This window comes from Streptomyces sp. AM25, assembly GCF_058146165.1.
Genome location: NZ_JBKIWN010000006.1, coordinates 136,571 through 193,266 on the forward strand (window position 1 = coordinate 136,571; position 56,696 = coordinate 193,266).

Here is a 56,696-nt window from a genome sequence, read left to right on the forward strand (position 1 = left end):
TACCGGTTCGAGGTCTGAGCGTCCCGGTGGCCTCCGGCCGGGGGTCCGGGGGTTGCCTCCGGGAATTGCAGCATCACGGAGCCGGGGATGGGATACCGGTTCGAGGTGTGACGCAGGTGGTCACGGGAGGGGATCGGGCGGGGCCCGCCCCGGTACGCTGGGTTCATGAGCGCCGCACCACGTTCCGACAAGCCGACCGGCCGTTTCCGCCGGATGCTCGACCGGCTGTCCAGCTCGCAGGAAGAGTTGCACCACGCCGAGCTGCAGCAGGACACGGAGGCCACGGGCTGCACCCGGATCTGTGACTGCGACGACCGTCAGATCGTCAAGGTCACCGGCACGCTGCGCACCGTCACACTGCGTCCCCGCGCCGGGGTCCCCGCACTGGAGGCCGAGCTGTTCGACGGCTCGGCCCCGCTGGACGTGGTCTGGCTGGGACGGCGGTCCATTGCCGGGATAGAGCCCGGCCGCAAGCTGATCGCCTCCGGCCGGATCTCCATGAGCCGTGGCCGCCGGGTGCTGTTCAACCCCCGATACGAACTCCGACCCGTCGGACAGGAGTAGCCGTTGACGTCTCTCGACAAGCCGGTGGACCGGCAGGAGCAGGACCCCGGCAGCGATGCGAGAGCAGCCACCGAGGCCGCTCTGTTCGAGGCCTTCGGCGGGGTGCGCGGCATGGTGGAGACCACCGTCCCCGGCCTCGTCTTCGTCGCCTTCTACACGGTCAAGCGGGACATCCACCTCGCGGCGATCGCCGCGCTGGCCCTGTCCCTGGTGCTGGGCGTGTCCCGGCTGGTGTCCCGGGACACCCTCAAGCACGCCTTCAGCGGCGTCTTCGGGGTGGCCTTCGGCGCCGTCTTCGCGATGATGTCCGGCGACGCCAAGAACTTCTACCTGCCGGGCATGCTCTACACCCTCGGGCTGGCGGTGGCGTACATCGTCACCTCGCTCGCGGGCTTCCCGCTGCTCGGCGTGATCCTGGGCCCGCTGTTCAAGGAGAACCTCTCCTGGCGCACCCGCAACCCCGGCCGCAAGCTGGCGTACACCAAGGCCAGCTGGGCCTGGGGGCTGATCCTGCTCGCCAAGTCGGCGATCCTGTTCCCCCTCTACTGGTGGGGCGACGCCACCCAGCTGGGCTGGGTGAAGGTGGCCCTGGGCATCCCGCCGATGCTGCTGTCGGTCTACCTGACCTGGATCTTCCTGGCCAAGGCCCCCGCGCCCATCGACGTCTTCGCGGAGATGGAGGCGGCCGAGGCGGCCGAGCGGGAGAAGGCGCAGGCCTAGCGAACCGCAGAAAGCCGAAGGGCCCGGGAACCGAAACGGTTCCCGGGCCCTTCCGTGTCTTCCGTGCCCCGAAGGGGCGCGGGGAACTGCGCGACCAACCACGGACGGCCCGCAGCCGAAGCACCGCCCCTCAGCGGAGCCGCTCAGGCGTCCTCGCGGCGCACCGACAGCAGGTCCTCCAGCTGCTCCTCGCGCGCCGGGGCGGCGACGAAGAGGAGCTCGTCGCCGGCCTCCAGCGCGTCCTCCTTGTTCGGAGTGAGCACGCGGTTGCCGCGGATGATGGTGACCAGCGAGGTGTCCTCGGGCCAGTCCACGTCCCCGACCCGGGTGCCGGCCAGGGCCGCCTCCGGCGGGAGGGTGAGCTCCACGAGGTTGGCGTCGCCCTGGCTGAAGCGCAGCAGCCGCACCAGGTCGCCGACGCTCACGGCCTCCTCGACCAGCGCGGACATCAGGCGCGGGGTGGAGACGGCGACGTCCACGCCCCAGGACTCGTTGAACAGCCACTCGTTCTTGGGGTTGTTCACGCGGGCCACGACCCGCGGCACCCCGTACTCGGTCTTCGCGAGCAGCGAGACGACGAGGTTGACCTTGTCGTCACCGGTCGCCGCGATGACCACGTTGCAGCGCTGCAGCGCGGCCTCGTCGAGCGAGGTGATCTCGCAGGCGTCGGCCAGCAGCCACTCGGCCAGCGGCACCCGCTCCACGGAGATGGCGGACGGCGCCTTGTCGATCAGCAGGACCTCGTGCCCGTTCTCCAGCAGCTCGCCCGCGATGGAGCGGCCGACGGCACCGGCACCGGCAATGGCAACCCTCATCGGTGCGCCTCCTCAGGGCCCTGCGCGAACGCGGCCTCGACCTTCTCGACCTCGTCGGTGCGCATCATCACGTGCACCAGATCGCCTTCCTGAAGCACCGTCGAGGACGACGGCAGCATCGCCTCTCCCAGCCGGGTGAGGAACGCGACCCGCACCCCGGTCTCCTCCTGGATCCGGCTCACCTTGTGGCCGACCCAGGCCTCGGAGACGGGCACCTCGGCGAGCTGGACGCCGCCGCTCGGGTCGCGCCACAGCGGCTCGGCCCCGGAGGGCAGCAGCCGCCGCAGCATCTGGTCGGCCGTCCACCGCACGGTGGCCACGGTCGGGATGCCCAGACGCTGGTAGACCTCGGCGCGGCGCGGGTCGTAGATGCGCGCCGCCACGTTCTCGACGCCGAACATCTCGCGGGCCACCCTGGCCGCGATGATGTTGGAGTTGTCACCGCTGCTGACCGCGGCGAAGGCACCCGCCTCCTCGATGCCCGCCTCGCGGAGGGTGTCCTGGTCGAAGCCGACCCCGGTCACCCGCCGCCCGCCGAAGCCGGAGCCCAGGCGACGGAAGGCCGTCGGGTCCTGGTCGATCACGGCGACGGTGTGGCCCTGCTGCTCGAGGGTCTGCGCGAGGGCCGAGCCGACCCGCCCGCACCCCATGATCACCACGTGCACGTCGATGCCCCCGTATTCCGGAATACCGCGCTGACCTGCACCAACACCCTGCTCACACTTCCTTGCTCCGGTTTGCGGCACCCCCATCGGAGCTCGTCCGAATCGGTGCACGACTCCACCGTATCCGTTGTGCCGCGCCGACCGGAGGCCAGGACGGCCGACCGGGCGCCGGGCGTATTTCCTCGCTCGGTGAATTGGCTCGCGCCCGTCCGCACCCGCCCGGGCCTGCGGCCGGAGGTGATCGTCGAGGACCGGCCACCGCGGCCATGGCCCCCGCGGGGGCTCACTAGGGGTAATGGTCCGGACCGGCACCGTCAACACGGCTGCGAACGTCCGGAATTGACCTTTCCTTCGGGGGCGGTCCGTGCCGGACGACCCGAAAACGGAAGCCTGTTCGTCTTTCGTGACGAAGATCGGACACACGGTCACCCGCGTGGTTAGGATGATCCGCGTATTCCGCTTCTGGACGGGACGTCAGGACCTTCCCCTGTCCCGCCGTCCCCAATGCCCCCGTCGTCCAAGAGGAATTGATGTCACATCACATACCGGAGGTGGTGATCTGGTGCCTGGCCATCGCCCTGACCATTACGGTCGTGCTCCTGATGCGCCAGCGGACGATCACCACCGGTGTGCGCAGGCACGCCGCCCAGCTGGAGGACGGCCTCCGGGCGCGTGACGAGGAGATCGGACACCTGGTCCGGGTCCGGCTGCCCGCCGTCGCGGACTCCGCGGACCAGTCCGTGCCGCTCCCCGGGCTGCTCGACGAGCGGCTCGCCGGCACCGTGTTCGCCCAGGGCATGCAGTCCGTGATGGAACTGTTCACCCGGGCCGTGGACAAGGCGCAGGCCCGCGCGGACCAGTCCGCCAAGGCCGCGCTCAAGGCGTCCATGCGCGCCCTCCAGGGACTGGCCCACGAACAGCAGCTCGCCATCTCCGACATGCAGGACCGGCACGACAACCCCGACGTGCTGCGCGACCTGCTGGAGATCGACCACGCCAACTCCCAGTTCGGCCGCCGCGCCCAGGCCATCGCCGTGCTGTGCGGCTCCTGGCCCGGCCGGCAGCGCGTCGCCTCGCCGCTCACCGACGTCGTCCGCGGCGCGACCTCGCGCATCCGCGACTACCGGCGCGTCCGGGTGCACAGCCAGGCGGAGATCGCCGTGGTCAGCCGGGCCGTCGAGCCCGTGGTGCTGGCCGTCGCCGAACTCCTCGACAACGCCGCCCGGCACTCCCAGCCGAACACCACCGTCGAGGTCAGCCTCCAGCCGGTGCACAACGGCGCCTGCATCGTCATCGACGACGCGGGTGTCGGCATGGACGGCCAGGAGGTCCAGCAGGCCGTCGCCTTCCTCTCCGGCCGCCGCACCGTGGACGTCTCCCGGCTCGGCGACCCGCCCCAGTTCGGCTTCCCCGTCATCGGCGTGCTCGCCGCCCGCTACGGCTTCAGCGTCTCCGTCGACACCCGCTCGCCCTACGGCGGCGTACGGACCGTCGTCTTCCTGCCCAGCGCCCTGCTGACCCAGCTCGACGTCGACGGACCGGACACCACGCCGCTGGCCCCGCCCTCCCGACAGACCGTCAGGAGCCCGCGCCCGGGCGGCCGTCCGCACCCGCGCCCCGCGGAGCGCACCCACCCCGACCCCGTGCCGCCCGCGCCGGACGCCCCGCCGCCGGCCGCCGGGTCCACCACGGGCGGACTGCCCAAGCGCCGCCGTCGGCAGCCCGCCGCCGACCACGGCCGGACGCCGGGCCCGGCGCCGTCCCCCACGGCCCCGACGGCCCGGGAGATGCCCCCGGCCGCCGAGGCACCGCAGGAGCGCACCGCGGAGGAGACCGCCCGGCGCATGGGCGCCTTCGCGCGCGGCACCCGCAGCGGCCGCGCCGCCCGCCACCCAGGACATGACCGGCCCGAAGGCCCCGCCCGGCACCCCGACCGGGCCCCCGGAGAAGACGAAGGGAACCCCTACGCGTGAACGACCACATGAACAAAGAGCTGGGCTGGATGCTCGACGAGGTCGTCAAGATGCCGGAGGCGCGCCACGCGATCCTGCTCTCCGCCGACGGCATGCTGCGCGCCCACTCCCAGGGCATCGACCGGGACGAGGCCGAGCGGCAGGCCGCCGCCCTCTCCGGGCTGCAGTCCATCAGCCGTTCCACCAGCGACTTCTGCACCCACCCGGCGCACCGGGAGAGCGCCTGGCAGCAGACGCTGGTGGAGTTCGCCCACGGCTACGTCTTCCTCATCGCCGCCGGCCCCGGCGCCTACCTCGCCGTCTCCGCGGGCGAGAACGTCGACATGGAGGCCGTCACCTACCGCATGCAGAAGACGGTCGACCGGCTCGGCAAGGAACTCGTCAGCCCGCCGCGGCAGGACAGCTGGCAGGGCAACCGGGCATGACCCCTCCTGCGCCGAGGCACGAGAGAGGGCTGGTGCGCCCGTACGTCGTCACGGACGGCCGCTCCCACCCGACCCGCAACACCTTCGACCTGGTCACCCTGGTCATGGCGCACGAGGACCGGCCGCTCGGCGGCCTCAGCCCGGAGAAGCGCAGGCTCATGGAACTCTGCCTCGGCGGCGCCCTGTCGGTCGCCGAGATCGCCGGCCACCTGATGCTGCCCGTCAGCGTCACCAAGGTGCTGCTCGGCGATCTCGTCGACAGCGGCCACCTGTCCACCAGGGCTCCCATTCCCTCGGCGCAACTGCCCGAGGCCCAGATCTTGCAGGAGGTGCTCGATGGACTCCGTGCTCGCCTCTGACGGAGACCTCTATCTGCGACGGACCGTGCAGACCGCCGTGAAGATCCTCGTCGTCGGGCACTTCGCGGTGGGCAAGACCACCTTCGTGGGCTCGCTGTCGGAGATCCGGCCGCTGCGCACCGAGGAGACGATGACGCAGGCCGGCGCGTTCGTCGACGACCTGGACGGCATCGAGGGCAAGACCACCACCACGGTCGCCATGGACTTCGGCCGGCTCACCCTCAGCGACAGCCTCGTCCTCTACCTCTTCGGCGCCCCCGGCCAGCAGCGCTTCACGCGGCTCTGGCAGGACATGACCCAGGGGGCGCTGGGCGCGCTCGTCCTCGCGGACACCCGGCGCCTGGAGCAGTCCTTCGACGTCATGGGCCTGCTGGAGGAGCAGGGCCTGCCGTACGCCGTGGCGGTCAACCACTTCGACGGCGCCCCCGCGCACCCGGAGGAGGAGATCCGCGAGGCCCTCGACCTGCTCCCGGAGACCCCGCTGATCACCTGTGACGCCCGGGACCGGATCTCCTCCACGCACGCGCTGATCACCCTCGTGGAATACCTGCAGCACCGCACCGTCCAGGAGCACGTGTGACCCACCGTCCGCCGCCCGGCTGCCCCGCGCACCAGGGGGACCGACCGGGCCCGCCCGTCACCCCGCTGTACGGGCCGGACTTCGCCGCCGACCCGCAGGCCGTCTACCGGCGGCTGCGCATGTACGGCCCCGCCGCCCCGGTGGAACTGGCGCCCGGTGCGCACGCCACCCTCGTCACCGACTACCGGGCCGCACTCGAAGTGCTGCGCAGCCCCGAGCGGTTCGCCAAGGACGCCCGCCGCTGGCGCGCCCTGGCAGACGGCCGGGTGGCGCCGGACAACCCCGTCGTGCCGATGATGGCCTACCGCCCCAACTGCCTCTTCTCCGACGGCGACGCGCACCGCCGCTACCGCGAGGCCGTCAGCGACAGCCTCGGCCGGATCGACCCCAACGCCCTGCGCGGCTACGTCGAGCGCAGCGCCGACAGCCTCATCGACCGGTTCACCGCCAAGGGCGAGGCCGACCTGCTCCGCTCGTACGCCAAGCTGCTGCCCCTGCTGGTCTTCCAGCAGCTCTTCGGCTGCCCGCCCGAGCTCGGCGACCGGCTGGTGCAGGGGTTCTCCGGCATCTTCGACGGCGTCGACGCCGAGCGGGCCGACGCGCTGATCACCGGCAGCCTCGTCGAACTCATCGCGCACAAGCGGGAGCAGCCCGGCGCCGACATGACGTCCTGGCTGATGGCCCATCATGCGGAGCTCACCGACGAGGAGATGATCCACCAGCTCGTCGTCCTCATCGGCGCCGGCACCGAGCCCCAGCAGAACCTGATCGCCAACGCACTGCGGCTGCTGCTGGCCGACGACCGCTTCGCGGGCGACCTCAGCGGCGGCAGCATGCCCGTCGAGGACGCGCTGGACGAGGTCCTCTGGCTCGACCCGCCGATGGCCAACTACGGCGTCCACTACCCCGTCGACGACCTGGACTTCGGGGGTACGCGGCTGCGGGCCGGCGAGCCCGTCGTGGTGAGCTTCGCCGCCGCCAACACCGACCCGGCCCTGCACTCCGAGAACCGCTCGGGCAACCGCGCCCACCTCGCCTGGAGCGCGGGCCCGCACCACTGCCCCGCCAAGGACTCCGCACGGCTGATCGCGGCCGTCGCCGTCGAACGGCTCCTGGACCGGCTGCCGGACCTGGAACTGGCCGTCCCCGTCGACCGGCTCGTGTGGCGCCCCGGCCCCTTCCACCGGGCCCTCACCGCGCTGCCCGTGCGCTTCCCCCCGGTGCCGCTCCCCGTACCGGCGCCCGCGCCGCAGACCGTCCACCCCGGCTACACCGCTGAACCGCAGCCCGACCCGTCCGGAACAACGCCGGGAACAACATCCGCTGCCGCATCCACAGCGGCATTCGCAGCTGCACCCCCAGCAGCATTCGCAGCCGCATCCACATCAGCATCCGTAGCAGCAGAGACCTCTGGAGACAGCCGATGGAACGTCAGATCTGCCCCGTCGCATCCGTCGCCATCGATCCCTCAGGCCACGACATTCACGGAGAGGCAGCCCGCATCCGCGCCCACGGCCCGGCGACCCCTGTGGAGCTCCCTGGCGGCGTGGTGGCGTGGGCAATAACGTCCCAGCCCCTGCTCAAACAGCTGCTCACCGACCCGCGCGTCTCGAAGGACCCCCGGCAGCACTGGCCCGCGTGGATCAACGGGGAGGTCTCCCCGGAGTGGCCGCTCTACACCTGGGTGGCCGTGCAGAACATGTTCACCGCCTACGGGCGTGAGCACCGTCGCCTGCGCAGCCTCGTCGCCACCGCCTTCACCGCGCGCCGCACGGCCGCCCTGCGCCCCCGCATCGAGCGGATGACCGCCGACCTCCTCGACGGACTCGCCGCCCGTCCGCACGGCGAGACCGTCGACCTGCGCGAGGAGTACGCGTACCCGATCCCCATCCAGGTGATCTGCGAGCTCTTCGGCGTCGACGACGAGGAGACCCGGGAGGGCCTGCGCCGCTGCGTCGACTCGATCTTCCACACCTCCGCCGACCCGGAGGAGGTCACGGCCAACTACGCGGCGATCTACGAGCTGCTCGGCTCGCTCGTCGCCACGAAGCGCGAGACACCCGGGGACGACATGACCAGCGTCCTGGTCTCCGCGCGTGACGAGGAGGACGGCAGCCGGCTGAGCGAACAGGAGCTCGTCGACACCCTGCTGCTGATGATCGGCGCCGGGCACGAGACCACCGTCAACCTCCTCGACAACGCCATCCACGCGCTGCTCACCCACCCCGAACAGCTCGCCCTCGTCCGCGAGGGCAAGGCCGGCTGGGACGACGTGGTCGAGGAGACCCTGCGCTGCCAGGCGCCCGTCGCCAACCTCCCGCTGCGCTACGCCGTGGAGGACATCGACCTGGGGAACGGCGTGACCCTCCGCAAGGGCGACGCCATCGTGGCCGGCTACGCGGCGGCCGGGCGCGACCCGGGGCTGTACGGCGAGGACGGGGGCCGGTTCGATGTGACTCGCGCCACCAAGGAGCACCTGTCCTTCGGCCACGGAGCACACTTCTGCCTCGGCGCACCGCTCGCCCGGCTGGAGGCGGTAGTCGCCCTGCCCGCCCTCTTCGAGCGCTTCCCGGAGATGTCCCTGGCAGCGGCCCCCGACCAGCTCCGACCGGTGGATTCCTTCATCTCCAACGGCCACCGCGCACTGCCCGTCAGGCTCCACCCCTGAGCGGCCACTTGAATCGCCCTTTACCTTCCGGGAGCGGTCGCGTAACGTACACAGGATCGACTCCCGGAGGGTGGCGGGTGGGCGCGGGGTTAACGGACCCTTTACGATCCTCTGCGTGTCCAAACTGACCGACCTGCCGAAACGGATCCTCATCGGCCGGGCGCTGCGCAGCGACAGGCTGGGAGAAACGCTCCTGCCGAAACGCATCGCGCTCCCCGTCTTCGCCTCCGACCCCCTCTCCTCCGTGGCGTACGCGCCGGGCGAAGTGCTGCTCGTCCTGTCCGTGGCGGGTGCGTCGGCCTACCGCTACAGCCCGTGGATCACCCTCGCCATCGTCGCCCTGATGGTCACGGTCGTCGCCTCCTACCGGCAGACCGTGCACGCCTACCCGGGCGGCGGCGGTGCCTACGAGGTGGCCACCACCAACCTCGGCCAGAAGGCCGGCCTCTCCGTGGCCAGCGCCCTGCTGGTCGACTACGTCCTGACCGTCGCCGTCTCCGTCGCCTCCGGCGTCGAGAACCTCGGCTCGGCCATGCCCTTCGCCGTCCAGCACAAGGTGCTGTTCTCGCTGGTGGTCATCGCGCTGCTGGCACTGATGAACCTGCGCGGCGTGAAGGAGTCCGGAACACTCTTCGCGATCCCCACCTACGCCTTCGTGGGCGGCGTGATCGTCATGGTGCTCTGGGGCGGCTTCCGCGGCCTCGTCATGGGCGACGTCATGCGCGCGCCGACGGCCGGCTACCAGATCAAGGCGGAGCACGCGGGACTCGCCGGCATCGCCCTGATCTTCCTCATGCTGCGCGCCTTCTCCTCCGGCTGTGCCGCGCTCACCGGTGTCGAGGCGATCAGCAACGGCGTCCCGGCCTTCCGCAAGCCCAAGAGCAAGAACGCCGCGGCGACGCTGTCCCTGATGGGCATCCTCGCCATCGTCATGTTCGTCGGCATCATGATCCTGGCCATGACCACCAAGGTCCGCATGGCCGAGAACCCGGCGACCGACCTGCTGATAAACGGCAAGCCGGCCGGCGACGGCTACACCCAGAACCCCGTGATCGCCCAGGTCGCGGAGGCGGTCTTCGGCGGCGGCTCGTTCCCCTTCATCTTCCTGGCCGCGGCCACCGCCCTGGTGCTCTTCCTGGCCGCCAACACCGCCTACAACGGCTTCCCGGTGCTCGGCTCGATCCTCGCCCAGGACCGCTACCTGCCGCGCCAGCTGCACACCCGCGGCGACCGGCTCGCGTTCTCCAACGGCATCGTGCTGCTCGCCCTGCTGGCCGGTGCGCTCGTCTACGCTTTCGGCGCGGACTCCACCAAGCTGATCCAGCTGTACATCGTGGGCGTCTTCGTGTCGTTCACCTTCAGCCAGAGCGGCATGGTCAAGCACTGGAACCGCCACCTGGCCGCGGAGTCCGACCCGGCCGCGCGGCGCCGGATGCACCGCGCGCGGGCGATCAACGCCTTCGGCGCCGTCTTCTCCGCGCTCGTCCTCGTCGTCGTACTGCTCACCAAGTTCACGCACGGCGCCTACGTCGCCGTGATCGGCATGGTCGGCTGGTACGCGGTGATGACCGCCATCCGGCGCCACTACGACCGTGTGTCGGAGGAGATCGCGGCGGAGGAGAGCGAGGGCGAGGACATGGTCCGCCCGTCGCGCGTCCACTCCCTCGTCCTCGTCTCGAAGATCCACAAGCCGACGCTGCGCGCCCTGTCGTACGCCAAACTGATGCGCTCCTCCGGCACCCTGGAGGCGCTGAGCGTCAACGTCGACCCGGCCGACACGAAGCTCCTCCAGGAGGAGTGGGAGCGGCGTGGCATCGACGTCCCGCTGAAGATCCTCGACTCGCCCTACCGCGAGGTGACCCGCCCGGTCATCGACTACGTCAAGGGCCTGCGCAAGGAGAGCCCGCGCGACGCGGTCAGCGTCTACATCCCGGAGTACGTGGTCGGCCACTGGTACGAGCACCTGCTGCACAACCAGAGCGCACTGCGTCTGAAGGGCCGGCTGCTGTTCACGCCGGGCGTGATGGTGACGTCGGTCCCCTGGCAGCTCGACTCCTCGGAGGCCGCCCGGAAGCGGGCGCGCAAGCGTGCGGAGTGGAGCGCACCGGGTGCGGTGCGGCGGGGGCCGGTGACGGTGCCGAAGAGGGAGAAGGCGGCGGGGAAGCGGTAGGACCGCTCAATTCGCTGGTGAGGTGCGGCGGGACGTAAACTGAACGGCTGTTGTCCGTCCAGGCGACCCCGCCGCACCTTTCTTATCTTCTCTTATCTTCTGGAGCCGACCGTCATGCAGCAAGAACCCAACGCGTCGCTGGTCGGTACGGAGTACGAGGTCGAGGTGGGCCCGGTGGCGCACGGCGGCCACTGCGTGGCCCGTACGGAGGCGGGCCGCGTCCTGTTCGTGCGGCACACGCTGCCGGGCGAGCGGGTCGTGGCGCGGGTGACGGAGGGCGAGGAGACGTCGCGCTTCCTGCGGGCGGACGCGGTCCGCGTTCTGGAGCCGTCGAAGGACCGAGTCGAGGCCCCCTGCCCCTTCTCCGGCCCCGGCAAGTGCGGCGGCTGCGACTGGCAGCACGCCAAGCCGGGCGCGCAGCGCCGCTTCAAGGGCGAGGTCGTCGCCGAGCAGCTGAAGCGGCTGGCGGGCCTGACGCCCGAGGAGGCCGGCTGGGACGGCACGGTCGTGCCGGCGGAGGGCGACAAGCTCCCGGCGGGCGAGGTCCCGGCGTGGCGCACGCGCGTGCAGTACGCGATCGACGCGGAGGGCCACGCGGGCCTGCGCAAGCACCGCTCGCACGAGGTCCAGGTGATCGACCGCTGCCTGATCGCGGCCCCCGAGGTCACGGAGCTGGGCGTCGAGAAGCGGGAGTGGCCGCAGATCGCCTCGGTCGAGGCGATCGCGGCGACCGGCTCGACCGACCGCCAGGTGGTCCTCACCCCCAAGCCGGGCGGCCGCCTGCCGATCGTCGAACTGGACAAGCCGGTCTCGGTCCTGCGCGTGGGCGAGAAGGACCAGCAGATCCACCGCGTCCACGGCCGCCCCTTCGTCCGCGAACGCGCGGCCGACCGCACCTGGCGCGTGTCGGAAGGCGGCTTCTGGCAGGTCCACCCCAAGGCGGCGGACACGCTGGTGCAGGCCGTCATGCAGGGCCTGATGCCGCGCAAGGGCGACATGGCGCTTGACCTGTACTGCGGCGTGGGCTTGTTCGCGGGCGCGCTCGGCGAGCGCGTGGGGGAGAAGGGCGCGGTGCTCGGCATCGAGTCCAGCAAGCGGGCGGTGGAGGATGCCCGCCACAACCTGCGGGACCTGGACCGGGTGCGGGTGGAGCACGGCAAGGTGGAGTCGGTGCTGCCGCGGACGGGGATCGACCAGGCGGACGTCGTGGTCCTCGACCCGCCGCGTGCGGGGGCTGGGAAGCAGACGGTGCGGCAGCTGGCTGGGTTGGGGGCTCGGCGCATTGCGTACGTGGCGTGCGACCCGGCTGCGCTGGCACGGGACTTGGGGTACTTCGCGGAGGAGGGGTACCGGCCGGTTACGTTGCGGGCGTTCGATCTGTTTCCGATGACGCATCATGTGGAGTGCGTGGCGATCCTCAAGCCGGTGCCGAAGGACGCCTGATCACCCGGGCAATCGACCGGGGGCAACAGGCATGAGTACCTGCTCGACTGCCGGAAGTGGCTGGATGCACTGGACGGCAAGCCCGTGCTGGTGCGTCCGTCGCGGTCGGCCGGGGCCTGGGATCAGGCAGAGGTGTCGCGCATGCCCGGGGGCAAGGTGCGGCTTCTCGCCGATGTGGATGTCGGCCAGGCGCCCGCCCACGCCCAGATCCGGGAGGACGACGCCTTCACTTGGCGGGTCCTTGCCGAACGGCTTGCCGGGACAGAGCCGCGATGTCACCCCGAGCGGGAGCCCTGCAGTGCCTCGTGTCTGGTCGGCCTCTCGGATGTGCCATCGGACAACGGCAGTGGTCCCGTTTGTTTGCCGGGGGAACGCGGTCTCGGTACATGACCGTCATGCAGTCCGTCGCAGTGGGCGGCCCGCCTGCGGTGCCCTCGGGCTGGGGTGAGCCGGTGCTCAGACCTTGATCACGGTGGCGCGTGCGCCGCACAGAGTGATGATGTCCTCCGGGTCGGAGGTGAGGATCGTGACGGGCCCGGGTGCAGCGAGCGCGGTGGCGCTGAGCATCGCGTCGATCGCGTACTTGTGGCCGTGGAGGCCGGCTTCGGCGAGCAGCGCGGCGGCGTGACGGGCGATCGGCTCAGTGACCGGTTCGACGATGAGGCGAGACAGTGTCCACTCCAGGGCCGGGCGGTTGATCCGGGGGTGGACCACCTCGACGAGGGTGGCCGCGGATGTGATCACCCGGAGGTCGTCGGCGCGAGCGAGGGCGAGCCAGGTGGTGACCGCGCGGTCACGCAGGACGGTCTTGGCCAGTCCCTCACCGTCCAGGATGAGAGTGCCGCCCGGCGTCGCGGCGGGGGTGCGGGTCACGCGGCGTTCGCCCCGCTCTGTGCCTGCTCCTGGCGCACCTGGTGGAGTTGGTCGCGTAGGGCCTGGATCTCCTCGTCGGTGACGGGTCCGTGTTCGGCCTCGGCGACGGTGATGAGCTCATTGAGGTTGTCGCGTTCGATCTGGCGGGCTACTGCGGCTGCGACGTAGGCGGACAGGCCGGAAGGGCCGCTGCGGGCGCGGGCGGCTTCCGCGATATCCCGGGGCATCGTGATCGAGTACTTGCCGGTAGGCTCACTCATGCTATCTATGCTACCTCTCATCCTCCCCCCTCATATATGTGGGATGTGCAGCTGAGGGCAACAGACGCGCGAGCCCGGTGACCGTGTCGCAGGATGGAACATTCAAGCTGGTGGAGCGCGCCCAGAATCTGCGGCGCATCATGACGCGTGATCTGCTCCGCCTGCTGAGCGGTGCCCCGGGCTCGACAGGGCGGTCACGGCCGGGTCGTCGGCGGCCCGGCCGGGACGGCAAGGTCTTCGAGAAGAGCAGCCAGGGCCACCTCTTCCTCGACCCGCACCCCGAGTTCGGTCAAAGCCTGCGCCAGGGCCGGGTCCCAAGGGGATGCGGCCGGTGCGCCGGTCAAGGGAGGCAGTTGGAGTGTGGTGGTGGCCAGAGCGCGGTAGTCGGCGGCAGCGAACCGCCAGGGACTCCAGGGCACATGACTCAGCAGTACGTTGGCGATCCGGAGTCCGCCCCAGTCGAAGTCCCCGTGATAGAGAAGACGCGCACCGCCGTCGTGGAGGTGGCGCAGGAGAGCCAGCGCCGCGGCGGACGGCTGGCCCTGGAGGCAGACCAGTGGCGGGCAGCCGGCGCCGTGGGCATCGGCGGCGGCTGCCAGGACGGCCGGGTTCTCGCAGATCCGTACCGCTGGCGGCGTGGCCTGGGGGCGCTGGCGAGTGAGTTGCCGCAGCGTCAGGACACAGGGTTCTCCCGTTCCGGCCATCCAGTCCAGGGCAGGAGTGCCACGAAGGTTCAGTGTGAGGACGGTCGAGGACAACTCGTCGCGCAGCAGGCCTGCCGACGCCCATGTGTCGCGGCGCCACGCAGCACCGTTGCCGTCGGGGAAGCCGGTGAGGGCACGGATACCGGACAGGGTGAGCGTGGCCAGGGGTGTCCCGTCGTCCAGGGCGTGGGCGCTGCCGAGTGCGCGGGCGGCGAAGGCGGGCAGGGAGACAGCGGGTTCGGCAGGGAGTTCCCCGAGCACCTTCGCGGCGTCCGCGGTGAGCAGGCCGGCGGTTTCGGGAGTCCGGGCCAGGCGCCGTACAAGGCTTTCGGTACGTGGCTCGGAGGTCCAGTGGGCGAGTTCGGGCAGGTCACAGCCCAATGCTCGGAGGGGCTGCATCGCTTGCTGCCAGGCGCGGACCTCGCTCTGGAGTGCCTGCCGACGGGGGATGACGGGGCCGTTCAGGGCTTCGACGGCCGCGGCGAGGCCGTCGGGGCTGATGCCGGAGCGGCGCAGGACGTCGTCCACGGCGTCGAGCCGGGCGGCCAGCGACCGGCCGACGCGCGGTGCGCGGCCCAGCAGGCGTTCGACGGCCGTGCGCTGGGCTTCGGTGGGGGCCGCCAGTGAGACGGGTCCGGTGAGGGGTTGCTCGCGTTCGAGACGCCGTCGTACGCGCTCGACCAGCCACGCGAGGTCGGGGTCGCCGAGCAGCCGACGGAGGCGGTCGAGGTCGATCCCACCGGGCGGCAGGGCGCTCATGACCACAACAGCTCCTGGTCGTCCGCTCCCGCGGTGAACCGGTCCCGCTCGTACGCCGGATCGTCGCGGCGCAGGCGCACGGAGCCGTCCCACTCCCAGCGGGTGACCAGGACTGCCGCGACATCGTCGGTCCGTGAGAGCTGCGCGATGGCGATGCCGGGCACCTGCGGGTAGCAGGCCCACTCCCTTTCGCTGGTCATGACCACATCCAGATCGAAGGCGTGCAGTAGGCCCAGGCACTTGGCCCGCGAGTCGTCGTCGACTCCCGCGAACGCCTCGTCGAGGGTGACCAGGCGTGGTGCGTGCGGGTTGACCGCGCTCGCGTAGTGCGAGGACGCGGCAGCGAACAGGGGCACTGACACGGTGAGGACGCGCTCGCCGCCCGACGCCGGTCCCGTAGCCGGGACCCAGCGGCCCTGTTGGTGGCGTTCGATGCCGAATTCGTGCCACGCGCGGTAGTCGAGGGCATTGGTGAGGTGTTCGAGCCAGCTGCCGGCGGCGTCGCCGGTCTGCTGCTGGGCGATCTGTGCCTGCAGGAACTCGCCGACCGCCGCCCTGTCCTCGGGGGTCCAGGCATCGGCGGACTGGCGCAGGCGTTCCCGCGCCCGGTCGAGCCCCGCCGGGGCCTTGCGGGAGGCCCGCCACACCAGGCGCAGCTTCATGCCGGTCGAGGTCGGGCGTTCCTCCAACTCGGCGTTCATGGCCCGTACATGCCGCTCCGCCGCGCCGATCAGCTCCTGCAGGGTGCCCGCCACCTCGGTGATGAGGTGGGTTTCCAGGACCTCCCGCTCGCGTGCGGACAGTATGCGGGTGAGTTCACCGACCTCGGTGGCCAGCGCCTCGGCGAGTTCGGGTACGGCCCGTTCGCGGCCCTGATAGACGATGTCGACGACCATTCCCTCCTCGATCATGCGGGCGGACGCGGTGTGTCCATGCCGGGACAGGGCGTCCTGCAGGGTCTTGAGCTCTTCGCTCAGTCGCCTCTGCACCCGCTCCCAGGCCCCGTCGGAGTCGTCCGTCCCGGACAGCTCCGTCTCGATGGAACGTGCCAGGACGATCGCGGGGGTGGCCGCCCACGGGCCTTCCGCGGTCGACGGTACGGTCAGACCGGGCAGAGCCACCGAGACCAGACCGGTGCCGGCGAACCGCTGGAGACCCGCGATCGCCTCGGCACGGGCGGCGGCTGCTTCGGCGATCCCTTGTTCCAGCTGCTCGATGCGGCCTTCGGCCCGGCTGGCCCGCCGGTCGGCCTCCGTCCGCTGCTCACGGGTACGACGTTGCTCGGCCCCGCACTCGCGCAGGGACTCGGCAGTCTCGGTGAGGCGACGCTGGAGGTCGGCGACAGCCGCGCCGACCGTGGAGCGCAGAGTGCTGTGGCGCTCGGCGGCGGCGGTGGCCTCGCGGGACGATTCCGCGGTACGCAACGCATGCCCCGCGGCCCGTTGCCCCGCCTGTTCGGCCTCGTCGCGTTCCTCGTCCACCTGACGGGTCGCCTCTGCGCGCTCGCGTAGGGCAGGCCACAGGTCGGCGAGGACGAGGGTGAGACCGGTGAGGGCCTGGTGCACGGCGGCGAGCGCGGCGCGTTCGGAGGGCAGCCCCAAGCCGGCAGCGGTCGCCGCGAGTTCTGTCGCGGCCTGCTCGGCCTCCTGGGCCGCCTCGGTGAGATCGGCGGCCCGTTCGTCGCACCGGGCACGGTCCCGGCGCATGACTTCGGCGGCCGCGGCCACCCGGGCGTACGCCTGCCTGAGCGGCGCGTCCTCGGGTACGGTCGCCAGCTCGGTGTCGAGCGCGCGCCGACGAGCCACGACGGCCTCGGTTTCGGCCACCGCGACGGCCAGCTCCTCCTGGATCGAGGCGAGTTCGGTGCGCAGGGCGGCGATGTGGGACCGGCGGGCTTCTTCACGGGCGCCTTCGCCGACGTATTCCGCGGAGACCTTGGTCCACCGGCCGGTGAGTACACCGACGCGGAAAAATCCATCGGCGGCCGCCCAGTTGGCCGCATCGCCCTCTTCGCCCAGTCCGATCGCCGTGAGCAGCCGCGTCACCGTCCCTTCACCGACCGCCGCGGCGCGCGCGTCGCCGTGGTCCACGGCCGGGCGCAGCGCATCGGCGAGGGACGGCCCGGATACGGGCCCGGTCTGCGGGGCGAGCAGCACATCGTGCCCGTCGGCGTCGAGGGCCGTGCCGTCCGGGTGCACCCAGGCGTCCAGCAGGCCGGATGCCTCCAGGGCCGCTTCCAGCCCGGCGCGTTCGGCGTCGCCGAGCCCGTCCCGGAAGTCGACGAGCCGCCACAGAGGGGAGCCGGTTGCGTGCTCCCGCAGCCCCGGGGCGCGGGTGTACGGGGCCTTCGGGCCGCGCTGTCCCCCGGCCTCGAGCGCGGCCAGCTCCTGTTCCATGTCACCCAGGAGCGACTGGAGTTCGGCCTTGCGGTGCGCCAATCCGGCCAGGTGATCGGCCAGCTGCGCCGAGGCTCCTCGGTGCGCGCGCGAGGCGTGGGTACGGGCCGGGCAGGGCCCGTCGAGGTGTCGGGTCCACTCCTGGAGCTCGTCGAGGAGGCCGACCGGGTCCGGATACGTCAACTCCCGGCACTCCTCGGCATGCCGGCGTACGGCATCCAGCAGGGCCCGGCCGGCTGCCGCCGCGGCCTCCTCCGCCTGCTGCTGTGCGTCGGCCGCGAGCGCGAGGTCGGACTCCGCCTCGTCGAGCCGCCGGGAGGCGGCCCGGCCTTCGCTCGCGGCCTGGTCGGCCCGGTCCGCGAGGCGTTCCACGTGGGTGAGGGTGCGCTGCCTGCGGTCCGTCTCCTCCTCAGCCGCCTCCCGGGTCGGCTCGTCGGGCAGGGCAACCAGAGCATTCCCGGCCGCTTCCCGGGCCCGGGCAAGGACGGTGCCGGCCTGACGCCGGGCCGAGGCGAGCCGGTTCTCGGCCGCACCGAGCCGCGCCAGCGCCCGCCGGTGGAGGTGTGTGGCCTGCTCGTGGTCGGCTTCCGCGCGTTCCCGCTCTCGCGCCGTGCGGTCTGCCTCCGCGGCCGCCTGTTCCAGCTCACGGGCGCTGCGCATCTCGGGCCCCGCGCGCAAGGCGGCGTCCTGAGCCTGCAGCCGTGTCCCGGTCTCTTCCAGAACGGCGATGTGTTCCTCGGCGGCCGCCCGGTCCTCTTCTGCACGGGCCTTGTGCGCCTGTGCTTCGACGAGATCCCGTTGGAGGTGCTCGTACCGGGAGTGCTCGCTGCGCGGGAGGCGGGCCCGCCGACGGGAGGCGATGCGGGCGTAGCGCCGGTAGTGGTCCAGGAACGCCGATGCGGCTTTCTCGGCCTCGGAGGCGGCCCGCAGTCCCTCCTTCTCCTCGTCCAGGGAACGGAAGGCCTCCGCCGCGTCGGCCACGACCGCCTGGTCCATGGGCGACAGCGCTTCGGTCAGCGCCCGGGAGAGGGCGACCTCATTGGGCCGCTTGGACAGCTGGGGTTGGCGCAACTGGATGAGCAGGTCCACGAGGGCGGCGTACCGCTGCTCGCCGAGCCCGAACAACGCCTCGTCGACGGCCCTTCGGTAGGCTTTGGCCTGGTCGTAGACCATGCCGTGCCCGGCAATCGCCTCGGCGAGCCGGTCACGGGACAAGGCGGTGCGGGTGGCGTCGAGCAGACTGAGGTCCCGGCCGATCCGCTGGTCGGTGACCGCGTACCAGTGGCGAGCGATACCGCGCCCGGTAACGGCCTTGAGCCCGCAGGCGAGCGTACGGAAGTGCGCCTCGCCGGTCGCATCGTCCCGTCGGCCGAACTCGATCCAGGTGTAACCGAGCCGTTCGGAGTGAGGGTGTTCGCCGCCGAGGAGCAGGTTCCACTCCATGCGCTTGCCCGGGTCGCCGTCGGGCTCGACACGGCGCGGAGTGAGATCTCCGTCCAGCAGGAAGGGCAGGGTCAGAGCGAGGACCTTGGATTTTCCGGTGCCGTTGTTGCCCCGCAACAGCAGCCGCCCGTCGCGGAAGCGGAACTCCTCCTCGTCGTAGTGGAAGAGGTCGACGAGCCCGATGCGCATCGGTTGCCAGCGGGAGCGTGTGGGGACGGGGAGCGCGGTCACTGCTGGCTCGCCTTTCGCTGCTGGGGCATGTGCGGGGTACGGGGTTCGAGGACGACGGTCTCACCGACGGTGTATCGGGAGAGGGCCGGGCGGGGAGCGATCTCATCGCCGTGACGGGTAACGAGCCCCAGCGCGGCGAGCTTGGCGAGCGCCTGCTCGACCAGTTCGCCCTCCGTGCCCGGTTCCTTGGCGGATTTGGCCCAGAAACCACCGTAGGCAGCGGCGAGTTCACGGACCTTGCGCCGGAGATCGTCGAAGGCGACAGGCCCGTCAGACGCCGCGAGATGCTCGGTGAGCAGCAGAGTGACGTGGCCGTGGGTGCCCTGTTCGGGCATGCGGACGTCGGTGAGGTCGTCGTCGGGGTCGACCATGGCGATGCCCTCGGCCCGTACCTCGGCGACGAGTCCGGTCAATTCGGTGATGCGGGCGGTGAGGAAGCCGCGCTGCCGGGTGAGATACGCGAGTTCAGCGTCGGTCAGCTCGTCGTAGTACAGCACCGGGTCGTCGAGCAGGCGCCGGGTCAGTGAGCGGCGCATCACACGGAACCGCAAGTCTTCGCTGTCCAGAGCAGTCTCGGTGACCAGCTCGGCCAGGCGCTCGTCGAACGTGTCGGCACGCACTGTGGAAGGGCCTCGGCGGGTGGCGATCAGGCCGGCCAGCACGCGGCGCTCGACGTCGTACAGGACGTCGCCTGCCCCGTTGACGTATGCCTCCTCGTCACCGGCGACTCGTCGCAGAACCCCGAGTCTCAGCAGGAGCTTGACGACGGCGGCAAGGTCGAGGCGCTCGTCGCGGCGGTCCAGGGTGAAGTGGATTCCGGCAGCGGTGAGGTCCGGATCAGCCGCCTCCAGGACCACTTGATCGGCAAGGCGGCCGAGCGCCACCTGGGCCTCGCCCCGTTCAAGGACGCTGAGGGCCAGACACAGCAGGACGTAGCGGCGGCGGGTGAACGCAGCGCCGGCCCGGCTGGCTTCGCGGGCGGGGTGTGTCGGGTCGGCGAGGAAGCCGGGGATCTTGCACAGGCGGGCGGCTTCGGCGTCCACGTGGAGGGACCAGCCCGTGTTGCGGTCGAACCACGCGCGCAGCTCCGGAGCATGGCGGCGGACGAGCCGGAAGTCGTCCGCACGAGGCCCGCGTGCGAGCAGGAGAGGCTCTTTGAGCAGAGCGCGTGCGGCCTTGCGCAGCTCGGCGGAGTGCTGCCCCTCCAGGACTTCGGCGAGTGGGGTGTTCATCGCCTGATGTCCCTCCCGGTCAGGTCGATGATCTCGACGGTGTGGTCGGGGCCCCGGAACGTGCCCCCTGGGGTGGCGATCTCGGCGGTCGTACCGTCGCCGAGTGCTGTGAGGCGGATCTCCATGGAGCCGTCGTTGCTGGTGGCGGACGTGTGCGTCATGTCGGGCCGCCAGGTGGCGAGGGCGTCACCGAGGAGTTGGAGAAAGAGTTTGAACGCCAGCGGGTCGAGGTCGCCGAGGGCGGAGAGCCGGGCGACGCCGTCGGTGGCGAGCCGCGCCCGCGCGGCGGCGGTCTCGGCGGCCTGTTTGGCGGCGATCTCCGCCAGGTGACGGCGTGCGTCGGATCGGTCCGTGACCTTACGGGGCTTGCCGCGCCGTTCGTAACTGCCGGTGCGCCGCAACTGCGGGCTGATGCACAGTGGTTCGGCTTCGGCCCACGGGGTGGCGGCAGGCACGGGCCGGGCCGTGCGTGTGGCGAGGGTTTCGGCGTCGACGGTGAGGTGACGGGCGGGATAGAGCCCGAAAGCGGTGCGCCATAAGCGATGCCGGGCATCGTCGTCGGGTGCCTCGGCGAACCAACGGGCGAGCGTACGGAAGTCGGCGGAGCGGTCGGAGCGCCCGGCTCTGCGCTCGTTGAGCGACCGTATGACCGCCAGGAGCTGGGGGATCGCCCCGAGAGCCCGGCCGCGCAGCAGCCGTACCTGTGATTCCCGTCCGTTTCTGCTGATGAACCAGGCGGCGAGCCCGTCCCAGCGCCCGGTCCACCGCGCGTACGCCTCCTGTTCGGCCTGCTCCGTGTCCTCCGGAGAGGCGTCGGAGGCCTCGCGGGCGGCTGCGGTCCGGAGCAGTGGCGTGATCACGGCGCCGTCCTCCAGCTCCACGATCAGCTGGGCGATGCGTCCGCCGAGAGTGATCAAGTCCTGGATGAACCGCTCCAGATACTGGATGAGCCGGTCCTTGTAGGCGAGGAAGACCTCCTCCTCGACGTCGTGCAGGTCGATGGTGCGCTGCAGGGAGCCCATGAAAGCCCGGGCGTTCTCGGCGAGGGCTGCGAACCGGCTGGTCAACGCATCGAGTGCGAGATAGGTCTTGGCGGGGTCCGGATCTTCCTCAGCTCCCAGCACGAGCAGGGCACGCAATTGCGTGACGATGTCGTGCAGCGCGACTGCCTGCAGCGCGCCTCGTCGGCCGAGAGCCTCGTCGTACACGGAGAGCGCTTCCTCCGCCGCCTCTCCCGCCTGGGTGAGCTGATAGACGAGCCGCTTGCGGTAGAAGTCCTCGACAGCGGTGACGCGGGCCGTATCGGGATCGGCGCGCAGATTCCCCCATTCGACGAGGCTGTCGAGCGCTTTGACCACGGTGTCGAGTTCGGCCGGGCGCTCATCGACGGGCAGTGCGGCATGCACGTCCTCGGGACGCAAATGCACTGCGAAGCGCTCCTTGGCAGCGAGGAACGTCCGCATCGTCCGTCGGTAGAGGGTGGAGTTGGGCGCGGTGAGATGAGCGAAGGGGGCGTATCCGGTCGGGGCCGGGGGGTCGGGTGTCGGGGTCATTGCCTTGTCATTCTGTCTGATGACTCGTGGCGTGGATATGTAATGCCGCGAACTCAATCCTCACCGTTCGGACAGGCTGCTGGCGGGACCGGTTTCGCTGTCCTCCCGCCCCGCCCCCCATACCCCCGCGCCAAATGCCCCTGCAGCCGTGCATGTCGGAACTGGTACACCGCACCCGCCTGCCGCAGCACCCCCCGTTCGTACGCGTCCTCCAGGAACGTCACGACCGACCATGGCAACCGTCCCGTCAACGGGAGCCAGAGGCGGGAGAAGACCAGCCACTGGCCCCAGGCCGTGAGGGCGAGGGCGTAGCCGAGGCCGCCGCCCAGGGCGCTGGCCGTGCCCAGTTTGAAGGCTGCTGCGAGGTTCCAGATGTACGGGCCGAAGAGTGCCGGCACGTTCCGGACGACCACCCCGGAGCCGAAGCCGACCAGGAGGCCGAAGGCGGGGGCCCAGACGGCGAATTGGATGATGACCGTCCGGCTGTTCTCGCGCAGGAGGCTGACCGGGTTGACGGCGGACCGGATGTCGAGAGGGGTTTCGAGGAGTGCCAGGAGGCCGAAGGCCGGGCCGGCGCCCAGGGCGAAGACGGCTCCGTAGAAGACTCCGTCGCCGAGGCCGACGCGCAGGCAGGCCGTGAGGGCGGCGCCCTTGAGGATGAAGAACAGTCCGTGCGCGACGCCGAAGCTGAAGCCGAAGGCGAGGCCGAAGAGCAACCCGATCAGCAGACGGTGGACGGTTCTTCGTATCGGTCTGTCCGCTCTGCCGAACAGCCTCATGCGCATGCTGGTCGGCGCCACCGCCGTGCCCTTGGCCGCGACCGTGAACCAGTACGTGATCGCGAACACGAGCCCGGCGAGGAGCCCCGCCAGCAGCCCGTCCCTGATCTGGAAGGCGAGGGAGTCGGTGATGGCGCCGACAAGGACGTCGGTCGAGCCGATGACGATGCAGATCAACAGTGCCGTCGCCAGCGTGCGCGTGGAACGGCGTGCCTCATGGCCGAGGCGCCACCACTCCAGGTTGGGGGTGTCGAGCCGCGTCAGGTGGTCGGCGAGGTAGCCGAGCCAGTACCGGGCCCGTTCGGGATCGAACCCGGGGCGCCGGTCCCCGGGGCGTTGCCGGTAGACGGTGGTGGTGAAGTTGTCGAGGAGGTGGTCCTCCAGTTCCTCGGGGCTGCCGAAGCGCCCCGTGTCCAGGAGCGCGGCCGGGTCCTGCCCGGGGGTGTCGCTGTAGACGGCGCGGGCGAGGGTGACCATGAGCGGAGTGGTCAGTACCGCGGCCAGGTTGGCACCGGCCCGGCTGTGCGGCCGTTCGCGCAGTTCGTTCAGCACCGGGTCCCAGGCGGTCGCCGTGGGGTCCCCGCCGCGGGACTTGCGCGTGGTGCGCGGCAGGTAGTCCGCCAGGTCGTCCAGGGCCAGATCGGTCAGCTCCACCGCCGCTGCGGCGGTGAGCACGTCCGTCTCCGCCACCGCCGCCGCGTACTCGGACGGGCGGCTCGTCAACAGCAGGGGGAGGGTTGTGGCGTTGAGCGACTCCAGAGCGGGGCGGCGCAGGCCGTCGGCTATCTCGTCGAAGCCGTCCAGCACGGGGAGCACCCGGCCCGTCTCGACCAGGACGGCCGCCAGGGTCGAGCCGCCCGGTGCCGAGGCGGCGAGGCCCGGGTGGTCCCGCGTCAGCTGTGCGGTCAGCCACGCGCGGAACGTGATGACCGTGGGGTCCCACGAGCCGATGCTGACGATGACCGGTACGGCGTCGGTACGGGTTCGCGATTTCAGACAGTCGAGGATGAATCGGACGGTCAGTACGGTCTTTCCCGATCCGGACCTGCCCAGCATCACCAGTCGGCCGGACGGGATCCTCCGGTAGACGCCCACGATCTCGTCCAGTCGCCCGCTCAGGTCCAACGGACCGTGCGTGCCGTGCACCGCACTTCCGGCAGGCAGGCGGCGGATGTTGGCCCAGTGGTCCGTCAGCTCCTCGGGCACTGGCCGCCAGCGCACCGGCAGCGGGTACGGATCGTGGACCTGGCGCTGCTCCTCCTCGCGCTGCCAGCGCGCCGCCACCGCCTGCGCCAGCTGATCGGCCACATCGGCGAGGGTTTCGTCCAATGCCGACAATGCCGACAACGCTGAACCGGTCAGCGCCACGGTCGGTTCGACCGACGGTTCAGCCGTCGGTTCGACCGACGGTTCAGCCGTCGGTTCGACCGCCGGTTCGGCCGTCAGCTCGATCACCGGTTCAGGCGCCCGCTCGGCCGGCGGCTCCGCCGGAGGATCTCCTTCCGCTCCCCGCCGCACCGCCGCCGACAACAACTCCTCGCGCTCCTCGGGCTCCAGCCCGAGCGCGTCCGCCAGCAGCCGCACCGTGGTCACCCTCGGGTCGGCGCGCTCGCCCGTCTCCAGCCCGCGGATCGTGCGCACCCCCACCCCTGCGCGCTCCGCCAAAGCCTCCTGAGTCATCCCCGCCCGGCGCCGGAACCGCCGCAGCCGCGTGCTGAACTCACTGGTCACAAGTCCCGACCTTCCGCCCCCGGACCGCCCCGGATTGCCCCCGGACATGCCGATTTCCCCAGGTGAGGGACTCTATCGCGGCCACCGGCCGCATACGGCCGGTCCCATGGCCTGTCCGTTTGCCGGCCCCGCGGACAGCCTCGGCGGCATGCGTCAGACCGCCCAGCACACCGAGCCGTCCGGAGTCCGGGGAGCCACGATGCCGACGACCGCGACCACCTCCCAGCCGACCGTTCCCACCCTCACCACCCTCACACGTCAGGAGCGCGAAGTGCTCTACGCAGTCGGCTGCGGAATGCGGGACGCCGAGATCGCCACCGCACTCTCCCTCCCTCAGGACACCGTGGCCGGACACCTCACGCGGATCCTCGCCGCCCTCGGGCTGCGCGACCGGGCCGCCGCCATCGTCCACGCCTTCGACTCCGGCCTCGTCATACCGGGCCGTGGGCCCCGCAGGCAGGCGACGGTCCCCGCGCCGCGAGCCGCCGTCCGCCGGTCCCCGGAACCGCCGTTGCGGATATCCGTGCTCGGACCGCTCCAGGCGTGGCGCGGCGGACAGCAGGTGGACCTGGGGCACCTCCGCCAGCAGTCCGTGCTCGCCGCGCTCGTGCTGTGCCCCGACCGGGCGGTCAGCCAGCAGGAACTGCTCGACGGAGTGTGGGGGATGGAACCGCCTCTGACGAACGTGGTGCCGGTGTACATCTACCGGCTGCGCAAGATCCTGCGCGGCGGGGACAGCCCGGGCTCGGTGATCGAGCACAGCCGGTGCGGCTACCGGCTGCTCCCCGGGGCGGCCAAAGTGGACATGGCGCGCATGGAGGAACTCGTCACCGCCGCCGGAACGGCCGAGCGGGCCGGTGAACTGACCGAGGCGGTCCGCTTGTGCTCCCAGGCGCTGGGCCTGTTCCGCGGAGAGCTGCTGGCCGGCCTGCCCGGACCGCTGGCCGAGCTGGAACGGCTGCGGCTCACCGAGCGCAAGACCGCTCTCGCACAACGGAAGCTGAACTGGCAGCTGCGGCTCGGCAAGCACACCGAGGCGATCGAGGAACTGTGGTCCCTGGCCGTGACGCAGCCCCTGAACGAACCGGTCGCCGCGATGCTGATGCGCGCGCTCTACCTCGGCGGCCGGCAGGCCGACGCGCTGAGCGTGTTCGACCGCACCCGGCGCCGGCTGGCCGATGATCTGGGCGTGTCCCCGGGACAGTTGCTCCGGCGGACGCACCAGATGATCCTGCGCGGGTACGACGCCGGTCTCGGCCTCGCCGGAGCCACGCCGTGACCGGGGCGACGCCGCCGAAGCGCGGCGAGGAACTGCTGCTGGCGAGGATCTCCGCAGCGGCCGGCCGCGCGCGCCTCGGCAGGCGGTGTGCCACGTACGGGGCATACGTGACCGGTTCGACGAAGCGCCGGGGGATCCGGGGCCTGCTGGCCTTCGCGCGCAGCGCCCTGCCCTCCGCGGCGCGTGCGGACCCGGACGGGCGGCTGGACCTGTACGAGCACGGCATGACGGTCGCCGTCAGTGGGTGGATCCACGTCGTCCGCTACGACACCACCGCCGTGTTCCGGAACACCCCCTGGCACTTGACGCTCACCGATGCCGATGGAGAGCGGATCACGCTGCTGCACGGCGAAGCAGAGGAATGGGTCGCAGAGGTCCAACGGTTCGTCACCGACGCCCAACTGCCCCTGGCGCTCGCCCGCCTCGGCAAGGGCGAGCGGCTCAGATTCGGGGACATCTGGCTGACGAAGGAAGGGGCCTGGACCGCGAGGGTGTCCGCGCGGTGGTCGCAGGTGCAACGGATCGAGGTCCGGGACGGCACCGTCACCATCGGCGTCGCCGGGACGCGGAACGGGCCGGAGGCCGCCGCGACCGCGACCCCGAACCTCTTCGTCCTCCGCGCCCTCGTCGAGCACCTTCGGACGGAGGGCGGACACCCCTGACCCCGGCACCTGCAGCTTCATCTCGATTTCAATGCCGTCACCAACAATCGTTGCAGACCGAGGCGGTTGAGGTCCTGCCGTGACTGGAGGAGAAGCAAAGCAATGACTCTGGCCAGCAGATGGAAGAAGGCGACGAGCGCTGCCGGTGCAGCGGCTGCCCTGGTGGCCGCCACCGTCGTCGCAGCACCCGCCGCCCACGCGGATCCGGTGCACCACTACTACCTGGAAGTGGGCGGCACCGGCTCGGCGGCATCCGCGCCCGGCTGCACGAACAGCTACACCTTCGCCAACAAGCACCTCAACGGCGGCATCCCGGTGCCGGTGTGCTACCCGGCGAGCGCCGGCCCCTGGCTCAACGGCCGCAACGTCCCGGACGTGACCGCGCCCAGCTACGACGCGAGCGTCCGTGAGGGCTACCGCAATCTGCTGACCGCCGCGGAGGACACGTATCATCGCGACCCCGGCGCCCGCTTCACGATCGTCGGCTACTCGCAAGGCGCGCAGATAGCCGACCAGGTGCTCCAGAAGATAGCCGCCGGTGGCACCGCCATACCCCGTTCGCAGGTGAACGGGATGCTGTACGCCGACCCCATGCAGCCCGGCACCGGCATCGGGGCCCGGGTGCCGAACGGCTGGAGCGCCCTGGGGTTCACGTCACCCGGCGTCGGCCCGGAGAAGTTCGACGGCGTTCCGGTGCAGCGGTTCTGCATCCGCACCGACGGTGTGTGCGACGCCACCTCGGCCCGGTCCATCGGCGGCTTCCTGTTTCAGCACCCCAAGTACTGGCAGGACGGGAACGTCATGACACAGACCATCGGGAACGACGGCGGTGAGGGAGTCGTCTGGTTCGACTCCTGATCAACCCCCTCCCAGAACTCCGTAATTCGGGGGATTACGGGGGAACGGTCCGACCGGTGCAGCCCCGGTCGGACCGTTCGCACGAGGTCCGCTGTGCGGTATGCCGGGCAGTCCCGTGGGAGCATGGTGGGAGCATGTGGGACGCTGCTCTGCGCATGAGCTGACGGTGCAGCACACGTTCGGCGGCCCCCGCCCGCGGCGCGTGTCATTGGGCCGAATGAGGCCGGTTGTCCCTAGAATCGCGGGATGTACATAGTCAGCACGTTCCCCGGAGGGGTGAGCCGGTGAACAGGTCCGAAGCCACAGATGAGCAGTGGGAGGGGCTGGCCGAAGTGGTCCCGCTGCGCGGGCACCACGCTTGGCCGTCCTGGCCCGACCACAGGGCCCTGCCCGAGGAGGAGACGGCGCGGGACCGGCGGCGTCTGGTCGTTCTGCGCGTGCAGTTCTTCGCGGACATACGTGAAGTTGCCGAGCATTTGATGGATGCGGTGCCGGTGGTCCTCGACCTCACCAGCGCCGACACCGAGGTCGCCCGGCGGATCCTCGACTTCGCCAGTGGCGTGGTCTTCGGCCTGGGCTGCGGGATGCACCGGATCGACACCAACGTCTTCCTGCTCGCACCCGAGGGGACCGAGGTGGGGTCCGGGTACCCCGATCGTAGGAAGAGTGATCAGCTGAAACGGTTTGGCTGAACGGTCGCCGCATACGGTCCGGGCATGGACACACACCGTGCCCGACCGGCCGCCGTCTTCGAGCGGCCCACCGTCACCGAACTCCGGCTCTCCGCTTTCAAGTCCCACCGCAACGCCGTCTTCCCGCTCTCCCCGCTGACCCTCTTCCGGGGCGCGAGCGGCAGCGGCAAGTCCAGCGCTCTCCAGGCCTACGAAGCCCTCGCGCGGCTCGCCGGCGGCGACACCCTCGAGGAAGCGCTGGTTCCCGTGGCCGGTGGCGCCGGCGCGTGCGTGCCGCAGCACGCCAGGCCCGACGCCCAGGGGCGGCGCGGGTTCCGGATCGGCTGCACGGTCGAGGGGCCCGTGGGGCCGGTGAAGCTGGACGTGGCGGTGCAGGCCGAGCCCGAACTGCGCGTGGTCGGCGAGCGGTTGACCGGATCGGGACGGACGCTGCTGTCCACGGCACTGCGCGACCCGGAACAGCCCCGGGTCGAGGCGGCCTGGCACACGGCCGGGTCCGTGCCCGTCACCCGCGCACCTCTGCCCGACGACCGGCTCGGCACGGCGCTGCTGCCGCTGCGCGTCGCCGGCAAGACCGCGGGGCAGCGCATGGTGCTCGACGCGGCCGAGCAGGCCCTGATCGCACTGCGCTCGGTCTTTGCCTGCGACCCGCGCCCGGAGCTGATGCGCGCACCCGTCGCCGCGCGCGACGGGCGGCTGCGCAGTGCCTGCGACAACGTTGCCGCGGTCCTGGGGCGCACCCGCAGCGAGTGCGTCATCCGGCACGCCGCACTGGTGTCGGCGGCGGAGGCGGGGTGCCGGGGCCAGGTCGAGGGACTGTCGGTGCAGGGTCTGGAGGGCGGATTCGTGCGCGCCGTCCTGGCCCGCAGCGTGGGGGCGGCCACGCCGCTGGACCGGCTGGGCGACGGGGAGTTGCGGTACCTGGCGCTGTGCCTGGTCCTGCTGACCGGCCCCGGGGTGCTGGCCGTGGAGCCGGTGGCCGATGTGCTGCCGGCCCGTCAGGTGCTGACGGTGCTGGCGGACGGGCTGGACCGGTGCCTGGACCCGCGCCAGGCGCGCGAGTTGCTGGAACTGGCGGGGCGGATGTGCCGTCGGGGGCACATCCGGTTGGTGGGGACGGTGCGTGGGGAGGCGGGTGCGGTGGCGGAGGAGGTGGAGGGGGTGTCGATGGTAGATCTGGGGTGTGATGGAAGACCGTGAAGAACCGGGATCTGCTGGACGTGACGGACTTGATGGGCGTGATGGACGCGTTGGGCATGAGGGACGCGTTGGGTGTGAGGGGCGCGATGGAAGCGAGGGACGTGGTGAGTACGGTGCCGACGGCGGTGCCGCCCCGGACGTGAAGGCGCTGCAGCAGCGCCTGGCCGCGTTCGCCGCGGCGCGCGACTGGCAGCCGTTCCACACGCCCAAGAACCTCGCCGCGGCGCTGAGCGTGGAGGCTTCCGAACTGGTCGAGATCTTCCAGTGGCTGACGCCGGAACAGTCGGCCCGGGTGATGGCGGATCCGGGCTCGGCGGCGCGGGTCGAGGACGAGGTCGCGGACGTGCTGGCCTACCTGCTGCAGTTCTGCGAGGTGCTGGGGATCGACGCGCTGGCCGCGCTCTCCGCGAAGATCGACCGCAACGAGCGGCGGTTTCCGGTGGGCGGCCGGGGGTCCGGTGCGGGGGGCGATCAAGGCGATCGTCACTCTCCGGAGTGATTGAGTTATCCACACCCGATTTGGTATCCACAGATTTCTGAATTCCCCTGGCTTTTCCGGCAGTTAGTCATCACTCTGGGTAGTGAGAGTGCGCAGTCGGAAAATGTGGGGGACGGGGCATGGATGCGGTGCGGCTGATCAGGTGCACACAAGCCGCCCTGGCGCAGGCCAGGACGGTGCGCGAGATCGTGGTCGAGGCATGGCAGACGCAGGCGCTGGCGGAGGCGATCGGCAGCCACCTGACGGTCCACGGGCCCTTCGAGGCCCGGGCCGCGGCCGGCGGCCTCAGCGAGGCCGGCGGCAGGGCCTCCGGCGCGCTGCGGCAGATCGCGCTGCGCGCCGGAGTGTTACGGGCGTCGCAGCTCTCCGAAGTGCGCGACCCCTGGCAGGCGTTGAGGGAACTGGGCGATCTCCTCGGTGAGGTGGGCATAGCCCTCGTGGGCGTCGCCTGCGCCTGCGAGGAGGATGCTGTGTACTGGCAGTGCATCGAGGCCATCGATGCCGCGGACGAGACCAGCGACCGCGTGGGCGCCCTGCTGAGACGGCTCGCCCTGCGGGAGCACGGGGGTGCCGCATGAGGCCCGCACCGCCGGGCGGCCGGTCAGCCCTCGGTGCGGTCCCCGGCCGCGCCGTCCGGGCCGGAGCCGCCCGCGTCGTGCGCAGGCTCCGCCGCGGGCGGGAAGCGCTGGGCCGAGGACTGAAGGTCGGCGTCGAGCTGCGACAGGTTGGCGTTCAGCGCTGCCATCAACTCCTCCATCTGCTGCAGCAGGCCCTTCGGTGCCTCCTGCTGCGGGGAAGCGGCCTCGCTCGGCACGGCCTCGTCGGGCACGGCTCCCTGGGTCATGGTGGCCTCCTCGGCCCCGGCCCTCCCGGTGCGGGCGGGCGGTGTTGCGGTCGTCGCCTCCGGCAGGGGACACCGGCGCGGGGGCCGGGCGGTCCGGCTCCGCCCGAGCCAACGATCACCGGGCGCGCCGGATACTGGCGGGCGGTCCGACGGTCTGCGGGGGTGACGGAAATTCACCCGACCGAGGTGGGCGGGGCGGGTCGGGTACTGGTCGGTTGACGCGCGTTCGAGCAGGCAGGATGGAGGTATGGACCTGCGCATTTTCACCGAGCCCCAGCAAGGGGCGAGCTACGACACCCTGCTCACCGTCGCCAAGGCCACCGAGGATCTGGGCTTCGACGCCTTCTTCCGCTCCGACCACTACCTCGCCATGGGTTCCGCGGACGGCCTGCCCGGGCCGACCGACGCCTGGATCACCCTGGCCGGGCTCGCCAGGGAGACCCGCCGCATCCGGCTGGGCACACTGATGACCGCGGGGACGTTCCGGCTGCCCGGGGTCCTCGCGATCCAGGTGGCCCAGGTCGACCAGATGTCGGGCGGCCGGGTCGAGCTGGGCCTGGGGGCGGGCTGGTTCGAGCAGGAACACACGGCGTACGGCATCCCTTTCCCGAAGGAGAAGTTCGGCCGCCTGGAGGAGCAGCTGGCCATCATCACGGGCCTGTGGGAGACGGAGGTGGGCAGCACCTTCAGCTTCGACGGCCGGCACTACCGGCTCACCGACTCCCCGGCGCTGCCCAAGCCTGCGCAGGGCAAGGTGCCGGTGCTGATCGGTGGTCACGGTGCCTCGCGCACGCCGCGGCTGGCCGCGAAGTACGTCGACGAGTTCAACATCCCCTTCGCGTCCGTCGAGGACACCGAGCGGCAGTTCGGCCGGGTCCGGGCGGCGGCCGAGGCCGCCGGGCGCAAGGCCGGTGAGCTGGTGTACTCCAACGCCCTGGTGGTCTGCGTCGGCAAGGACGACGCCGAAGTGGCCCGGCGGGCCGCCGCCATCGGCCGCGAGGTGGACGAGCTCAAGGCGAACGGCCTGGCGGGCTCCCCGGCCGAGGTGGTCGAGAAGATCGGGCGCTATGCGGAGGTCGGCTCGTCCCGGGTCTACCTCCAGCTCCTCGACCTGGACGACCTGGACCACTTGGAGCTGATCTCCTCCCAGGTCATGTCCCAACTGGGCTGATCCACCGGCCCCGAGGGCGAAGAGAAGTCGAAGAGAAGCCGAGGAGAGGAGCACCCGGTGCCCGCGCCCTCCGTACTGCTAGCCGACGCACTGGCGCGCGGTCCGCTCGTCCTGGACGGCGGGCTGTCCAACCAGCTGGCGGCGCAGGGTTGTGACCTGTCCGACGCGTTGTGGTCGGCCCGGCTGCTGGCCGACGATCCGCAGCAGATCGAGCAGGCGCACGCGGCGTATGTGCGGGCGGGCGCGCGGGTGCTCATCACGGCCGGCTACCAGGCCACGTTCGAGGGGTTCGCCCGCCGGGGCACGGGGCGGGAGGAGGCCGCGGCGCTGCTGCGGAGCAGTGTCGCCCTGGCCCGGCGGGCGGCGTCCCGGTCGACCTCGCGGGCGGAGGGCGAGGTGTGGGTCGCCGCGTCCGTCGGGCCGTACGGGGCGATGCTCGCGGACGGCAGCGAGTACCGCGGGCGGTACGGGCTGGGGGTGGCCGAGCTGGAGCGGTTCCACCGGCCGCGGGTCGCGGCGCTGGCCGCGGCCCGGCCGGATGTGCTCGCGCTGGAGACGGTGCCGGATGCCGTCGAGGCCGAGGCCCTGCTGCGGGCGGTGCAGGGGTGCGGCGTGCCGGTGTGGCTGTCGTTCAGCGCCGCCGGGGAGCGCACCCGGGCCGGGCAGCCGCTGGCGGAGGCGTTCGCCCTCGCCGCGGGGAACGAGCAGGTGATCGCCGTCGGGGTCAACTGCTGCGATCCGCACGACGTGGGCCCCGCCGTGGAGACGGCGGCGCGGGTCGCGGGCAAGCCGGTCGTGGTGTATCCGAACAGCGGGGAAGGGTGGGATGCGGCGGCGCGGGGCTGGCAGGGGCGTCCCACGTTCGAGCCCGGGCTCGCCCGGGAGTGGGTGGCCGCCGGGGCGCGCCTCGTGGGCGGCTGCTGCCGCGTGGGGCCGGAACGGATCGCGGCGCTGGCCGGCGTGATCGGCGGCGGACCGGCCGCGGGCGGTGCACAGGCCGTGTCGTAGGGTGGGCAGGGCGTGAGGTGATCTTCGCCGTTCTGTGCAGCGTCGGCGCGGCCCGCCGTGCCCCGCCGGGGCGTCGCCGTCACATCCGGTGCGCGATGGCGGCGAGGCCGGAGAGGAAGGCGAGGCGGCATGAGCACGAACGAGGCGGAAGGCGTCCGCACTCCCCGTGTCGCTCCCCGCGTCCTGTCGGTTCCCGAGCTGTGCCTGGTGGTGCTCGTCGGAGCCACCGGATCCGGCAAGTCCACTTTCGCCGCACGGCACTTCGGGCCCACCGAGATCGTCTCCTCCGACGCCTGCCGTGCCCTGGTCGGCGACGATGCGGACGACCAGAGTGCGAGCGCCGCCGCCTTCGAGGTGCTGCACTGCATCGTCGACAAGCGGCTGGCCCGCGGCCGTCTCACCGTCGTCGATGCGACCAACGTCCGGCCGGAGAGCCGCAAGGAGCTCCTGCGGCTGGCCCGTGAACACGACGTGCCGTCCGTCGCCGTCGTCCTCGACGTCCCCGAGCACGTCTGCGCCGAGCGCAATGCCGCCCGTCCCGGCCGGGTCGCCCCGCCGCGCCAGGCCCTTCAGCGGCACCGGAGCGAACTGCAGCGTTCCCTGGGCCGGTTGGAGGACGAGGGCTTCCGTCAGCGTGTGCACATCCTGCGCGGTGCCGAGGAGATCGAGGCGGCGGAGGTCGTCCGTGAGCGCAACCCGCACGATCTGCGGCACCTCACCGGCCCGTTCGACATCATCGGCGACGTGCACGGCTGCCGCTCCGAGCTGGAGAGCCTGCTCACCGCGCTCGGCTACGTCCTCACCCACGACGCGGCGGGCCGCCCCGCCGGCGCCGTGCACCCGGCAGGGCGCACCGCCGTGTTCGTCGGCGACCTCGTCGACCGCGGCCCGGACAGCCCCGGTGTGCTGCGCCTGGTGATGGGCATGGTCGCCGCCGGTCACGCCCTGTGCGTCGCCGGTAACCACGAGAACAGGCTCGGCCGCCGCCTCGACGGCCGGGGGAACGCGGCGACGAACGGCCTCGCCGAGACCCTCGCGCAGCTGGAGGAGGAGAGCCGGCGGGATCCGGAATTCCCCGGGCGGGTGCGGGAGTTCGTCGACGCGCTGGTCAGCCACTACCTCCTCGACGGCGGCCGGCTCGTCGTCTGCCACGCCGGGCTGCCCGAGAAGTACCACGGCCGCATGTCGGGCCGGGTCCGCGCGCACGCCCTGTACGGCAAGACCACGGGCGAGACGGACGCGTACGGCCTGCCCGTGCGCCACCCCTGGGCCGAGGACTACCGCGGCCGCGCCGCCGTCGTCCACGGCCACACCCCGATGCGCACGGCGACGTGGCTCAACAACACCCTCTGCCTCGACACGGGAGCCGTCTTCGGCGGCCGCCTGACCGCGCTGCGCTGGCCCGAGCGCGAGCTGGTGGACGTCCCCGCCGAGCAGGTCTGGTACGCGCCGGCGCGCCCGTTGCCCTAGGGCGTCAGAGGCCCAGGCGAAGCCCCGGGGCGGCACGGGATGTCGTCTGCGGGTGCGTCGTGGCTTGTCGCCCCCACGCGGCGGAGCCGCTGGGGGCACCCCCTGGGGGAGTGGCTTCCCCGCGCCCCCTGCGGGGCACCGTGGCACTCCGTGCCGTCCATGCCGAGTATTCGCCCCGCTCCGGGGTGAGGATGGAGGCATGGGATTTCACGTCGATTCCGAGGCCGGGCGGCTGCGCCGCGTCATCCTGCACCGCCCGGACCTGGAGCTCAAGCGCCTCACCCCGTCGAACAAGGACGCCCTCCTCTTCGACGACGTGCTGTGGGTGCGCCGTGCCCGCGCCGAGCACGACGGCTTCGCCGACGTGCTGCGCGAGCGCGGTGTCGAGGTGCACCTCTTCCAGGACCTGCTCCAGGAGAGCCTGCAGACGCCCCGGGCCCGCTCACTGGTGCTGGACAGAGTCTTCGACGAGAAGGAGTTCGGCCCCCTGGCCACCGGGCACCTGCGGGCCGCCTTCGACGGGATGTCCGAGGCCGAGCTGACGCCCTGGCTCATCGGCGGCATGACCAAGCGGGAGTTCCTGGAGCGGCACGCCGAGCCCGTCTCCATCCGCTTCCACGCCATGGAACTGGACGACTTCCTCCTGAACCCGCTGCCCAACCACCTCTTCACCCGCGACACCTCGGCCTGGATATACGACGGCGTGTGCATCAACGCGATGCGCTGGCCCGCCCGTTGGCACGAGACCGTGCACTACGAGGCGGTCTACCGGCACCACCCGCTCTTCGCCGCGGGCGACTTCCATGTCTGGTCCGAGGGTCAGGCGGCCTACCCGTCCACGATCGAGGGCGGCGACGTGCTCGTCATCGGCCGCGGCGCCGTGCTGATCGGCATGAGCGAGCGGACGACCCCGCAGGCGGTGGAGATGCTGGCCCGCGGGCTGTTCGCCGCGGGTTCGGCGAAGACGATCGTGGCGCTGGACATGCCCAAACGGCGGGCGTTCATGCACCTGGACACCGTGATGACCATGGTGGACGGCGACACGTTCACGCAGTACGCGGGCCTCGGCATGCTCCGCTCGTACACCATCGAGCCCGGCGCCGGGGAGCGGGAGCTGAAGGTCACCGACCATCCGCCGGAGCACATGCACCGCGCCATCGCCGCCGCCCTGGGGCTGGACTCGATCCGCGTCCTGACCGCCCGGCAGGACGTGCACGCGGCGGAGCGCGAGCAGTGGGACGACGGCTGCAACGTGCTGGCCCTGGAGCCGGGGGTGGTGGTCGCCTACGAGCGCAACGCCACCACCAACACCTACCTGCGCAAGCACGGCATCGAGGTCATCACCATCCCGGGCAGCGAGCTGGGCCGGGGCAGGGGAGGGCCGAGGTGCATGAGCTGCCCGGTCGAGCGGGACGCGGTGTAGGAGAGGGAGGGGAGAGCGTGCATAATAATGCGAAAACTTGTATGAGCTTCCACATCCCGTGCAGTTGCCTGACCTAGGAGCCACCCCATGGCGACAGACCTCAAGGGCCGTCACCTCCTCAAGGAAACGGACCTCACCGCCAAGGAGTTCCACGGCCTGATCGAGCTGGCCGCGGAGCTCAAGGCCGCCAAGCGGGCGGGCAGCGAGGAGCGCCGGCTCCAGGGCCGGAACATCGCGCTGATCTTCGAGAAGACCTCCACCCGCACCCGCTGCGCCTTCGAGGTCGCCGCCGCCGACCAGGGTGCCTGCACCACCTACCTCGATCCCGCGGGCTCGCAGATCGGCCACAAGGAGTCCGTCAGGGACACCGCACGGGTGCTCGGCCGGATGTTCGACGCCATCGAGTACCGCGGTCACGGCCAGGAGACGGTCGAGGAGCTGGCCGCCCACGCGGGCGTCCCCGTCTTCAACGGCCTCACCGACGAGTGGCACCCCACCCAGATGCTGGCCGACGTGCTCACCATGACCGAGCACACCAGCAAGCCGCTGGAGCGCGTCGCCTACGCCTACCTCGGCGACGCCCGGTACAACATGGGCAACTCCTACCTCGTCACCGGCGCCCTGCTCGGCATGGACGTCCGCATCGTGGCGCCCGAGGAACTGTGGCCGTCCGCCGAGGTGGTGGCCCAGGCGCGGCGGATCGCCGAGACCAGCGGCGCGCGGATCACGCTCACCAAGGAGGTCGGGGAGGGCGTGCGCGGCGCCGACTTCATCGCCACCGACGTGTGGGTGTCGATGGGCGAGCCCAAGGAGGTGTGGGACGCCCGGATCGCCCTGCTCGCGCCGTACGCCGTGACCATGGACGTCCTGCACGCGACGGGCAACCAGGCCGTGAAGTTCCTGCACTGCCTGCCGGCCTTCCACGACCTGGGCACCTCCGTGGCCCGCGAGATCCACGAACGGCACGGGCTGACCTCGCTGGAGGTGACGGACGAGGTCTTCGAGTCCGTCCACTCGGTCGTCTGGGACGAGGCCGAGAACCGGATGCACACGATCAAGGCGCTCATGGTGGCGACGTTGGGGGACTGACCGTTTCGCCCGACGTGCGGGTCGTCTCCGGCTTGTCGCGCAGTTCCCCGCGCCCCTGACGGGGCCCGATTTCTATCGCGCACCCGTGACGACAGTCACGCATCAGTGATAACTTCGCGGGCACGCACCTCCCTTCGCCCGAAGGAGGACGCCCCATGAGTCCGTTCACCGGCTCCGCATCCCGTACCGGCGCCGAGGCATGGCGGCACCTGCGCCTCGGCCTCGACGCCGGGGTCGCGACCGTCACCCTCGCCCGGCCCGGCCGGCTCAACGCCCTCACCTTCGGCGCCTACGCCGACCTGCGCGACCTGCTGCCCGAACTGGCCCGCGACGGAAGCGTGCGCGCCCTCGTCCTCGGCGGCGAGGGAGCGGGCTTCTGTTCCGGCGGCGACGTCGACGAGATCATCGGCGCCACCCTCGCCATGGACACCCGGCAGCTCCTGGACTTCAACCGGATGACCGGACAGGTCGTCCAGGCCCTGCGCAGCTGCCCGTTCCCCGTGATCGCCGCCGTGCACGGGGTGGCCGCCGGCGCGGGCGCCGTCCTCGCGCTCGCCGCCGACTTCCGCGTCGCCGACCCGACCGCACGCTTCGTCTTCCTCTTCACCAAAGTGGGCCTCTCCGGCGGCGACATGGGCGCCGCCTACCTGCTGCCCCGCGTCGTCGGCCTCGGCCACGCCACGCGGCTGCTGATGCTCGGCGAACCGGTGCAGGCCGCCGAGGCCGAACGCATCGGCCTGATCAGCAAGTTGACGGACGAGGGCGGTGCCCCCGCCGCCGCCCGCACCCTCGCCCGGCGCCTCGCCGACGGGCCCGCCCTCGCCCACGCCCAGACCAAGGCCCTGCTCACCGCCGAACTCGACATGCCGCTCTCCGCAGCCGTCGAACTCGACGCCGCCACCCAGGCGCTGCTCATGAACGGCGCCGACTACGCCGAATTCCACGCCGCCTTCACCGAGAAGCGGCCGCCCAAGTGGCAGGGCCGATGAGCGCACCGGCCGCGCAGCGCGTCGCCGTCATCGGTGGCGGACCCGGCGGCCTCTACGCCGCCGCCCTGCTCAAACAGCGCGCACCCGAACGCGAGATCACCCTCTGGGAACGCAACGCCCCCGACGACACCTTCGGCTTCGGCGTCGTCTTCTCCGACGAGACGCTCGACGGCATGGAGAGCGCCGACCCGGCCGTCTTCGCCGCGCTGCAGCGCGAGTTCGTGCGCTGGGACGACATCGACGTCGTCCGCCGGGGCACGGTGCTGCGCTCCGGCGGCCACGGCTTCGCCGCCCTCGGCCGGCACCGGCTCCTGGAGATCCTCCACGAGCGCTGCCGCACCCTCGGCGTCGGCCTCCGCTTCCGCACGGAAGCGCCGCCCGCCGCCGAACTGGGGCGCTCGCACGACCTCGTCGTCGCCGCCGACGGCGTCCACAGCCGGACGCGCGACGCCCACCGCGACCACTTCCGTCCCACGCTGACCACCCACCGCTGCCGCTACATCTGGCTCTCCGCCGAACGCCCGCTGGACGCCTTCCGTTTCGAAATCGCCGAGACCGAGCACGGCGTCGTCCAGCTGCACGCGTACCCGTACGACGCCGGGGCCAGCACGGTCGTCGTCGAGATGCGCGAGGAGGTGTGGCGGCGGGCGGGTCTCGACCGGTGCGACGAGGCCGAGAGCCTGAAACGGTGCGGCGCCTGTTTCGCGGACCTCCTCGACGGCCGGCCGCTGCGCTCCAACCGCTCCGCCTGGACGGCCTTCCGCACCGTCGTCAACGACCGCTGGTGGCACGGCAACACGGTCCTGCTCGGCGACGCCGCTCACACCGCCCACTTCTCCATCGGCTCCGGCACCAAGCTCGCCGTCGAGGACGCCGTGGCCCTGGCCGACCGGCTCGACCGGCAGCCGGACGTCGCCGCGGCCCTGGCCGCGTACGAGGCCGAGCGGCGCCCGGTGGTCGAGTCCACGCAGCGCGCCGCCCGCGCGAGCCTGGAGTGGTTCGAGGACCTCCCCGTCCACATCGGGGGCCCGCCGCGGCGGTTCGCCTTCGACCTGCTCACCCGGAGCCGCCGGGTCACCCACGACAACCTGCGCCTGCGCGACCCCGCCTTCGTCGCCTCGGTCGAGCGCGAGGCCGGTGTCCCGGCCGGGACACCGCCGATGTTCACCCCGTTCCGGCTGCGCGGACTGACCCTGCGCAACCGCGTGGTCGTCTCCCCGATGGACATGTACTCCGCCGTCGACGGCACCCCCGGCGACTTCCACCTCGTCCACCTCGGCGCCCGTGCACTCGGCGGCGCCGGGCTGGTGATGACCGAGATGGTGTGCGTCAGCGCGGAGGGCAGGATCACGCCGGGGTGCGCGGGGCTGTACGCGCCTGCGCACGAGGAGGCGTGGAGCCGCATCACGGCCTTCGTCCACGACCGGGCCCCCGGCACCGCCATCGGCGTCCAGCTCGGCCACTCGGGCCGCAAGGGCTCGACCCGGCTGATGTGGGAGGGCATCGACCAGCCGCTGCCCGACGGCAACTGGCCCGTCGTGGCGGCCTCGGCGATCCCGTACCGCGCGGGCGTCAACCAGACCCCGCACGCGCTGACCGCGCCCGAAATGGCCGCGATCCGCGCACAGTTCACGGCCGCGACCCGGGCGGCCGCGCGGGCCGGCTTCGACCTGCTGGAACTCCACTGCGCCCACGGCTACCTGCTGTCCGGCTTCCTGTCCCCCCTCACCAACCACCGCACGGACGCGTACGGCGGCAGCCTCGACGCCCGGCTCCGCTACCCCCTGGAGGTCTTCGACGCGGTGCGGGCCGTGTGGCCCGCCGAACGGCCCATGACGGTACGGATCTCCGCGACGGACTGGGCGGAGGGCGGCACGACGGGCGACGACGCGGTCGTCATCGCCCGGGCGTTCGCGGCGCGGGGCGCCGACGCCGTCGACGTCTCCACGGGGCAGGTGCTCCCCGAGGAACGCCCGGCGTTCGGGCGCTCCTACCAGACGCCGTTCGCCGACCGGATCCGGCACGAGGCCGCGGTACCGGTGATCGCGGTGGGGGCGATCTCGTCGTGGGACGACGTCAACTCCCTGATCCTGGCGGGCCGCGCAGACCTGTGCGCACTGGCGCGCCCGCATCTGTACGACCCGCACTGGACCCTCCACGCGGCGGCGGAACAGGACTACGCGGGGCCGGGGGTGGCGTGGCCGTTGCCGTACCGGGCGGGGAGCCGCAGGCCGCCGACGGGGCGGCGGGGGTGAGGCCCGGTCCCGGCCACCGTCACAGCACCGGCGTCACGAATTCCTCCCCCGCATCCCGCAACCGCCCGTGCAGCGCCGCGAAGACGCGTGACGCCCGCCCCCCGGGCCAGTCCGGCGGCAGCAGTCCCGCCGGCAGGCCGGGGTCGGCGTACGGCAGGCGGCGCCACGAGTCCAGTGCCAGCAGGTAGTCCCGGTACGCCGCCTCCGCCGGCACCGGCCTCCGCCGGGACCAGCGCCGCAGCACCGGTTCGTGCGTCTCCAGGAACGCCCGGTGCTGCTTGGCGAGCGCCTCCAGGTCCCACCACCGCGCCACCGACTCCACCGTTGGCTCGAAACCGAGGTGGCTGCCGCGGAACAGGTCCACGTACCCCGACAGGCCCAGCCGTTCCAGCGTGTGCCGCGTCTCGTCGTGCACGTGGGCCGGCGCGATCCACACCCCGGGCGCGGCCGTGCCGAAGCCGAGCCGGGCGAGCCGGGAGCGCAGCAAGTGCCGCTTGTGGCGCTCCTCTTCGGGGACGGAGAAGACCGCCAGCAGCCAGCCCTGGCCCGAACGGCCGGACGGGCGGCCGTAGATGCGCCGGTCGCCGTCCTCCAGGAGCTGCAGGGCGGCGGACGACAGCCCGTATCCGGCCGCACCGGACGCCGTGCGGCCGGAGACGAGCAGCCCGCGCCGCTTGAGGCGGGAGACGGCGGACCGCACCGAGGGTGCGTCCACGCCCACCGAACCCAGCAGCCGGATCAGTGCCGCGATCGGCACCGGTCCGGCCGGTGTTCCGGTGGTGCCGCGGCCGTAGGCGCCGTAGAAGGTGACGATGAGGGACCGTGGAGTGTGGGGCGGTTGCTGGTCAGTCACGGGGAAACTGTAAAGGGCCGGAGCGCAGCCGGAACCGCTGCAGTTTGCCGGTTGGCGTGCGGGGCAGGGTATCGAGGAACACGATCTCGCGAGGGCACTTGTAGGGAACGATCTCCTTTTTGGTGAACTCCCGTAGCCTCGCGGCGGTTTCGGGATCGCGCGGCACTCCGTTCCGTAGCACCACATATGCCACCACGACCGCGCCCCGGTGTGCGTCCGGCCGTCCGACGACGGCCGCCTCCCGCACGTCGGGATGGCGCAGCAGCGCCTCCTCGACCTCGGGGCCGGCGACGTTGTGGCCGGCGGACACGATCATGTCGTCGGCGCGGGCGACGAAGGTGAAGTAGCCGTCCGTGTCCCGGATGTAGGTGTCGCCGGTGATGTTCCATCCGTTGCGCACGTAGTCGCGCTGCCGTGCGTCCGCGTCGGCCAGGTAGCGGCATCCGGTCGGTCCGCGGACGGCGAGCAGGCCCGGCCGTCCGTCGGGGACCGGCCGCCCGTCGGGCCCGAGCACGCAGGCCTCGTAGCCCGGTACGGGCAGGCCGGTGGCGCCGGGGCGGGCGGCGTCGTCGGCGGCGGAGATGAAGATGTGCAGCATCTCGGTGGCGCCTATGCCGTTGATGAGGCGCAGCCCGGTGGCCCGGTGCCAGTCGTGCCAGAGGGCGGCGGGCAGGTGCTCGCCTGCGGAGACGCATCTGCGCAGCGACGAGAGGTCGTGGGAGCGCGGGCCGTATGCAGCGAGCATGCTGCGATAGGCGGTCGGCGCGGTGAACAGCACGGATATCCGGTGGCGTTGGATGTCGCCGAGCAGCCGCTCCGGCCCGCCCCAGTCGGCCAGCAGGGTCGAGGCGCCGGCCCGGAGCGGGAAGACGACGAGTCCGCCGAGCCCGAAGGTGAAGCCCAGGGGCGGGCTGCCCGCGAAGACGTCGTCCGGGTCCGGGCGCAGCACGTGGGCGGAGAAGGTGTCTGCGACGGCGAGCACGTCCCGGTGGAAGTGGGCGCAGGCCTTGGGCCGTCCGGTGGTTCCCGAGGTGAAGGCGATGAGGGCGACGTCGTCCGCGGAGGTCTCCACCGGTGCGTAGGACGAGGGCTTGTGGACGGCGCGCCACAGCAGGTCGTCCGCGGTGTCGCCCCCGTACGGGGTGATCTGTAATTGTGGTATACGCGCATTCGCCAGGCCGTCCGTCGACCGGATGTCGCACAGGGCGTGCCGGACGTCCGCGATGCGGCATATCGCGGCGAGTTCGCGGGGCCGCTGCGCGGCGAGGACGGTCACGGCGACGCCGCCCGCCTTCATCACCGCCAGCCAACAGGCCGCAAGCCAGGGCGTCGTGGGGCCGCGGAGCAGGACGCGGTGGCCGGGCCGGATGCCCAGGTCGTCGGTGAGGGCGTGCGCGATCCGGTCGACGTTCTCCTTGAGTTCCCCGTACGACCACACGCCCCCGGCGCCGTCCCGGACGGCGGGCCGGTCCGCTCCGAACCGCGCGATCGTGCCGTCCAGCAGCTCCGCACCGCAGTTGAGGCGCGCGGGGCAGGGAAGGGGGCGCAGCCCGGGCCACCGGTCGGGGGGCGGGAGGTGGTCGCGGGTGAAGGTGTCGACATGGGCGGACGGCATGAACTCCATGGCGGATGCGCCCCCTTGGGCGAGGTCGCGAGGTCGTCGGGGGGTCTGTCGTCGGGGGTCTTGTGTCGCTACCGATCCGCTGTCAGCGTATCGAGTTGATGACGACAGTCAACAGAGCGCGATATGAGTCGGAGGGGGAGGGAGAACGATGACGACACCGACGCCGTTCGCACTGGACCCGGAGCAACAGGCGTGGTGCGCCCGGCTGCGCGCGCTGGCGAGGGAGCGGTTGCGCCCGCTGGCGGAGAAGGGCGAACCGGGGCGGGTGAACAGGCCCCTGGTGGCGGCCCTCGGTGAACTCGGCCTGCTGAGCCGGGTGTTCCGTCCCGACGGCGGCCCCGTCCGGGCCATGGACCTCTGCCTCCTCCGGGAGTCCCTGGCGAGGGAGTGCACGGAGGCCGAGACGGCCCTCGCCCTGCAGGGCCTGGGCGCGTACCCGGTCGCGCGCCACGGCACCGGGCCGCAGCGCTCCCGCTGGCTCCCGGAGGTGGCGGCCGGCCGTGCGGTCGCGGCCTTCGCCCTGAGCGAGCCGGGGGCGGGCTCGGACGCGGCCGCGCTGGAACTGCGGGCAGAGCCGGCGCCCGGCGGCGGCTGGCGGCTGACGGGCGAGAAGTGCTGGATCTCCAACGCCCCGGACGCGGACGTGTACACGGTCTTCGCGCGGACGGCGGAAGGACGGCGCTCGGGCATCACGGCCTTCCTCGTACCCGCCGGCCGCCCGGGCCTGCACGGCACACCGCTCGCGATGCTCAGCCCGCACCCCATCGGCACCCTTGCCTTCGATGCGGTGCCGGTGGGTCCGGACGACGTGATCGGCGCGGTGGGGGAGGGCTACCGGGTGGCCATGGGGACCCTCGACCTCTTCCGCCCGAGCGTCGGCGCGTTCGCGGTCGGCATGGCGCGCGCCGCGCTGGACGCGACGGTCGAGCACACGGCGCAACGCCGGACCTTCGGCGGCCCGTTGAAGGACCTCCAGTCCGTCTCCCACCGCCTCGCCGAGATGGCGACCCGCACCGAGGCCGCGGCCCTGCTGGTGTACGCGGCGGCAGCGGCCCACGACGCGGGCGAACCCGGCATCGCGCGCCGCTCGGCGATGGCGAAGCTCTTCGCCACCGAGACCGCCCAGTACGTCGTCGACTCCGCCGTCCAGCTCCACGGTGCCCGCGCCCTCCGCCATGGTCACCTCCTGGAACACCTCTATCGCGAGGTACGGGCCCCGCGCATCTACGAGGGCGCGACGGAGGTCCAGCGCACGATCATCGCGAGGGAGCTGTACCGATGAGGGGGTTGTACCGATGACACTGCACCGCCTGAACCCGGAAGGCCTGCCTCCGCCCGTCGGCTTCACGCACGCGGTGACGGCTGTGGGCGGCCGGCTGGTCTTCCTGGCAGGCCAGACGGCACTGGACGGGGAGGGGCGGCTGGTGCCGGGCGGCCTGCCGGAACAGTTCGAGCAGGCCCTGTCGAACCTGCTGGCGGCGCTGCGGGCGGCGGGCGGAGAGCCGCGCGACCTGGCGCGCGTGACGGTCTACGCGACCGACGTCGCGGACTACCGCGCGTGCGCCCGCGAACTGGGCGCCGCCTGGGGCCGCTTGGCGGGCCGCGACTACCCGGCGATGGCGGTCGTCGGGGTGACGCGGCTGTGGGACGAGGCGGCGGTGGTGGAGCTGGACGGGGTGGCGGTGGTGGCTTAGGGAGGGCGCCCCGTAAGGGGCGCGGGGAACTGCGCGATCAGCCACTGATGGCCCGGCAGCCGACGCACTGCCTTGGTTGGGCCGGGGCGGAGCCCCGGGAACGTCTGCTGCGGGCGCTAGCCCTCGCCCGGGAGGTGCGCGGCGAAGGCGGGTCGGCCCTGCAGGGTGCCGGCCGGCCGGAGTTCGTGCGCCGGTACGGTCACGGCGCGCTCGACGATCGTGTACGCGAGGCCGACGTCGTCGGCCCCGAGCCCGGCCAGCGGGACGTGGACGACGACCACGTCCCCGCGATCGGTGCGCTGTACGGCGACGTCCGTCGTGCCGTGTCCGTCGGTGACGACCCGCAGCAGCTCGATCGGCTCGGCGAGGTACGCGTACCAGGCGTCGCTGCGCCGCCCGAGCTCGTCGAGTAGCCAGGCGTGGCCGGTGAGTTCGGGGAACTCGTCGGCGGGGAGCCGAGCGGGACCGGCCGCGGCGATCTCCCGCAGGAGCGCGTCGCGGCCGGCCTCGGGATCGGTCAGAAGGAGCTCGGTGCCGGGCGTGCCGGGCCACTGCACGGTCAGCCGTGCCCGGCCGGTGGTGAGGTCGACGTCACGGACGCACAGCCCGAGGCCGGCACTCCCGTGCTGCACGGCACCCAGATCGACGAGCAGCGGCGCCCACCATTCCGCGGCCGGCAGGGTACGGGCCGGCCGGACAGGACGTCGGCTCATCGAACAGCCCCTTCAGACGGCTCGGATGCGGCTCAGATGTTGACGGCGTTCTTGACCCAGTCGGGGCAACGCCCCTGCACGCCCTCGCAGTAGGCGGTGATGACGCCCTTCGGCAGCATCGGGATCTTGGCGCTGAAGTCTACGCCCGCCCGGACCGCCTGGACCTTGTCGACGCGGCAGGTCTTGAAGATCCACCAGCCGCTGCAATGCACGTGCAGCACATCGGTGAAGTAGTTCCAGGTGTCCGGATACCCGGCGAACTTCTGCTTCCCGGCAGCACCCGGACGCGGATACTTCGTGGTGGCCTCGACGGCCTTCATGGTGAGGTTGTGCTTCTGCTGGATCTTCGTGAGCCCGAAGCCCTTGTCCCTGACGGGGTCGTAGTAGCCCTGCCGCATGTAGACGGTCCAGCCGTCGCGGTCCTTCCACTGCCCCACGATGCTGTCGGGGCCGCTCATCGTGTGACTCTCCGCATCGGCCCCGGCCGCGCGGGGCGCCTTTCCCGCGCCGAGCTGCTTCACCGCGGCTTCCGGAACCCCGTGCCGGCCGAGGTCGGCCAGCCGGAACGAGGAGTCTCTGGGAATTCCGGATCCGTTGTCGAAGACGGAGAACTCCACGTCCCCGGACGGGCCCTGGGCGGAGGGCGCCGCTGCCACTGCGGACGCCGGCGCCGCCGCGAACAGCCCGGCCGCGAGGCCGAACGCCGCCGTGGCGACCGCATACCGACGTGCATTCACCATACGCATGGTCCCCCTTGAGGTGACTGCCGTGAACTTCCATGGCCGGACCCCTCATGACGTGATCCGGCCACCAGTAAGCTAGGGAGACCACGCACGACGCGTCGACCCCGGCGGGGGCGAATCGGCCAGCCTCGGTTGGCGTGGGTGGCAATCACCATTTGCAATAAGGGTGTTGTGAGCTGTACAGCTCATACGCAGGAGCTCTTGGGCCGGGTGCAGGTTCCGTTTTCAGCGGGCTGGGGGCTGCAATGTGACCGAAAGGTTTCGGACACGGGTCAGGTAGTGATCGCCTCCAGGGCGAGCTGCCAGGGGTAAGAACTCAGCCGCTCGCTTCCCGTGCCTGGGGGATGCGGCATCCACTCCCCTTCGCCGTAGAGCACACGAATCCCGGTGCTGCGCAACACCTTCACAGCGTGACGCGTCGCCGGGTGCACGTCGAGTGCTGTCGACCAGAAGGGCAGGGCCACCACCGGCAGTCCGAGCCCGACGGCTTCGGTGAGCAGCCCGAGAGCGTAGGTGTCTGCGATGCCGGCAGCCCACTTGTTGGCGGTGTTCATCGTCATCGGGGCCACGATGACGGCGTCGGCAGGAGGATTACGCTTCTCTTCGCCGGAGCGGCGCCAGGTACTGCGCACGGGGCGTTCCGTGAGAGCCTCCAGCGTGGGCCGGTCGATGAATCCGCCGTCGGCTGCGGCAGGGGTGGCGATGACGCACACGTCCCAGCCCTTGTCCTTGGCGGCGCGCACCAGCCGTGTGGCATCACCGGCCGGACCTGCGGCGCAGATGATGAGGTACAGCACGCGGGCGCGGCTCATACCGTCACCTGTGCCCGTGAAGCCAGCGAACGCAGGACAGGCACGTGTCCGCTCCGATCACGCAAGAGCAGTTCTCCGATCAGCTCGCGGACCATCGGACGAGACCGTACCTCTTCGGGAGCCTCCTGCTCAGCTGCGAGCAGGGCGGCGGTGGCCTTTTCCGTTCTCCCGCAAGCGTGGAGCGCCCGGGATACGTCCGTCCAGAAGACCGCCCGCCTTTCCGCGACAGCGAGCGTCTTGACGTTCACCTTACGGGCCTCACTCAGGGCCCTCCCCGCGTCGCCCAGTGTCAGTGCAATGGAAACTCGGTGCAGCAAGACGTTGTTCGGCCCGAAGGCTGTCCACTTCCGGTTGGAGTCCTCCAGTAGCTCGGCAGCACGCTCTGCGTCGTTCAGGAGCGCCTCGGCCATGTCCCGGTCGTTTGCAGTGGATGCAGCCCACGCCCCGCGGAGCAGCAGGGCTCCGAAGACCGCGACCGTGTCGGGGCTGGAGCGGGACACGGCACGGGACACCTCTTCGGCGCGTCGGATGGCGACGGCGACCCCTTGCCGTCGGTGGCCGACGGCAGTGATCGCGTGTGTGAGGATGCGAGCTGCAGAGGCGATGATCTGCGGATCACCCGTCCGGTACGCCGCAGCCATGGAGCGTTCGGCTGCAATCCACGCCGAGGGTGCATCGTCGTTCTTCAAGAGCAGCGACGCCGCTACGTGATAGGCGTCGACGGCAACACGATCGATCAAGTGCCGTTCTGCAACGGGGTCAAGTCGCGCCTGGACTTCGGTCAGCAGGTGGGGAAGGCTCCTGAAGAGCTCGGAGTATCGGCATTGTTGTACTTGCCTCTTCGCCGAAGCAGTTGCCCTTGCCAGCGCTTCGGGAGCGCGGGGATCAGTTGCGCATGCTGTGGTGCCGGTGAGTGCATCGCGCAAGCGGTCCAGCGGGTCGGCTGCTGGTTGAGCGAGGAACAGTTCGGCAGAGGTGGGCACACTCGCCGCGCTCACAGCAGCGAGTGAGTACGTCACGAATTCGCGCCTCTTCACAGGTCCATCGTGCGACGCGTCCTGGTCGGCTGTGCTGGTCTCCGTGCGAACTGGCCTGATGAATCCGAGCTCTGCCATGGGCCGTTGGAGGAGAGCTTGCAGAACAGCCCTCGCTGGTGGGTGGGGCCAGCCTGGTCGCCCCGACTCCCAGCGGCGCACTTGGCGGACCGAGATCGTCAGCTTCAGGCCCAGCTCGGATGCCTTGCGGTCGAATGCTTCGACGAACTCCTCCTGGGTGTGCAGTCCCTGCGCGATGCGTGCTCGTACGAGCAACGGGTTCCCCGGCACGTCTGGCCTGGATGTCTCCGCAAGTGCCATGAAGCTCAACGTAGTGAGACTCCTGCTGTCACACCCGGGAAATGTCCGGGAAAGTGTCCTCTCGGAGGGCCTCGGATGTGGCCTGGTCTGCGTTGGAGAAGGACGATGTCCTAGAGCCATGAGAAGAATCGCCGACTGGCTTTCCATGGCGTCGCACGATCCGCAAGGCACCGTTCGGCTCTGGGCGGCGGGCAGGACTGCGCCACTGCTGGTCGGACGGATGTGGGAGCTGGTGCGTACCGACTTCACCTTGGCCACGGCCGTCGTCACTCACCTCAAGGCCGATGGCCGTCACATCGGTCCGTATCTGATGGGTGGCGCGGAGCGCGTCATGTGGTGGCTGACCCCACTGGCCACCCGCAGTCGGTTCGGGGACATCGTGGATGTGGCCGTGTATCCCAAGGGCGCTGAGCTGTTCGTCCCGCCTCCGGGAAAGTACTTCGGCGACCGGGTCTGGGTCCTCCCCGATCAGGCCGGAGACCGGTGGAACATCCTCACCTCCGCCGACGACCTGCGCACGGCCATCGAAGCGGCCACCCGCCAACTGGCCCGACCGGCCGCACAATCAGAAGACGCTCACAACCCCGGCAGCTGAGCCGCGTTGCCGCAGCACCCGCGCGGATCCCCGTACGGATCCGCGTCCTCCTGGCCGCCGGGCTGTCCTGCACGGCCCCTGATCGACGGGACGCAACGTGCGGCGGCGCGGGGCAGAAGCCCCGCGCCGCGTAGGCCTAGATGTCCCGGAAGATCTCGATCTGCGCCCCGATCGAGTTGAGCCGCTCGGCCAGGTCCTCGTAACCCCGGTTGATCACATAGACGTTGCGCAGCACCGACGTCCCCTCCGCCGCCATCATCGCCAGCAGCACCACCACGGCGGGCCGCAGGGCCGGCGGGCACATCATCTCCGCGGAGCGCCAGCGCGTCGGGCCTTCGACCAGGACGCGGTGGGGGTCGAGGAGTTTGACGTGGGCGCCGAGGCGGTTGAGGTCGGTGAGGTAGATGGCGCGGTTGTCGTAGACCCAGTCGTGGATGAGGGTCTGGCCCTGGGCGAAGGCGGCGATGGCCGCGAAGAACGGCACGTTGTCGATGTTGAGGCCGGGGAACGGCATCGGGTGCACCTTGTCCAGCGGTGCGCTGAGCTTGGAGGGGCGCACGGTCAGGTCGACGAGCCGGGTGCGGCCGTTGTCCGCCGCGTACTCCGGGCTGCGCTCGTGGTCGAGGCCCATCTCCTCCAGGACGGCGAGCTCGATCTCCATGAACTCGATCGGCACCCGGCGGATCGTCAGCTCCGACTCCGTGATCACGGCGGCGGCGAGCAGGCTCATCGCCTCGACCGGGTCCTCGGAGGGCGCGTAGTCCACGTCGCGGTCGATGCGGGCCACGCCGTGGACGGTGAGCGTGGTGGTGCCGACGCCCTCGACCCGTACGCCCAGCTCCTCCAGGAAGAAACAGAGGTCCTGGACCATGTAGTTGGAGCTGGCGTTGCGGACGACGGTCACGCCGGCGTGCCGGGCGGCGGCCAGCAGCGCGTTCTCGGTGACGGTGTCGCCGCGCTCGGTCAGCACGATCGCGCGGGTCGGCGAGACCGAGCGGTCGACCTGGGCGTGGTACGTGCCGTCGGTGGCCGTGATCTCCAGGCCGAAGTGGCGCAGCGCCGTCATGTGGGGCTGGACCGTACGGGTGCCCAGGTCGCAGCCGCCGGCGTACGGGATCTTGAAGTGGTCCATGCGGTGCAGCAGCGGACCGAGGAACATGATGACGCTGCGGGTGCGGCGGGCCGCCTCGGTGTCCATCGAGGCCAGGTCGAGCTCGGCCGGCGGCACGATCTCGAGGTCGTTGCCGTCGTTGATCCAGCGGTGCCGGACGCCGATGCTGCTCAGCACCTCGAGGATCCGGTAGACCTCCTCGATCCGTGCGACGCGGCGGAGCGTGGTGCGGCCGGCGTTGAGCAGGGTGGCGCACAGCAGCGCAACGCAGGCGTTCTTGCTGGTCTTGACGTCGATGGCGCCCGAGAGACGCCGGCCGCCGACGACGCGCAGATGCATCGGTCCCGCGTAGCCGAGGGACACGATCTCGCTGTCGAGGGCCTCACCGATACGGGCGATCATATCAAGACTGATATTCTGATTTCCCCGCTCAATGCGGTTGACCGCGCTCTGGCTGGTTCCCAGTGCGTCGGCGAGCTGCGTCTGGGTCCAGCCCCGGTGCTGACGTGCGTCACGGATGAGCTTGCCGATACGGGCGAGGTAGGCGTCTGTCATGGGACAGACGGTATCTCAGATATGAGATTTCTTCGCCCCTTGCAGCCTTCCCGAGTTTTTCTATTACTATGCGAATAACTTGGAGGTGTCATGAACGTGACTGCAAGGCCGGCGAGCGGCAACCGGCTCCGGCCGTTACTCGTCGGGGTTCCCTATCTGCTCTCCTGCGCCGTCTTCCTGACGGTCTTCCTGGTCAGCAGACCGCGCCTGCCCGATCCCATAGCCACCCACTTCGGCGACGCGGGCCACGCCGACGGCTACATGTCCCAGGGGGCCCTGCTGCCCGTGGGCCTGGGGATGCTCCTCAGCCCGGGCGTCCTGTTCGTCGTGCTCGCCTACGTGATAGACGCCGTACGGCCGTTGGTGCTGATTGCCTACGCAGCCGTCGGTCCGCTCTGCTACGTCCTCGTCTGCATCGTCCTGGACAACGCCGGGGCCGAGACGGCCCAGCAGGTCAGGCTGTCCCTCTGGGAGGTCCCGGCGGCGCTGGGCACGGCTGCTGTCACCGCGGGGATCGGGCTGCTCGTGACGCGCGGCTGGAACCGGTCCGAGCCGGAGAGCCAGGAGGGCCTGGAGGGTCTGGAGGGCTCGAAAAATCCCCGCGGTCTCCTGCTCCGTCCGGGTGAGACCGCGTTCTGGAGGCATTCCCAGAGGTCCAGCGGCCTCGGCATCGCCGGGCTGACGCAGCTCGTGGCGGGCGCGACGATCATCCCCCTCGGTGGCTTCGGAATCGGCGCCGTCCTGCTCATCAGCGGCCTGCTGTTCGCCCTCTTCTCGGGTATACGGACCACCGTCGACCGGCACGGCCTGACCGTCGCACCGCTCTGGCTGCCCTGGCCGCGGCTGCGCATCCCCCTGGAGCGCATCGTCGGGGCGACCGCCCGGGACATCGACGCTCTTCGTGACATGGGCGGTTGGGGCTACCGTGCCACCAGAGGGCGCAGCGGAGTCGTCCTGCGCTCCGGCGAGGCGCTGGTGGTCCGGCCGGTGCACGGCCGCGAGTTCGTGGTGACGACGGACGACGCGGCCACGGCCGCCGCACTCCTCAACGGGCTCGTGGAGCGCGGTCGTGGCCATGCGGCCCCCGCGGACCGCAGGGGCTGACATGCTGATCCGGCTGGACCACGGATCCTCCGTTCCGCTCGGCGACCAGATCGCCGCAGCGATAAGAGGCGCCATCGCCGACGGCTCCGTCCGCCCGGGCGGCCGCCTCCCCGCCGCCCGCACGCTGGCGGATTCCCTGGGCGTCAACATCCATACTGTGCTGCGCGGTTACCAACGGCTGCGCACGGAGGGCCTCATCGAACTCCGGCGCGGCCGCGGGGCGGTGGTGACGGACGCCGGAGACGAGGCGTCACGAGGGCGTGCCCGGCTCGTCGAGGGGGTGGGGCATCTGGTGGCCGATGCACGGGCGTTGGGGCTGACGGACGACGAGGTGATCGATCTGGTGCGGACGGGGCTGTCGCGGACGTAGGCATGGCGTGTGGTCACGCGGGGCGTGCGGAGTGCGGCGCGCCCCGCGTGACGGGCCGTGCGCCGGCTAGTGCCCGCGCAGCGCCGCCCAGGTGTGCGTGCCGACCTTGCCGTCGACCTGCAGGTGGTGGGCGCGCTGGAAGGCGCGCACGGCATTGTCGGTCTTGTGGCCGAAGATGCCGTCGATGTCCTTCATGGCGAGGTAGCGCCACTGCGTCAGCAGGCACTGGACCTGGCTGACCCGGTCGCCGGTGTCGCCGTACTGGGTGAGCGCACTGCCCTGGTAGAAGGCGCAGGCGTAGGAGGGTCCGGCAGCCGCGGCGTCATGCGCGGTCGCCGCGCCGGCCGCCGTGCCGAGGGCGGCGCAGGCCGCTGCGGTGACCAACGCGAGCCTGATGACAGGTCTGTTGCTCCGTACCATGGGTGCCCCCTAGCAGTCCGCAACGCCGGATATCTTGCGGCCGCCTCTGAGGAACACGTTGCTGACGTAGGCGAAATCGCTGCCGGAGGCGAGCGTGACTCTGCTCCACCAGGGGTTCGTGCCGCCGTTGGGGTCGGCCACCGGTGTGGTGTTGCGGTCGGTCTGGCAGTAGTCCCGCAGATAGATGTGCGACACGGTGTCCACGACGGTGGCGCTGGTTCGCGGGGCCTCGCGCAGGTGCACGTTGGTGGCGTAGACGTACACCATCTTGTACGCATCGGCGTTCGCGGGCCGCGCCTCGGCCGCGGGAGCCGCTGCGAGCGCACCCGCGGCGAGCACGGTGGCGGTGAGGGAGGGGACGAGGAGACGTAAGTGCCGTTGCCGGAGCCATGGCCGTTGCATGGTTCTCCCATCAACTCAACGGTGCTGGAAGGTTTCTGCGTTGGCAGGCTGGCATGGGGGAGCGGGCGGGGTCCAGGGGGAAATCGCACCTATGTCCGGACGGGGATCGTCCGGCGGTGGCGCGCCGGGCTGATCCCGTCAGAAGTCGGAGGTGTCCAGCTCGAGTTCGAGCGGTTCGGGGAGTTGCACTGGTTCACCGAACGGGCGCGGGCCGTCCACCTTCGTGTAACCGAGCTTGCCCGGCTCGGAGAAGAGCGTGCAAGACCGCTCCTGGCGATCCACGAGCAGGTAGAGAGGGGCCCTGTACTCCGCGTAACGGCGCCGCTTGACGATCCCGTCTGTTTCCCCGTTGGAGTCGGAGGTCACTTCCACGACAAGCAGGGTCTGCTCGGGCACGAGAGCCCCGGCGTCCGACGGTGCCAGATCCTCGGGAACGACAGCCAGGTCAGGGATGAACCAGTTGGGAGAGCCGGGAAGGTCCAAGTCGCCGCTGCCTGTGATGCAACCCAATTTGGCTGCAACGGGATCGACTTGTCTGCGGATGCTGGTGACGGCGCGTTCGTGGCCCCAGGAAGGCGACATTGGTGCGATGACCCCCTCTACGATCTCCACCCGGTCCCCCTGGTGGTGCTGGATCGCATACTTCAGCGCGGTTTCGGGGTCGTCGGCCGCGTACGTGTGAGGTTGCGTGCTCATCGGTCCTCCCGCGGACATCGTGACTGCAGCATGACGACTGTCCAGGGTCTACAGCTTCGAACGCCTGCCCTGTGCCGGTTCGCTGCAGCGGCCACTCGTACAGGTGATGATGCCCCTATGTCACGCACCTTCGAGGATCTCGTCGCCGAAGCCGAGTCGGTGTCCGTCGAGGGCTGGGACTTCTCCTGGCTCGACGGCCGGGCCACCGAGGAGCGGCCGTCATGGGGGTATCAGCGGCTGTTGAGCGGGCGCCTGGCGGAGGTGCCCGCCGCGCTGGACATCCAGACCGGCGGCGGGGAGGTGCTGGCGGGGGCGGGGCCGTTCCCGCCGGTCATGGCCGCCACGGAGTTCTGGCCGCCGAACCTCGCCAAGGCGACCCGGCTGCTGCACCCTCTGGGTGCCGTCGTCGTCGCCGACCCCGACGAGCCGCCGCTGCCGTTCGCCGACGAGGCGTTCGACCTGGTCGTCAGCCGTCACCCGGCGAGCGTGTGGTGGAGCGAGATCGCCCGGGTGCTGCGGCCGGGCGGCACCTATTTCGCCCAGCACGTCGGCCCGGGTTCCGTGTTCGAACTGGTGGAGTACTTCCTCGGGCCCCAGCCCCCGGCCCGCGGCAAACGGCATCCGGACGCCGAGACGGCCGAGGCCCGGGCGGCCGGCCTGGAGATGGCGGACGTGCGCATGGAGCGGCTGCGGATGGAGTTCTGCGACGTCGGCGCGGTGATCTACTTCCTGCGGAAGGTGATCTGGACCGTGCCCGGCTTCACGGTCGACGCCCACCGCGACCGGCTGCGCGAACTCCACGAGCGCATCGCGGCCGAGGGGCCGTTCGTGGCCCACTCGTGCCGGGTGCTCATCGAGGCCCGGAAGCCTGCCTGAGCCCCGATGCGGCCAGCGCCTTCGCCACCTCCGCCGCGGCGGAGGAATACGTCCGGACCTACGAGCCGCCCTGCCGTTCGTGATCGCCGATGACCCACCGGCCGTCGCCGGTCCGTTCGAGCGGACCGAGGTGTGCGTTCATGATCGGGAACGTTAGTCGGCGGCAGTCGCGCCGCACACCCCAAAGCCCCAGGTCGGCACGGATCGGCCCATCAGGACATGACCATTCACCGGCCATGTACTACTGTTATCTCGACATCGAGATATCTGCCGAGAAGGCGTACCGCTGTCGCGCCAGTAAGGCGTACCTAACTTAGGCACACCTTAGCGGGTCCGCGCGGTGATGGGGCGGCAGGATTGCCGTAGTACGCGAATTCATGCACATGAAGGAGACTGTCGTGTCGGCGAACAGCTTCGACGCTCGCAGCACCCTGCGGGTGGGCGACGAGTCGTACGAGATCTTCCGGCTGGACAAGGTGGAGGGCTCCGCGCGCCTCCCCTACAGCCTCAAGGTCCTCCTGGAGAACCTGCTCCGCACCGAGGACGGCGCCAACATCACCGCCGACCACATCCGCGCGCTCGGCAGCTGGGACTCCCAGGCCCAGCCCAGCCAGGAGATCCAGTTCACGCCGGCCCGCGTGATCATGCAGGACTTCACCGGCGTGCCCTGCGTCGTCGACCTCGCCACCATGCGCGAGGCCGTCAAGGAGCTCGGCGGCGACCCGGCGAAGATCAACCCGCTGGCCCCGGCCGAGCTGGTCATCGACCACTCCGTCATCGCCGACAAGTTCGGCACCAAGGACTCCTTCGCGCAGAACGTGGAGCTGGAGTACGGGCGCAACAAGGAGCGCTACCAGTTCCTGCGCTGGGGCCAGACCGCGTTCGACGAGTTCAAGGTCGTCCCGCCGGGCACCGGCATCGTCCACCAGGTGAACATCGAGCACCTGGCGCGTACGGTCATGGTCCGGGGTGGCCAGGCATACCCCGACACCCTCGTCGGCACCGACTCGCACACCACCATGGTCAACGGCCTCGGCGTCCTCGGCTGGGGCGTCGGCGGCATCGAGGCCGAGGCCGCGATGCTCGGTCAGCCGGTCTCCATGCTCATCCCGCGCGTCGTCGGCTTCAAGCTCACCGGCGAGCTGCCCGCCGGCACCACCGCCACCGACCTCGTCCTCACGATCACCGAGATGCTGCGCAAGCACGGTGTCGTCGGCAAGTTCGTCGAGTTCTACGGCGAGGGCGTCGCCGCCACCTCGCTGGCCAACCGCGCCACCATCGGCAACATGTCGCCGGAGTTCGGCTCCACCGCCGCGATCTTCCCGATCGACGGCGAGACCCTCAACTACCTGCGCCTGACCGGCCGCAGCGAGCAGCAGGTCGCGCTCGTCGAGGTCTACGCCAAGGAGCAGGGCCTGTGGCTGGACCCGGCCGCCGAGCCGGACTTCTCCGAGAAGCTCGAGCTCGACCTCTCCACGGTCGTCCCCTCCATCGCCGGCCCGAAGCGCCCGCAGGACCGCATCGTCCTCGCCGAGGCCAAGGCCCAGTTCGAGCGTGACGTCCTCAACTACGTCTCCACCGCCGACGAGGCGGGCGAGGAGTCCTTCCCGGCCTCCGACGCCCCGGCCGCCGCCAACGGCGTCCCGTCGAACCCGGTCACCGTCACCGCCCCCGACGGCTCGACCTACACGATCGACCACGGCGCCGTCACCGTCGCCGCGATCACCTCCTGCACCAACACCTCGAACCCGTACGTGATGGTGGCCGCGGCCCTCGTCGCGAAGAAGGCGGTCGAGAAGGGCCTGACCCGCAAGCCGTGGGTCAAGACCACCCTCGCCCCGGGCTCCAAGGTCGTCACCGACTACTTCGACAAGTCGGGCCTGACCCCGTACCTCGACAAGGTCGGCTTCAACCTCGTCGGCTACGGCTGCACCACCTGCATCGGCAACTCCGGCCCGCTGCCGGAGGAGGTCTCCAAGGCCGTCAACGACCACGACCTGGCCGTGACTTCGGTGCTCTCCGGCAACCGCAACTTCGAGGGCCGGATCAACCCCGACGTCAAGATGAACTACCTGGCCTCCCCGCCGCTGGTCGTCGCGTACGCCCTCGCGGGCTCCATGAAGGTGGACATCACGCGCGACGCCCTGGGCACGGACCGGGACGGCAACCCGGTCTTCCTGAAGGACATCTGGCCGAGCGAGGCCGAGGTCAACGACGTCGTGGCCAACGCCATCGGCGAGGACATGTTCAACAAGTCCTACCAGGACGTCTTCGCGGGCGACGCCCAGTGGCAGGCCCTCCCGGTCCCGACCGGCAACACCTTCGAGTGGGACGCCGAGTCCACCTACGTCCGCAAGCCCCCGTACTTCGAGGGCATGACGATGGAGACCACTCCCGTCAAGGACATCACCGGCGCCCGCGTCCTCGCCAAGCTGGGCGACTCGGTGACGACGGACCACATCTCGCCCGCCGGTGCGATCAAGGCCGACACCCCGGCCGGCAAGTACCTCACGGAGCACGGCGTTGAGCGCCGCGACTTCAACAGCTACGGCTCCCGCCGCGGCAACCACGAGGTCATGATCCGCGGTACGTTCGCCAACATCCGCCTGCGCAACCAGATCGCGCCGGGCACGGAGGGCGGCTTCACCCGCGACTTCACGAAGGCCGACGCCCCGGTGTCGTTCATCTACGACGCCTCGCAGAACTACCAGGCCGCCGGCACCCCGCTGGTCGTCCTGGCCGGCAAGGAGTACGGCTCCGGCTCGTCCCGCGACTGGGCGGCCAAGGGCACCGCGCTCCTCGGCGTCAAGGCCGTCATCGCCGAGTCCTACGAGCGCATCCACCGCTCCAACCTGATCGGCATGGGCGTCCTGCCCCTGCAGTTCCCGGAGGGCGCCTCGGCGGAGTCCCTCGGCCTGACCGGCGAGGAGACCTTCTCCTTCGCCGGCGTGACCGAGCTCAACGAGGGCCGCACGCCGCGCACGGTCAAGG

Annotated in this window: 50 protein-coding genes and 2 pseudogenes (1 of these 52 cut by a window edge); 32 read left to right on the forward strand and 20 right to left on the reverse strand. The window is 71.2% G+C overall.

Annotated features, from left to right (window positions below; all coding sequences use genetic code 11):
- The first annotated feature begins 165 nt into the window (after positions 1-165).
- Together ACLHRZ_RS09550 and ACLHRZ_RS09555 are read left to right on the forward strand one after the other, a co-directional pair.
- Positions 166-564 (forward strand): OB-fold nucleic acid binding domain-containing protein, encoded by a 399-nt coding sequence (locus tag ACLHRZ_RS09550; RefSeq protein ID WP_490417869.1) that lies wholly within the window; start codon positions 166-168, stop codon positions 562-564.
- A gap of 3 nt (positions 565-567) precedes the next feature.
- Positions 568-1,284, forward strand: coding sequence for a DUF3159 domain-containing protein (locus tag ACLHRZ_RS09555; protein ID WP_490417870.1), 717 nt, complete (start codon positions 568-570; stop codon positions 1,282-1,284).
- A gap of 143 nt (positions 1,285-1,427) precedes the next feature.
- Here the strand turns inward: ACLHRZ_RS09555 and ACLHRZ_RS09560 are convergent, their stop codons facing one another.
- A complete protein-coding gene (locus ACLHRZ_RS09560; RefSeq protein WP_490417871.1) occupies positions 1,428-2,099 on the reverse strand; it encodes a potassium channel family protein in 672 nt (223 codons plus the stop codon).
- Complete coding sequence (locus ACLHRZ_RS09565) at positions 2,096-2,764, reverse strand: NAD-binding protein (RefSeq protein ID WP_336412726.1); 669 nt, start codon at positions 2,762-2,764, stop codon at positions 2,096-2,098. The genes ACLHRZ_RS09560 and ACLHRZ_RS09565 overlap by 4 nt, the downstream gene beginning before the upstream one ends.
- A gap of 530 nt (positions 2,765-3,294) precedes the next feature.
- Between ACLHRZ_RS09565 and ACLHRZ_RS09570 the strand changes: the two genes are divergently transcribed.
- The 8 genes from ACLHRZ_RS09570 to ACLHRZ_RS09605 all read left to right on the forward strand — a co-directional run bounded on the left by ACLHRZ_RS09570 (position 3,295) and on the right by ACLHRZ_RS09605 (position 12,382).
- On the forward strand, positions 3,295-4,737 hold the full coding sequence (locus ACLHRZ_RS09570; RefSeq protein ID WP_490417872.1) for an ATP-binding protein: 1,443 nt from the start codon (positions 3,295-3,297) through the stop codon (positions 4,735-4,737).
- Complete coding sequence (locus ACLHRZ_RS09575) at positions 4,734-5,162, forward strand: roadblock/LC7 domain-containing protein (protein WP_490417873.1); 429 nt, start codon at positions 4,734-4,736, stop codon at positions 5,160-5,162. Before ACLHRZ_RS09570 ends, ACLHRZ_RS09575 begins: the two co-directional genes overlap by 4 nt.
- Positions 5,159-5,521, forward strand: coding sequence for a DUF742 domain-containing protein (locus ACLHRZ_RS09580; protein ID WP_171086990.1), 363 nt, complete (start codon positions 5,159-5,161; stop codon positions 5,519-5,521). The genes ACLHRZ_RS09575 and ACLHRZ_RS09580 overlap by 4 nt, the downstream gene beginning before the upstream one ends.
- Positions 5,499-6,101 (forward strand): GTP-binding protein, encoded by a 603-nt coding sequence (locus ACLHRZ_RS09585; RefSeq protein ID WP_490417874.1) that lies wholly within the window; start codon positions 5,499-5,501, stop codon positions 6,099-6,101. The genes ACLHRZ_RS09580 and ACLHRZ_RS09585 overlap by 23 nt, the downstream gene beginning before the upstream one ends.
- 119 nt (positions 6,102-6,220) lie before the next feature.
- Positions 6,221-7,666, forward strand: coding sequence for a cytochrome P450 (locus tag ACLHRZ_RS09590; RefSeq protein ID WP_490418055.1), 1,446 nt, complete (start codon positions 6,221-6,223; stop codon positions 7,664-7,666).
- The gene (locus ACLHRZ_RS09595; protein ID WP_490417875.1) at positions 7,648-8,769 is read left to right on the forward strand and encodes a cytochrome P450 family protein; all 1,122 of its coding nucleotides are present in this window, start codon (positions 7,648-7,650) and stop codon (positions 8,767-8,769) included. Before ACLHRZ_RS09590 ends, ACLHRZ_RS09595 begins: the two co-directional genes overlap by 19 nt.
- A gap of 115 nt (positions 8,770-8,884) precedes the next feature.
- A complete protein-coding gene (locus ACLHRZ_RS09600) occupies positions 8,885-10,939 on the forward strand; it encodes an APC family permease (protein ID WP_490417876.1) in 2,055 nt (684 codons plus the stop codon).
- A gap of 114 nt (positions 10,940-11,053) precedes the next feature.
- The gene (locus tag ACLHRZ_RS09605; protein ID WP_490417877.1) at positions 11,054-12,382 is read left to right on the forward strand and encodes a class I SAM-dependent RNA methyltransferase; all 1,329 of its coding nucleotides are present in this window, start codon (positions 11,054-11,056) and stop codon (positions 12,380-12,382) included.
- Between the two features lie 456 nt (positions 12,383-12,838).
- Here the strand turns inward: ACLHRZ_RS09605 and ACLHRZ_RS09610 are convergent, their stop codons facing one another.
- The 7 genes and pseudogenes from ACLHRZ_RS09610 to ACLHRZ_RS09640 form a co-directional block, all read right to left on the reverse strand.
- A complete protein-coding gene (locus tag ACLHRZ_RS09610; RefSeq protein WP_490417878.1) occupies positions 12,839-13,255 on the reverse strand; it encodes a PIN domain-containing protein in 417 nt (138 codons plus the stop codon).
- A complete protein-coding gene (locus ACLHRZ_RS09615; protein WP_490417879.1) occupies positions 13,252-13,515 on the reverse strand; it encodes a CopG family transcriptional regulator in 264 nt (87 codons plus the stop codon). The genes ACLHRZ_RS09610 and ACLHRZ_RS09615 overlap by 4 nt, the downstream gene beginning before the upstream one ends.
- Positions 13,516-13,709: 194 nt before the next feature.
- Positions 13,710-14,978 (reverse strand): TIGR02679 family protein, encoded by a 1,269-nt coding sequence (locus tag ACLHRZ_RS09620; RefSeq protein ID WP_490417880.1) that lies wholly within the window; start codon positions 14,976-14,978, stop codon positions 13,710-13,712.
- The gene (locus tag ACLHRZ_RS09625; RefSeq protein ID WP_490417881.1) at positions 14,975-19,048 is read right to left on the reverse strand and encodes a TIGR02680 family protein; all 4,074 of its coding nucleotides are present in this window, start codon (positions 19,046-19,048) and stop codon (positions 14,975-14,977) included. Before ACLHRZ_RS09625 ends, ACLHRZ_RS09620 begins: the two co-directional genes overlap by 4 nt.
- Positions 19,045-20,280: a TIGR02678 family protein gene (locus tag ACLHRZ_RS09630; protein WP_490417882.1), complete on the reverse strand. Its 1,236-nt coding sequence runs from the start codon at positions 20,278-20,280 to the stop codon at positions 19,045-19,047. The genes ACLHRZ_RS09625 and ACLHRZ_RS09630 overlap by 4 nt, the downstream gene beginning before the upstream one ends.
- Positions 20,277-21,833 carry a TIGR02677 family protein gene (locus tag ACLHRZ_RS09635; RefSeq protein ID WP_490417883.1) on the reverse strand — a complete coding sequence of 519 codons (1,557 nt, stop codon included), beginning with the start codon at positions 21,831-21,833 and terminating at the stop codon, positions 20,277-20,279. The genes ACLHRZ_RS09630 and ACLHRZ_RS09635 overlap by 4 nt, the downstream gene beginning before the upstream one ends.
- Before the next feature lie 2,321 nt (positions 21,834-24,154).
- Positions 24,155-24,391, reverse strand: a pseudogene (locus ACLHRZ_RS09640) (helix-turn-helix transcriptional regulator); the annotation flags it as partial.
- Positions 24,392-24,542: 151 nt separating this feature from the next.
- On the opposite strand from ACLHRZ_RS09640, the gene ACLHRZ_RS09645 reads away from it, so the two are divergent.
- From ACLHRZ_RS09645 to ACLHRZ_RS09680, 8 genes are all read left to right on the forward strand, one after another.
- Positions 24,543-25,622, forward strand: a complete 1,080-nt coding sequence (locus ACLHRZ_RS09645; RefSeq protein WP_490418056.1) for an AfsR/SARP family transcriptional regulator — start codon at positions 24,543-24,545, stop codon at positions 25,620-25,622.
- A complete protein-coding gene (locus ACLHRZ_RS09650) occupies positions 25,619-26,284 on the forward strand; it encodes a DUF6585 family protein (protein WP_490417884.1) in 666 nt (221 codons plus the stop codon). Before ACLHRZ_RS09645 ends, ACLHRZ_RS09650 begins: the two co-directional genes overlap by 4 nt.
- 102 nt (positions 26,285-26,386) lie before the next feature.
- Positions 26,387-27,142, forward strand: a complete 756-nt coding sequence (locus tag ACLHRZ_RS09655; protein WP_490417885.1) for a PE-PPE domain-containing protein — start codon at positions 26,387-26,389, stop codon at positions 27,140-27,142.
- Between the two features lie 284 nt (positions 27,143-27,426).
- Positions 27,427-27,834: a cell division protein SepF gene (locus ACLHRZ_RS09660; RefSeq protein WP_490417886.1), complete on the forward strand. Its 408-nt coding sequence runs from the start codon at positions 27,427-27,429 to the stop codon at positions 27,832-27,834.
- Positions 27,835-27,858: 24 nt separating this feature from the next.
- Positions 27,859-29,034: an AAA family ATPase gene (locus tag ACLHRZ_RS09665; protein WP_490417887.1), complete on the forward strand. Its 1,176-nt coding sequence runs from the start codon at positions 27,859-27,861 to the stop codon at positions 29,032-29,034.
- A complete protein-coding gene (locus tag ACLHRZ_RS09670) occupies positions 29,031-29,177 on the forward strand; it encodes a hypothetical protein (RefSeq protein ID WP_490417888.1) in 147 nt (48 codons plus the stop codon). The genes ACLHRZ_RS09665 and ACLHRZ_RS09670 overlap by 4 nt, the downstream gene beginning before the upstream one ends.
- The gene (locus tag ACLHRZ_RS09675; protein ID WP_490417889.1) at positions 29,174-29,533 is read left to right on the forward strand and encodes a nucleotide pyrophosphohydrolase; all 360 of its coding nucleotides are present in this window, start codon (positions 29,174-29,176) and stop codon (positions 29,531-29,533) included. The genes ACLHRZ_RS09670 and ACLHRZ_RS09675 overlap by 4 nt, the downstream gene beginning before the upstream one ends.
- A gap of 119 nt (positions 29,534-29,652) precedes the next feature.
- Positions 29,653-30,111 carry a DUF6099 family protein gene (locus ACLHRZ_RS09680; protein ID WP_490417890.1) on the forward strand — a complete coding sequence of 153 codons (459 nt, stop codon included), beginning with the start codon at positions 29,653-29,655 and terminating at the stop codon, positions 30,109-30,111.
- A 23-nt stretch (positions 30,112-30,134) separates the two neighbouring features.
- Here ACLHRZ_RS09680 and ACLHRZ_RS09685 read toward each other — a convergent pair whose 3' ends face one another.
- Positions 30,135-30,362: a hypothetical protein gene (locus ACLHRZ_RS09685; protein ID WP_490418057.1), complete on the reverse strand. Its 228-nt coding sequence runs from the start codon at positions 30,360-30,362 to the stop codon at positions 30,135-30,137.
- 262 nt (positions 30,363-30,624) lie between these two features.
- On the opposite strand from ACLHRZ_RS09685, the gene ACLHRZ_RS09690 reads away from it, so the two are divergent.
- From ACLHRZ_RS09690 to ACLHRZ_RS09720, 7 genes and pseudogenes are all read left to right on the forward strand, one after another.
- Entirely contained in the window at positions 30,625-31,548 is a 924-nt protein-coding gene (locus ACLHRZ_RS09690) for an LLM class F420-dependent oxidoreductase (protein ID WP_490417891.1), read from the forward strand.
- Positions 31,549-31,605: 57 nt separating this feature from the next.
- Positions 31,606-32,556, forward strand: a complete 951-nt coding sequence (gene mmuM, locus ACLHRZ_RS09695; RefSeq protein WP_490417892.1) for a homocysteine S-methyltransferase — start codon at positions 31,606-31,608, stop codon at positions 32,554-32,556.
- Between the two features lie 129 nt (positions 32,557-32,685).
- Positions 32,686-34,020, forward strand: a pseudogene (locus ACLHRZ_RS09700) (AAA family ATPase); the annotation flags it as partial.
- A gap of 205 nt (positions 34,021-34,225) precedes the next feature.
- Positions 34,226-35,449: an arginine deiminase gene (locus ACLHRZ_RS09705; protein ID WP_490417893.1), complete on the forward strand. Its 1,224-nt coding sequence runs from the start codon at positions 34,226-34,228 to the stop codon at positions 35,447-35,449.
- Between the two features lie 87 nt (positions 35,450-35,536).
- Positions 35,537-36,538 carry an ornithine carbamoyltransferase gene (gene argF, locus ACLHRZ_RS09710; RefSeq protein ID WP_490417894.1) on the forward strand — a complete coding sequence of 334 codons (1,002 nt, stop codon included), beginning with the start codon at positions 35,537-35,539 and terminating at the stop codon, positions 36,536-36,538.
- Positions 36,539-36,693: 155 nt separating this feature from the next.
- Positions 36,694-37,527 (forward strand): enoyl-CoA hydratase family protein, encoded by an 834-nt coding sequence (locus ACLHRZ_RS09715; protein ID WP_490417895.1) that lies wholly within the window; start codon positions 36,694-36,696, stop codon positions 37,525-37,527.
- Positions 37,524-39,782 (forward strand): bifunctional salicylyl-CoA 5-hydroxylase/oxidoreductase, encoded by a 2,259-nt coding sequence (locus ACLHRZ_RS09720; RefSeq protein WP_490417896.1) that lies wholly within the window; start codon positions 37,524-37,526, stop codon positions 39,780-39,782. Before ACLHRZ_RS09715 ends, ACLHRZ_RS09720 begins: the two co-directional genes overlap by 4 nt.
- Before the next feature lie 19 nt (positions 39,783-39,801).
- Here the strand turns inward: ACLHRZ_RS09720 and ACLHRZ_RS09725 are convergent, their stop codons facing one another.
- Together ACLHRZ_RS09725 and ACLHRZ_RS09730 are read right to left on the reverse strand one after the other, a co-directional pair.
- The gene (locus ACLHRZ_RS09725) at positions 39,802-40,635 is read right to left on the reverse strand and encodes a PaaX family transcriptional regulator (protein ID WP_490417897.1); all 834 of its coding nucleotides are present in this window, start codon (positions 40,633-40,635) and stop codon (positions 39,802-39,804) included.
- The gene (locus tag ACLHRZ_RS09730; protein ID WP_490417898.1) at positions 40,628-42,259 is read right to left on the reverse strand and encodes an AMP-binding protein; all 1,632 of its coding nucleotides are present in this window, start codon (positions 42,257-42,259) and stop codon (positions 40,628-40,630) included. The genes ACLHRZ_RS09725 and ACLHRZ_RS09730 overlap by 8 nt, the downstream gene beginning before the upstream one ends.
- A 148-nt stretch (positions 42,260-42,407) precedes the next feature.
- On the opposite strand from ACLHRZ_RS09730, the gene ACLHRZ_RS09735 reads away from it, so the two are divergent.
- Positions 42,408-43,541, forward strand: coding sequence for an acyl-CoA dehydrogenase family protein (locus ACLHRZ_RS09735; protein WP_490417899.1), 1,134 nt, complete (start codon positions 42,408-42,410; stop codon positions 43,539-43,541).
- A gap of 13 nt (positions 43,542-43,554) precedes the next feature.
- Positions 43,555-43,953, forward strand: coding sequence for a RidA family protein (locus tag ACLHRZ_RS09740; RefSeq protein WP_490417900.1), 399 nt, complete (start codon positions 43,555-43,557; stop codon positions 43,951-43,953).
- Positions 43,954-44,069: 116 nt separating this feature from the next.
- Here ACLHRZ_RS09740 and ACLHRZ_RS09745 read toward each other — a convergent pair whose 3' ends face one another.
- From ACLHRZ_RS09745 to ACLHRZ_RS09760, 4 genes are all read right to left on the reverse strand, one after another.
- A complete protein-coding gene (locus tag ACLHRZ_RS09745) occupies positions 44,070-44,666 on the reverse strand; it encodes a hypothetical protein (RefSeq protein WP_490417901.1) in 597 nt (198 codons plus the stop codon).
- A 32-nt stretch (positions 44,667-44,698) separates the two neighbouring features.
- On the reverse strand, positions 44,699-45,406 hold the full coding sequence (locus ACLHRZ_RS09750; RefSeq protein WP_490417902.1) for a hypothetical protein: 708 nt from the start codon (positions 45,404-45,406) through the stop codon (positions 44,699-44,701).
- Positions 45,407-45,681: 275 nt separating this feature from the next.
- Positions 45,682-46,221 carry a flavoprotein gene (locus ACLHRZ_RS09755; RefSeq protein ID WP_490417903.1) on the reverse strand — a complete coding sequence of 180 codons (540 nt, stop codon included), beginning with the start codon at positions 46,219-46,221 and terminating at the stop codon, positions 45,682-45,684.
- Entirely contained in the window at positions 46,218-47,576 is a 1,359-nt protein-coding gene (locus tag ACLHRZ_RS09760) for an NsdA family TPR-like regulatory protein (RefSeq protein ID WP_490417904.1), read from the reverse strand. Before ACLHRZ_RS09760 ends, ACLHRZ_RS09755 begins: the two co-directional genes overlap by 4 nt.
- A 118-nt stretch (positions 47,577-47,694) precedes the next feature.
- Between ACLHRZ_RS09760 and ACLHRZ_RS09765 the strand changes: the two genes are divergently transcribed.
- The gene (locus tag ACLHRZ_RS09765; protein ID WP_490417905.1) at positions 47,695-48,171 is read left to right on the forward strand and encodes a hypothetical protein; all 477 of its coding nucleotides are present in this window, start codon (positions 47,695-47,697) and stop codon (positions 48,169-48,171) included.
- A gap of 136 nt (positions 48,172-48,307) precedes the next feature.
- On the opposite strand, the gene ACLHRZ_RS09770 is transcribed toward ACLHRZ_RS09765, so the two are convergent.
- A complete protein-coding gene (locus tag ACLHRZ_RS09770) occupies positions 48,308-49,837 on the reverse strand; it encodes a helix-turn-helix domain-containing protein (protein ID WP_490417906.1) in 1,530 nt (509 codons plus the stop codon).
- A 96-nt stretch (positions 49,838-49,933) separates the two neighbouring features.
- On the opposite strand from ACLHRZ_RS09770, the gene ACLHRZ_RS09775 reads away from it, so the two are divergent.
- On the forward strand, positions 49,934-50,941 hold the full coding sequence (locus tag ACLHRZ_RS09775) for a DUF1648 domain-containing protein (protein WP_490417907.1): 1,008 nt from the start codon (positions 49,934-49,936) through the stop codon (positions 50,939-50,941).
- A gap of 1 nt (position 50,942) precedes the next feature.
- On the forward strand, positions 50,943-51,311 hold the full coding sequence (locus ACLHRZ_RS09780; protein ID WP_490417908.1) for a GntR family transcriptional regulator: 369 nt from the start codon (positions 50,943-50,945) through the stop codon (positions 51,309-51,311).
- 66 nt (positions 51,312-51,377) lie between these two features.
- On the opposite strand, the gene ACLHRZ_RS09785 is transcribed toward ACLHRZ_RS09780, so the two are convergent.
- The 3 genes from ACLHRZ_RS09785 to ACLHRZ_RS09795 form a co-directional block, all read right to left on the reverse strand.
- Entirely contained in the window at positions 51,378-51,731 is a 354-nt protein-coding gene (locus ACLHRZ_RS09785; RefSeq protein WP_490417909.1) for a peptidoglycan-binding domain-containing protein, read from the reverse strand.
- 9 nt (positions 51,732-51,740) lie between these two features.
- Positions 51,741-52,133, reverse strand: a complete 393-nt coding sequence (locus ACLHRZ_RS09790) for a peptidase M23 (protein WP_490417910.1) — start codon at positions 52,131-52,133, stop codon at positions 51,741-51,743.
- A gap of 138 nt (positions 52,134-52,271) precedes the next feature.
- Entirely contained in the window at positions 52,272-52,829 is a 558-nt protein-coding gene (locus ACLHRZ_RS09795; RefSeq protein ID WP_490417911.1) for a Uma2 family endonuclease, read from the reverse strand.
- A gap of 117 nt (positions 52,830-52,946) precedes the next feature.
- On the opposite strand from ACLHRZ_RS09795, the gene ACLHRZ_RS09800 reads away from it, so the two are divergent.
- A complete protein-coding gene (locus tag ACLHRZ_RS09800; protein WP_490417912.1) occupies positions 52,947-53,705 on the forward strand; it encodes a class I SAM-dependent methyltransferase in 759 nt (252 codons plus the stop codon).
- A gap of 398 nt (positions 53,706-54,103) precedes the next feature.
- A protein-coding gene (gene acnA, locus ACLHRZ_RS09805) for an aconitate hydratase AcnA (protein ID WP_490417913.1) crosses the window boundary here: on the forward strand, positions 54,104-56,696 show its 5' portion. 122 nt of this gene lie beyond the right edge of the window; only the first 2,593 of its 2,715 coding nucleotides appear in the window; its start codon is at positions 54,104-54,106; the stop codon falls past the right edge of the window.

Coding starts and splice junctions, on each gene's coding strand:
- ACLHRZ_RS09550 (WP_490417869.1), top strand. CDS start 166: ATGAGCGCCGCACCACGTTCCGACAAGCCGACCGGCCGTTTCCGCCGG.
- ACLHRZ_RS09560 (WP_490417871.1), bottom strand. CDS start 2,099: ATGAGGGTTGCCATTGCCGGTGCCGGTGCCGTCGGCCGCTCCATCGCG.
- ACLHRZ_RS09570 (WP_490417872.1), top strand. CDS start 3,295: ATGTCACATCACATACCGGAGGTGGTGATCTGGTGCCTGGCCATCGCC.
- ACLHRZ_RS09580 (WP_171086990.1), top strand. CDS start 5,159: ATGACCCCTCCTGCGCCGAGGCACGAGAGAGGGCTGGTGCGCCCGTAC.
- ACLHRZ_RS09585 (WP_490417874.1), top strand. CDS start 5,499: ATGGACTCCGTGCTCGCCTCTGACGGAGACCTCTATCTGCGACGGACC.
- ACLHRZ_RS09590 (WP_490418055.1), top strand. CDS start 6,221: ATGTACGGCCCCGCCGCCCCGGTGGAACTGGCGCCCGGTGCGCACGCC.
- ACLHRZ_RS09605 (WP_490417877.1), top strand. CDS start 11,054: ATGCAGCAAGAACCCAACGCGTCGCTGGTCGGTACGGAGTACGAGGTC.
- ACLHRZ_RS09615 (WP_490417879.1), bottom strand. CDS start 13,515: ATGAGTGAGCCTACCGGCAAGTACTCGATCACGATGCCCCGGGATATC.
- ACLHRZ_RS09620 (WP_490417880.1), bottom strand. CDS start 14,978: ATGAGCGCCCTGCCGCCCGGTGGGATCGACCTCGACCGCCTCCGTCGG.
- ACLHRZ_RS09630 (WP_490417882.1), bottom strand. CDS start 20,280: ATGAACACCCCACTCGCCGAAGTCCTGGAGGGGCAGCACTCCGCCGAG.
- ACLHRZ_RS09635 (WP_490417883.1), bottom strand. CDS start 21,833: ATGACCCCGACACCCGACCCCCCGGCCCCGACCGGATACGCCCCCTTC.
- ACLHRZ_RS09645 (WP_490418056.1), top strand. CDS start 24,543: ATGCCGACGACCGCGACCACCTCCCAGCCGACCGTTCCCACCCTCACC.
- ACLHRZ_RS09655 (WP_490417885.1), top strand. CDS start 26,387: ATGACTCTGGCCAGCAGATGGAAGAAGGCGACGAGCGCTGCCGGTGCA.
- ACLHRZ_RS09665 (WP_490417887.1), top strand. CDS start 27,859: ATGGACACACACCGTGCCCGACCGGCCGCCGTCTTCGAGCGGCCCACC.
- ACLHRZ_RS09680 (WP_490417890.1), top strand. CDS start 29,653: ATGGATGCGGTGCGGCTGATCAGGTGCACACAAGCCGCCCTGGCGCAG.
- ACLHRZ_RS09690 (WP_490417891.1), top strand. CDS start 30,625: ATGGACCTGCGCATTTTCACCGAGCCCCAGCAAGGGGCGAGCTACGAC.
- ACLHRZ_RS09705 (WP_490417893.1), top strand. CDS start 34,226: ATGGGATTTCACGTCGATTCCGAGGCCGGGCGGCTGCGCCGCGTCATC.
- argF (WP_490417894.1), top strand. CDS start 35,537: ATGGCGACAGACCTCAAGGGCCGTCACCTCCTCAAGGAAACGGACCTC.
- ACLHRZ_RS09715 (WP_490417895.1), top strand. CDS start 36,694: ATGAGTCCGTTCACCGGCTCCGCATCCCGTACCGGCGCCGAGGCATGG.
- ACLHRZ_RS09720 (WP_490417896.1), top strand. CDS start 37,524: ATGAGCGCACCGGCCGCGCAGCGCGTCGCCGTCATCGGTGGCGGACCC.
- ACLHRZ_RS09730 (WP_490417898.1), bottom strand. CDS start 42,259: ATGGAGTTCATGCCGTCCGCCCATGTCGACACCTTCACCCGCGACCAC.
- ACLHRZ_RS09735 (WP_490417899.1), top strand. CDS start 42,408: ATGACGACACCGACGCCGTTCGCACTGGACCCGGAGCAACAGGCGTGG.
- ACLHRZ_RS09740 (WP_490417900.1), top strand. CDS start 43,555: ATGACACTGCACCGCCTGAACCCGGAAGGCCTGCCTCCGCCCGTCGGC.
- ACLHRZ_RS09745 (WP_490417901.1), bottom strand. CDS start 44,666: ATGAGCCGACGTCCTGTCCGGCCGGCCCGTACCCTGCCGGCCGCGGAA.
- ACLHRZ_RS09750 (WP_490417902.1), bottom strand. CDS start 45,406: ATGGTGAATGCACGTCGGTATGCGGTCGCCACGGCGGCGTTCGGCCTC.
- ACLHRZ_RS09755 (WP_490417903.1), bottom strand. CDS start 46,221: ATGAGCCGCGCCCGCGTGCTGTACCTCATCATCTGCGCCGCAGGTCCG.
- ACLHRZ_RS09760 (WP_490417904.1), bottom strand. CDS start 47,576: ATGGCACTTGCGGAGACATCCAGGCCAGACGTGCCGGGGAACCCGTTG.
- ACLHRZ_RS09765 (WP_490417905.1), top strand. CDS start 47,695: ATGAGAAGAATCGCCGACTGGCTTTCCATGGCGTCGCACGATCCGCAA.
- ACLHRZ_RS09770 (WP_490417906.1), bottom strand. CDS start 49,837: ATGACAGACGCCTACCTCGCCCGTATCGGCAAGCTCATCCGTGACGCA.
- ACLHRZ_RS09780 (WP_490417908.1), top strand. CDS start 50,943: ATGCTGATCCGGCTGGACCACGGATCCTCCGTTCCGCTCGGCGACCAG.
- ACLHRZ_RS09785 (WP_490417909.1), bottom strand. CDS start 51,731: ATGGTACGGAGCAACAGACCTGTCATCAGGCTCGCGTTGGTCACCGCA.
- ACLHRZ_RS09790 (WP_490417910.1), bottom strand. CDS start 52,133: ATGCAACGGCCATGGCTCCGGCAACGGCACTTACGTCTCCTCGTCCCC.
- ACLHRZ_RS09795 (WP_490417911.1), bottom strand. CDS start 52,829: ATGAGCACGCAACCTCACACGTACGCGGCCGACGACCCCGAAACCGCG.
- ACLHRZ_RS09800 (WP_490417912.1), top strand. CDS start 52,947: ATGTCACGCACCTTCGAGGATCTCGTCGCCGAAGCCGAGTCGGTGTCC.